Here is a 52,734-nt window from a genome sequence, read left to right as displayed (position 1 = left end):
GCATTCAAATGGCTGTGCGATGGATATGACGTTACTTGTTCAGCATTGCCTTAAGCAGCTCGCGGGCGTGGACATCCTTCATGTGCCGTACAAGAGCAACCCCTTTGCCATCACCGACCTGCTGGCCGGGCAGATCGATTTGATGATCACCGACACCTCCACCGGCATGCCGCAAATCACCGCAGGCAAGCTGCGGGCGCTGGGCTATTCCACGCAAAAGCGCAGCGCGCAGTTGCCTGAGGTGCCCACCATCGACGAAGCGGGTGTCAAAGGCTACGACATGGGTTACTGGTTTGCCGCCTACGCCCCTGCAGGCACGCCCGCTGTCGTGGTCAACCGCCTGAACGAACTGATGCAAGCCGCCACCAAGAGCGCCACGGCCAAGTCGTTCTTCGACATGTCCGGCTCTGAGGCCTGGACCACCACCCCCGCCGACCTGGCCAAGTTCCAGGCCGCCGAGACCCTGAAGTGGGGCAAGGTGATCAAGGCCGCCGGGATTGAGGCGGAGTGAGTGCCGCTGGCAGGTTTTAGGTAAAAAATGCCTGCAGCGCTTATTGGATAAGCGCAGGCAGCTATCAATAGCGTAGCAAAAAGGGCCGTGGCAGGCGGGCGGGCGCTACCACGGCACCCCTTCAAACCGCTGCACCAAAAAGTCCAGCAGCGCTCGCACCGCAGGTGACAAGTGCCTGCGCGAGGGGTACAGCGCATAGATCGTCATCACCGGCAGATCCCAGCCAGGCAGCACCGCCTGCAACTCGCCACTGCGCAGGTACGGGTTCACGAGGTAGGTGGGCTGCAGCGCAATGCCGCCACCCGCCAGCGCTGCGCGCATCAGCGTGGTGGCCTCGTTGGCGCTGAAGGGGCTGGCCACGCCCACACGCTCCACCACATCGCCGCGCGACAGCTGCCACACGCTTTTGCCAAAGTTGGCATAGCTCAGGCAGCGGTGCCGGGCCAGGTCGGCGGGCTGCTGCGGCGTGCCATGGGCGGCCAAGTAGGCGGGCGATGCGACCAGCACCGAATCGCACTGCGCCAGCGGGCGGCCAATCAGCATCGAGTCCGGCTCGGCGCTGATGCGGATGGCCAGGTCAATGCGCCGCTCCACCAGGTTCAATGAGCCCTCGCTCGCATCCAGGTCAATCTTGAGCTGCGGGTGCCGGGCCAGAAAGTCGGCAATCGCCGCGCCCAGCTGGGCATAGGCAAACGACACGCTGCACGTCAGCCGCAGCTGGCCGCGCAGCTCGCCCTCGGCGGTGGTGGCGGTTTCTTCTTCCAGGTCGGTGGTCAGCGTCAGCATCTGCTGGCAGCGGCGCAGCGCCAGCTCGCCCGCGTCGGTCAACGTCACGCTGCGGGTGGTGCGTTGCAGCAGGCGGGCCTGCAGCCATTGCTCCATCTCGCTCACATAGCGCGTCACCATCGCACGCGACATATCGAGCTTGTCGGCGGTGGCGCTGAAGCTGCCGCTGGTGGCCACTTCGGCAAACACGCGCATGGCGGTCAGGCGGTCCATAGGATGCTTATTTGTTCGATTGATGAAATAAATATGCGCAAATTATCGGGTTTATTGGATCGAATGGCGCAAATACACTTTCTCCCATCCTTCAAACACCCCTTGGAGAAAACACCATGTTCCGCACCACCCTCATCGCCGCCACCCTGTCCATCGCCTTCGCTGGCGCCCATGCCGCGCAGCCCTTGCATGTCAAGGTCTACAACGCCGATGGCAACAGCTTCAACGTGAACTCCACCCTGGTCTATGGCGAAAAAGAAGCCATGGTGATTGACGCTGGCTTTACCCGTGCCGACGCGCTGCGCATTGCTGCCAATGTGCTCGACAGCGGCAAGGAACTCAAAACCATCTACGTGAGCCAGGCCGACCCTGACTACTACTTTGGCGTGGAGACCCTCAAGGAAATCTTCCCCACTGCCGAGGTGGTGACTACCCCCGCCGTACTGGCAAAGATCAACGCCAAGCTGGCAGGCAAGATCGCCTTCTGGGGCCCCAAGATGGGCGCGAACGCACCGCGCACCCCCGTGCTGCCCAAGGCCCTCAGCGGCACGACGCTGACGGTGGACGGCCAGACGGTGGAGATCCGTGGCACCACGGGCCCGCTGGCGCACCGCCCCTATGCGTGGATTCCGTCCATCAAGGCCGTGGTGGGCAACATTGGCGTGTTCGGCAGCAACACCCATGTGTGGACGGCAGACACCCAGACCGCCGCCGACCGCAGCGCCTGGACGGCCCAGCTCGACGAGATGGCTGCCCTGCAACCCGCGCTGGTGGTGCCTGGCCACATGCCCGCCGGCACGCCGCTGAACGCCGCCAACATCACCTACACCCAAACCTACCTGCAGACTTTTGAGAAAAACGCCGCTGTTGCCAAGACCAGCGCTGAACTCATCGAACTGATGAAGCAGGCCTACCCCGCCGCCGCGCTGGGCGTGGCGCTGGACATTGGCGCCAAGGTGAACAAGGGTGACATGAAGTGGTGAGGCCGGTGGGGGCGCTAGCCCACCCGCCGGTGGAAAGCGCCCCGCAGATGTCGCACAGCGTGCTGTTGGCAAGCGGGCGCGACAGCACCCACCCGCCGCCATGCCCTTGGCCAGGGGGCAGACCCCATAGACCGCAGCCCCGCCATTAGGCGGCGCACCACCACCGGGTGGGTCTGCATGGCCTGCACCATGGCCTCCCGCGTGGCGGGCCCCTCCATCTCTGCCATGTGCAGCAGCGTGTGGAGAACGCTGGAAAGTCGGCTGCCGCGTTTCATGCACCATTCAAAGTTGCGTGAGGTTGGCGCGTGCCTGAAAAGTGCGCTGGCGGGCAGGCGATGAGCTACTGAATTGATAGCTGCCCGCGCTTGCTGCGTAAGCACCAGAGGCCAATTTGGCCTGATTAGTGACTTGTCTGAGATGTTTCACCAACGTTCGGGCTGAGTCTGTCGAAGCCAGGGCGTTCTTTGGAAAAAGCCCTTTGACAGGCTCAGGGCGAACGGGGTCTGAGCCATGTCGCTCATCAGGCAATGGGGCTTGATTTTTTGCTGCGCCCCGCACACCCCCACCTCCTCAGGCGGCGCTTGCCAAAACCTGCGCAATCCCCCGTCTGTGTAGCCGCTGTCGCTCAGCACGTTTGCCACTTTGGTCAGGCCGCTGTTGCTGCGGTTGAAGGCTTGCGGGGCTCTGAGCAACTTGCCTTGTTCACTGGATACCAGCCATGGAATTGGTCATTCGGGGTCTTTGACGCCGGCATCGGGTCGAATCAGCTCCATCAACTCCGGCAACCTCTTCGCCACCGCCCGCTCGGCTTCCAGCGCGATGCTCGTATAGACGTTTAGAACTTTCATGCCGGTGGCGGTCAGCTGCGCTCCACCGCCCGCATTGCCCCCGCGCTGCGTGAGAACCAGCGGCTCAATGAAGTCGTTGTTCATGGCCCGCACCAGCGACCACACCCGCTGGTAGCTCATGCCCAGGCAGCGCCCGGACTCTGCAATCGAGCCCGTTTCGGCAATCGCCTGCAGCACATCGGCCTTGCCCGGACCAATCGCCACCGCGTGCTTGAGCTGCACCCGGAAGCGGGTTTTGGACTCCAGCGGGGATGAGCTGAGGGTGGTTTTGATCATCGTCAGATTGTCGCCGAGCGTGCAGGGCGTTCTTCGCGGTGCGGTCGTTATACTTTTGGATTGATATCGCTCGCCGTAGAGATCGATCCGTGTATTCCGGTGCTGGAATCTCCCATCAGCCCCAGTCCACCCCGCTTCTGTGAAGGACCTCCCATGCGCCCGCTTTCGTCCTTGATTCGCTGCTGGTGCGCTCCAGCGTTCACCTGCTTGGCCGTGGCGGCTCCGCTGCATGCCCAGACCGTGCAGTCCACGGTGGCGGCTGCGTCCGATCTCAAGTTCGCTGTGGAGGAAGTCGCAGCCCGGTTCGAGAAAGCAACCGGCCACAAGCTGCGGCTGGTCTTCGGCTCGTCGGGCAACTTCAAGACGCAAATCCTGCAGAACGCCCCGTTCCACCTGTTCATGTCGGCGGACGAGGGTTTTGTGTACGAGCTAGCCGACGCGGGCAAGACCGTGGACCGGGGCCGGGCCTACGCGCTGGGGCGGATCGGCATCATCGTCCCCAACGGCTCGGCGCTCAAAGCCGATGGCGAGTTCAAGGACCTGGCTGCCGCCATCAAGGACGGTCGCCTGCAGAAGTTCGCCATTGCCAACCCTGAACATGCCCCATACGGTGCGCGGGCCCAAGAGGCTCTGCAGCCTGCCGGGCTGTGGGAGGCCGTGCAGCCCAAGCTGGTGCTCGGCGAAAACATCTCCCAGACCGCCCAGTTCGCCACCTCGGGCTCCACCCAGGGCGGCATCATTGCCTTGTCGCTGGCGCTGGCCCCCTCCGTGGCCAAGCTCGGCACGTTCCAGCTCATCCCCGAGGCATGGCACCAGCCCCTGAAGCAGCGCATGGTGCTGGTCAAAGGTGCACCACCCGCTGCCCGCGCCTTCTACGAGTACATTTCGACGCCCGCCGCGCAGGAGATCATGGTGCGCTACGGCTTTGCAATGCCCAAGGAATAAAGGTTCGGTGCACCTCTCATGGATTGGCAGGCCCTGGTACTTTCGGTGGAGTTGGCAGCGGTGACGCTGCTGGTGCTGTTGCCCGTCGGTCTGCTGCTGGCCCGCTGGCTGGCCTACACGGGGTTCAAGGGCAAGTCCTGGGTCGAGGCCCTGGTGGTGCTGCCCCTGGTTCTGCCGCCGACCGTGCTGGGGTACTACCTGCTGGTGTCTCTGGGGGGCGGCTCGGCGATTGGCCGTTGGATGGCCGACACCCTGGGGGTGCGGCTGACGTTCAACTTCTTGGGGCTGCTGATCGCCTCGGTGATTTTCAACATCCCGTTTCTGGTCCAGCCCGTGCAGCGGGCCTTTGAGGCGATTCCGCGTGACCTGGGTGAAGCGGCCGCCGTCAGTGGGCTGAGTGCCTGGCAGACCTTCTGGCGTGTAGAACTGCCGCTGGCCTGGCCGGGGATTCTGTCGGCCATGGTGCTGACGTTTGTGCACACCCTGGGCGAGTTCGGCGTGGTGTTGATGGTGGGCGGCAGCATCCCCGGAGAGACCAAGACCATTGCGATCTCCATCTACGACCGGGTGCAGTCCTTTGATCTGGCGGGTGCCAACCAGATGGCCTTGGTGCTGGTGCTGTTCTCCCTGGTGGCGGTGGGCGCCTCGTTCTTTGCCTCTGCGCGTCTGGCGGTGCGCCGATGAGCACGACGGGAGCGGCCTTGGCGCTGGAGCTTGAAGTCGAACAAACGCTGCCCATGCCGCTCAGCGGCAGCCTGCGCTGTGGGCCGGGTGAACTGGTGGCCCTGGTGGGGCCTTCGGGTGCGGGAAAAACTTCCATGATGCGCGTCTTGGCTGGCCTGATGCGGCCTGAGCGAGGACGTGTCATGGTCGGCCAGGAGGTGTGGTGCGACACCGCCCAGGGCATCTTCGTGCCGCCTCAACGCCGCCATGTGGGCTTGGTGTTCCAGAACTATGCACTGATGCCGCACCTGAGCGCGCTGGGCAACGTGGCGCTGTCGCTGCTGCATCTGTCGTCGGCCGAGCGTGCGGCCCAGGCCCGGCGCTGGCTGGACCATGTGGGCTTGACCCAGGAGCAACAGTCGCGCAGACCTTCGCAATTGTCAGGAGGGCAGCAGCAGCGTGTGGCGGTGGCCCGTGCGCTGGCGCGCGAACCCCGGTTGATGCTGCTCGATGAGCCGTTTTCTGCGGTGGATCAGATGAACCGGCAGGGTCTGTATCGCCTGCTGGCCGATCTGCGCCGCGAGCTTTCCGTGCCCATCGTGCTGGTTACGCATGACCTGAACGAAGCCCGCCTGCTGGCCGACCGGCTGGTGGTCATGGACGCCGGAAAGGTGCTGCAGCAGGGCACGCCAGCTTCCATCCACAACGCCCCGCGCAATGCCCGCGTGGCGGACTTGGTGGGCATCCAGAACCGGTATCGGGGCCAGTGGCTGGGCGCGATGGATGGTGCCGCAGGCCATGGGCGCATGCTCTGGATGGGCGGTGACGCAACGAGCGAGGCGCCCATCCTGACCGTGCGGGACAAAGGAAAGATCCAGTCAGGCCAGGCCGTGCACTGGATCATCCCCAGCGATGGAATCACGTTGGTTGATTCGACCACCCCTCGAATGAACGACGCGAGCGATTGGGATGCCCAAGTGCTGGAGGCCCGCCACTTGGGAGAAATATCTCTCATCACGCTGGCACTCGAAGCGGTTTCTGGTGCGCGACTGCAGTTGACGTTATCCGGCCCCCAGCGCCAAGGGGTGGGCGTGGGAGGAGTTGTCAGAGTGCGGCTGGACTTGAGCCGGGTGCATGTCATGCCGATGCGTTCACGCTGAGGTGGGTTCAATCCCTTCCTGCTCCAGGCTCCGGCTCCGAACCCTCCACACATCGGATGGTGGCGTGCCGGTCGTCAGCGCATGACCAGCACGGGCACTTTGCTCATGCGCAGCAGCGTTGTCGTTGTGCTCCCGATCACCAGGTGCCGGATGCGTGAGTGCCCGTAGGCGCCCATGACCAGCAAGGCAGCGCCTTGCAACTGCGGCAGCTGAGGGAGTGTGTGGTCGGGATTGCCGGGCAGCAGCGTGGTCTCCACCGCGAACCCGGTTTCCTCCAGCAGACCCTTGGCCACGCCCAACTGCGCGTGTGCCGCAGGTGTGTCTGCCGCACACATGGCCACCAACGCAGGCAATCCCTTGAGAATCGGACTGCGGGCCACCGTCTCCACCATCTTGAGCGCCGTCGGGCTGCCGTCGTAGGCCAACACGAACCGCTCAGGGGGCGCAAATTGCTCTGCAGTCGCCACCAAAACCGGTCGTTTGACAGCACGGATCACCCGCTCCAGGTGATGGTCCAGGTGCAGCTTGCTGCCAGCAGTCGCCTGGTAGTGCTCACCCAGCACGAACAGGCGGGCGTTGGCTTCCAGTTCGGCGACCGTGTCCACAAAGTCACCATGGCGCATGCGTCCGTCTACCTGCTGCACCCCGAGAGCCGTGGCGCGCGCCCTAGCGCTGGCCAGCATCTGGCGCCCCGCCTCCTGGGCTAGCTTGCCCCGCTGGGCATCCAAGTCGCTCAGTTGCTGAAGCAGCATCTCTTGTGCACCCAGGCCAATGGCGCCGCTGAAATCGGTGACCGCCGTGCTGTCCGCGTCGCGCTCCAGCACATGGAGCAGCTCCAGCGGAACGCTCAGGTGATTGGCGGACCAGGCGGCCCAGTCAATCACGGCGGTGGTGGTTTTCAGGCCATCAATACAGGCATATACCTTGTTCATGGGGGTATCTCCTCAGTGCATGAGTTGTTCAACAGCGCCGGGCTTGTCGTGGAGAGCAAAGCGGTCCACCAGCGTGGCGCTGGCTTCATCCATGCCGATCACCTCGACCTCGGTACCTTCACGGCGGAATTTGAGAACGGCCTTGTCCAGCGCGCTCACGGCCGTGATGTCCCAGAAATGCGCGCGGCTCACGTCAATGCGCACCTTGGGCACCACTTCCTTGAAGTCAAACCCGGTGATAAACGCCTCAGACGACGCAAAGAACACCTGGCCCACCACGCGGTACGCGCGGGTGCTGCCGCCGTCCTCGCTAGCACTGTCCACACGCAGCACGCGGCCCACCTTGTGGGCAAAGAAAATGCCCGACAGCAGCACGCCCACGAACACCCCCTTGGCCAGGTCATGGGTAGACACGGTGACGACCACGGTGGCGATCATCACGATGGACGAGCTGGGCGGGTGCTCGCGCAGCTTGCGTACCGAGTCCCAGCTGAAGGTGCCAATGCTCACCATGATCATCACGGCCACCAGAGCGGCCATCGGAATCTGGCTGACCCAGCGGCCCAGAAACACCACCATCACCAGCAGCAGCGTGCCCGCCGTCAGCGCCGACAGGCGCCCCCGCCCGCCCGACTTCACATTGATGACCGACTGCCCAATCATGGCGCAGCCTGCCATGCCGCCGATGAACCCCGTGGCAATGTTGGCCACGCCCTGGCCCATGCACTCACGGTTCTTGTTGCTGGGGGTGTCGGTGAGGTCGTCCACGATGGAGGCCGTCATCATCGACTCCAGCAAGCCCACCACTGCCAGCGTGACTGAGTAGGGGAAGATGATCTTCAGCGTCTCCAGGTTCAGCGGCACATCGGGCAACAGGAACACCGGAAGACTGCTGGGCAGCTCGCCCATGTCGCCCACGGTGCGAATATCGAGGCCCATCACCATCGAGATAGCGGTCAGCACCACGATGGTCACCAGCGGCGACGGAATCGCCTTGGTGATATACGGAAAGCCGTAAATGATGGCCAGGCCCGCCGCGGTCATCGCATACACCACCCAGCTCACGTTGGTCAGTTCGGGCAACTGCGCCATGAAGATCAGGATGGCCAACGCGTTCACAAAGCCCGTGATTACCGACCGCGATACAAACCGCATCAGCTCCCCAAGCTTGAGCACACCGGCCAGTATCTGCAGCACCCCGGTGAGCACCGTGGCGGCCAGCAGGTATTGCGGGCCATGCTCTTTGACCAGAGTGACCATCACCAACGCCATGGCGCCCGTGGCGGCGGAAATCATGCCAGGGCGCCCGCCTGCAAAAGCGATGATCACGCAGATGCTGAACGAGGCGTAGAGGCCGACCTTGGGGTCCACCCCCGCGATGATGGAAAACGCGATGGCCTCCGGGATGAGTGCCAGCGCAACGACGATACCGGCCAGCAGATCGCCCCGGATGTTGGCAAACCAGGTTTGCTTGATGGATGAGAAATTCATAGGCATAGGAAACGCCACCAGCCATGCTGATGCATTCAAGATCGTGAAAACGGAAAAGGCAGCACCACTGAGCCCGAGTGCAAGGCGTGGTGGTGAGTGAGGAAGTCGGGGCGAGAATCCGCTAGTGCGGCGCCTGAAGAAGCAGGACTATGGCGGAGTCACTGAACAAAAATACCCGAGCGGCAACTCACGGTTTGGCACAAAAACCGTGGCTTCGGAGCATTTTTGGAGAAGTTCACACACCGTGAAATTGTAGCCGGGCACTCTCTGGCAGCGGCTGGTCTTTCGCGGGTGTGCTCAACCGACTTTGGACTCCACTGGCCAATTCGCTTCCAAGACACCGGGGCGCACCCCAGTCCTTCGTGAGGCGATTTCGACTGCTCGCTGGAGCCACCGAGGTTTAGCTACTGGCTCCGGGTGTTTTGAACACCGCCCGTTTTCTGCATACCGCGTCAGGCATAGGTTTTCGCAGCCAAGGGTTTGCCCTAGTCATTCAATAACGTACTAGTTCGTACATTTCATGCACTTCCTTTCAACCTGGGCACTTTTCTGTGCCGGATGTGCATGACCTCCAATCTTCCAGGCCGGCCACAACGGCTGCTGCCAGCCGCTGCCACCACCGCCGAGCTGCATGGGCCGGTGGGGCTGGCGGTGGGGTGGGGCTGCAGGGCCGCACTGGCTGCTGCATCCGCATTGGCACGGCGCGGAGTGCAAGCCACATGATCTCGGGCACTACGCAGCTCATCGCCCACCTGGGCTACCCCACGGAGTCGTTCAAGGCCCCGATGATCTACAACCCCTGGTTTGAAAAGCAGGGCATTGATGCGGTGGTGGTGCCCATGGGCGTCAAGCCTGATGACTACACCGCCACGCTGGCGGCGCTTGCGCGTGTGACCAACCTCAAGGGCGCCCTGGTGACCATGCCGCACAAGGTCACCACCTTGTCGCTGGCCGATGAAATCACGCCCACCGCCCGCATTGCCGGGGCCTGCAACGCGCTGCTGCTGCGGCCCGATGGCACCTGGTTGGGTGACCAATTTGACGGATCGGGTTTTGTGCGCGGGCTGTTGCGCAAGGGGCGCATGCTGCGCGGGGCGCGGGTGATCGTGTCGGGGGCGGGCGGCGTGGGCTCGGCCATCGCGGCATCGCTCGCGGCCGAGGGTGTGGCCCACATCAGCCTGTATGACACCCACGCCGCCAGCGCCGAAGGGCTGGCCGAGCGCCTGCGTACCCATTACCCGAAGCTGGTGGTGCAGACCGGCTCCAACGACCCGGCAGGTTTTGATGTGGTGGTGAACGCCACGCCGCTGGGCATGAATGAGGACGACCCGCTGCCCTTTGATGTGACCCGCATCGACCCTGCCGCCATGGTGGGCGAAGTGGTGATGAAGACCGAATACACGCCCCTGCTGCAAGCCGCGCTGGCCAAGGGCTACGGCGTGCAGGTGGGTACCGACATGCTGTTCGAGATGATTCCGGCTTATCTCGAATTCTTTGGCTACGGCACCGCCACGGCCGATGAGTTGCGCGCTGTGGCGCAAATCAAGTACTGACGCTGCCGCCCGCAGGGCGGGCGCGCTGCCCGGCCCTTGGCTTTTCTGAACCATTGATTGCTGAGACACGAGGTGTACCCATGCGCCGATCCATTGCCACCGTCTCTTTGAGCGGAACCCTGCGCCAGAAGCTCGAAGCCATTGCCGCTGCGCGGTTTGATGGCATTGAGCTGTTTGAGCCCGACTTCATCAGCTTCACCGGCAGCGCGCGCGAGCTGCGCCAGCAGGCCGCTGACCTGGGCCTGGGCATTGACCTGTACCAGCCGTTTCGCGACTTTGAGGGCATGCCGGATGACCTGTTCCGCCGCAGCCTGGACCGCGCCGAGCGCAAGTTTGATGTGATGCAGGAGCTGGGCTGCCCGCTGATGCTGGTGTGCTCCAACACCTCGCCCGCATCGCTGGGCGATGCCGAGCGCGCAGCGGCGCAACTGCACGAGCTGGCCGAGCGCGCTAGCCGCCGCAACCTGCGCATTGGCTATGAGGCCCTGGCCTGGGGCAAGTGGGTCAACTTGTACCAACAGGCGTGGAACATTGTCGAAAAGGCCGACCATCCGCACCTGGGGTTGATTCTGGACAGCTTTCACACCCTGTCGTTGCGCGACGACCCGATGGGCATTGCCGACATTCCGGGCGAGCGCATCTTCTTTGTGCAGATGGCCGATGCGCCGCTGCTGGCCATGGACGTGATCCAGTGGGCGCGCCACCACCGCAACTTTCCCGGCCAGGGGCAGCTGGATGTGGTGACGTTTTTTGAGCAGGCGCTGCTGGCGGGCTACACCGGCAACCTGTCGCTCGAAATCTTCAACGACGTGTTCCGCGAAACGCCCAACCGCCGCACGGCGCTGGACGCCATGCGCTCGCTGCTGTTTTTGGAGAGCGAATGCAAGAGCCGCCTGACCGCCCGCGCCCAGCAAGGCACGGACGAGGCCCGCGCCCCCGCAGCTACCCGGGCGCTGCAGCGGCTGGACCTGGCTACCCCGCCTGCCGCGCAGCCCTTGGGCGGCTTCAGCTTCATCGAGTTTGGCGTGGATGAGGCCACGGGCCAGGCACTGGCCAGCACCTTCACCGCGCTGGGCTTTGAGCACACGGGCCGCCACCGCAGCAAGGCGGTGGATTTGTACTGCCAGGGCGATATCCAGTTCGTCATCAACACCCAGCCGGGCTCTGAGGCGCGCCAGCGCTTTGACGAGCTGGGCCCTGCGGTGTGTGCCATGGGGCTGGTCGCGCCCGACCCGGTGCAGGCCGCCAACCGTGCGGCTGCGCTGCTATCGGCCCGCCATGTGAGCCCACTGGGCCCGAACGAGTTGCAGCTGCCCGCCATCATCTCGCCCGGCGGCGCGGTGGTGCACTTTGTGCACGCAGGCTCCACGCTGGATGCTGACTTTGTGGCGCCCGTGCCGCGCGCGCCGGTGCCGCAGGCAGGCGGCCTCACGCATGTGGACCACATGGCGCTGGCGTTGGCGCACGACCAGCTCGACACCTGGACGCTGTTTGCCCAGTCCATTCTGGGCCTGAGCGCGGGCGAGAGTCTGGAGCTGGCCGACCCGTTTGGGCTGGTGCGCAGCTGTGCGCTGAGCAACGCGCAGCGCAGCCTGCGCATGGTGCTCAATGTCTCCAAAAGCCAGCGCACGCGCACGGCGCAGCAGGTGCGGGCCACTGGCCGATCGGGCGGCGGCGTGCACCACATCGCGCTGGCCACGCAGGATATTTTTGCCACGGTGCAGACTTTGCAGGCCCATGGCGTGAAGTGGCTGCCCATCAGCCCCAACTATTACGAAGACCTGCTGGCACGCCTGGATCTGGATGAAGACTTGGTGCGCCGCATGCAGGCGCTGAACATCGTGGCCGATGTGTCGCCCGGCGGCGGGCGCTTTTTGCACGCCTACACCGAGCCCTTTGCCGACCGCTTCTTCTTTGAAGTGGTGCAGCGCGAGGGCGGTTACGACGGCTATGGTGCCGTGAACGCCGCTGTGCGCATGGCCGCGCAAGAGAACGCACACCAGCGCGCTGGTGCGGGGCCGTGAGAGGGATGCCCGTGGGCCTCTTGTTTGGGAGGGATTATGGACAAAAACGGCACTGGCGCTTGCTGCATAAGCGCTGGCAGCTATTGATTTGATAGTGCTATTGCCTGGAGCCAAGCCGCAGCCCTGACCCATGCAGCCATCCCCTGCGCGGCTGGGTACCCCTGCCATGCCCTTTGGTGTGAGAACCTGTTCAAAGTCTTTTTGGAGTTGCACAAGTGTGTTGCCGGGCGCCCGGCTAGGGGATGGGCTGCAAGGCGCGGTGCGCAGCCAATAGCCCGTGCTATTGGCAAGCGCTGCAACGCCGCAGACCGCCCGGCAAGCCACTTGCCCAAAGGGTTGGAGTGAAATCGGGCGATTGGATGCCCCGCTGCTTGCATGGGCATGAGCCCATGCGGCGCACCCGAAGCATCCACTCATCCCGATTGCACTCCAATGCAATCTTCAAAAAGACTTTGAACAGGTTCTAAGCCCCGCACCGGGCATGCAGCGCGCTGCGCGCTTAAAGTGCAGGGTGTCGCAGGCCTTGCGCCGCGTTTTTGATCCCTACACCAAGACCCATGATCGATTCTTTACGCACCCGGCTGCGCCCCCTGGCGCTGTGGGGCGCCGCCCTGGCTTGTAGTGCTGCAGCCGCGGCGCCCGGCCCCGCTGATCCTGTTCCTGCCACCTCTGCAGCCTTTGCGGCCCCTGCCGCCACCGTGCCCGCTGGCATGGCATCGCGCGTGCTGGCCTGCACCACCTGCCACGGCAAGGAAGGTCGCGCCACGGCCGAGGGTTACTTCCCCCGCATTGCGGGCAAGCCTGCGGGCTACCTGCACAACCAGTTGCTCAACTTTCGCGATGGGCGGCGCAGCTACCCGCAAATGGGTTATCTCATCGAGCACCTGACCGATGACTACCTGCGCGAAATGGCCGTGCACTTCGCCGCGCTTGATTTGCCTTACCCGCCGCCGCCAGCCCCTCAGGGCACCCCCGCGCAGCTGGAGCAGGGCCGTGCCCTGGTACAGCAGGGCGATGCGGCGCGCAAGATTCCGGCATGCGTGCAATGCCACGGCGCAGCCATGACGGGGGTGGCGCCGTCCATTCCCGGTCTGCTGGGCCTGCCGCGTGATTACCTCAACAGCCAGCTCGGCGCCTGGAAGACCGGCCAGCGCAAGGCCCAGTCGCCCGACTGCATGGCCGACGTGGCCCGCCAGCTCACGCCCGAAGATGTGAGCGCCGTGTCTGCCTGGCTGGCTGCGCAGCCCGTGCCTGGTAATGGCAAGCCGGTGGCCAGCCTGTCGGGCCCCATGCCTGCACGCTGCGGCGGCGTGGCCGAAGGAGGCCGCCCATGAACCCGCAGCGCTTTTTGCGGCTGGTGTCGGGCGCGTTGGCCGCCCTGGGCATCAGCGCCGCCGCCATCGTGGCCCTGAACCTGCGCGGTGAGGACCCCTTGCCCAGCGCCGAAACCCTGAAGCCCACCCCCGCTCTGGTGGCGCAGGGCGAATACCTGACCCGCGTGGGCAATTGCATGGCCTGCCACACCGTGCAGGGCGGTGCGCCGTTTGCGGGCGGGCGCGGCATTGAAACGCCGTTTGGCGTGGTCTACAGCTCCAACCTCACACCTGACAAAGCCACCGGCCTGGGCGCGTGGACGTCGGCCGAGTTCTGGCGCGCCATGCACAACGGCCGTGGCAAGGACGGGCGGCTGCTGTACCCCGCCTTTCCGTACACCAGCTACACCCACGTCACCCGCGAAGACTCCGACGCCATCTTTGCCTACCTGCAAAGTCTGGCGCCGGTGGCGCAGGCCAACAAGGTGCATGCGCTGCGCTTTCCGTACAGCACCCAGGCGGCGCTGGGCGTGTGGCGGGCCTTGTTCTTCACCCCGGCAGACGTGGCCCAGCCAGCCGCGTCGGCACCGCAGGCACTGGCCACCGCGCAGGTGCCTGACTACCAGCGCGGCGCTTACTTGGTGAACGGGCTGGGCCACTGTGCCGCTTGCCACACCCCCCGCAACAGCTTGGGGGCCGAGCAGCAAGGGCAGGCCCTGGCGGGCGGGCTGATCCCCGTGCAGAACTGGCTGGCCCCGGCGCTGACCGACGCTGCCCAGGCTGGCGTGCAGCGCTGGCCGCAGGCCGATGTGGTGGCCTTGCTCAAGACAGGCGTGGCCCCGCAGGCTTCCGTCATCGGCCCCATGGCCGAGGTGGTGTTCCGCAGCACGCAGTACCTGAGCGATGCTGACGCCCGCGCCATGGCCGTCTATTTGCAGGCGCTGCCCCAGCATGCAGCCACCCCCGCCAAGCAGGCCGCAGCCCCCGTGTCGGTCATGGAGCGCGGCGCCAAGGTGTACGAGGCGCAATGCGCCCAGTGCCACGGCGCGCAAGGGCAGGGCGCCAAGGACGAGGCCGGCCAACCCGCCTCCCCGCCGCTGGCGGGCAACCGCGCCGTGGTGCTGGCTGACCCGACCAACCTGGTGCGCGTGGTGCTGCAGGGCGGCTATTTGCCAGCCACCGCAGGCAACCCGCGCCCGCATGGCATGCCGCCCTTTCAGCACCTGCTGGGCGATGAGGACGTGGCGGCCGTGGCCACTTTTGTGAGGAATAGCTGGGGCAACCAGGCCGCGGGTGTGGGTACCATCGAGGTTTACCGCGCCCGCGAGCGGCGCAGCCCCTGACACCGTTGTTGCCCTGGCCCGCCTGATTGGCGGGCTGGAGGAGTTGTATCCATGCCCAGCCACACCGCCTTGCCCGTTGATTCCACTGCCCCCGCCGCCCAGCCCGGCGGCTGGTGGGCCGTGTGCCTGTGCGCGGGCTGGTGCGGCACCTGCCGCGACTACCGGGCGCTGTTTGACGCTTTGGCCCAGGCCCATCCCGAGGTGCGCTTTGAATGGGTGGACATTGAAGACGAATCGGAACTGGCGGGCGACCTGGATGTGGAGACCTTCCCCACGCTGCTGATTGCCGATGGCCGCAAGGCGCATTTTCTGGGCCCCTTGCTGCCCCAGGCTGCGGTGTTGGAACGGTTGCTGGCCACCCTGCGCAGCGGTGCCCCTTCTGGCGCCGCCACCGACCCCATGGCGCAAGAGGTGTTTGACCGCGTGCGTGCAGACCGCACTGTGGCAGGCACTTGATGCTATTGAATAGATAGCTGCTGGCGCTTATTCATCAAGCGCTAGAGGCCAATTTGACCTGTAATGCCTGACACCTTCTGGTTTGACCCCGACTCCTTGCGCGCTCTGTGCGAGGACGGCCCCTGGATGCGTGGCAAGGCCCTGCTGGCCCAAGGCGTGGTGGGCGAGCCCGACATTGAGCCGCTGGACGAAGGCTGGCGCATACAGGCCCTGGTGCAGGGCACGCAGCACCTGCCGTATGAAGTGGCCGTCACCCTGGCGGTGATGCCCGATGGCCAGGTGGACTACTGGCGCAGCGTGTGCGACTGCCCCGTGGGGCGCCAGTGCAAGCACGCGGTGGCGTTGATGCTCAAGGCTGCCCGCCTGCCGCTGAGCGACGAGGCCCGCGCTGCCGCAGCCCCGCGCAAGGGCGTGAGCGCGGCGGCAGCATCCTTGTCCGCGCGCGAACGCATGGCCGCTGTGCAGCAGGCCGAGGCCCAGGCCCAGCTGGTGAACTGGCTGGCCGCACTGGACCGCGCCGCCGGGGGCGATGTGGTGCTTAGCCCCACTGACCGCAGTGCGCGGCCCGAGCAATATCTGTATTTGCTGTCGGTGGTGGGCGGCATGCGCCAGCCGGTGCAGCTGCAGCTTGAAGCCGTGGTGTCTTACCCCAAGGTGACCGGTGGCTGGGCCAAGCCCAAGCAGGTGCGTACCCAGCCCGCCAAGGGACAGGCGGTGTACGACCAGGCCAGTGAGACCGATCGACAGGTGCTGCAACTGCTGCGCGCCATGCCGCGCAGCCAGGCGTATTACTCGGCCTATAGCGGCGCCCCCTGCGCGGTGCTGGAAGGGCAGGTGGGTTTGCTGGCGCTGCAACAGGCCGCCAGCACCGGGCGGCTGTTTGCCGATGCGGGTGGATCCACCGTGGGCAACGCCCTGCGCTGGGGCCCCGCACGCCCCTTGCAGTGGTGCTGGCACGAGTTGCCCGCCCAGTCGGGGGCGCTGTCGGTCGAGCCTGCCTGGCAGCTGCGCGCTGCTCTTGCCGGTGACAGCGGCACGCTGTGCCACAACAGCCCGCCCTTGTTCATCGATGCCGAGCGGGGTGAATGCGGGCCGGTGGATCTGGGCTCCGTTTCTCCCGCACAGCTGGAGGTGTTGCTCAAGGCCCCCGCGCTGCGCGAGTCGGCCATCGAAAAATACCAGGATGAAATGGCCCGCAGCCTGCACCAACTGCCCCTGCCCCCGGTGGTGCAAAGCGTGCAGCGGTTGCAGGGTGTGGTGCCCCGGCCTTGCCTGCACCTGGCCCCCACGCCGCTGGCCGACCGGCCCACGCTGGGCCTGGTGATGGCGCGGCTCACCTTTGACTATGCCGGCCACCGTGGCTGGTGGCCAGGGCAGGGCGCGCAGGTGATGGTGCCGCCGCTGGATGGGAGCGACGGCCCCAAGGTGCTGCTGCAGCGCCACCCGCAGGCGGAGCTGGAAGCCATCCAGAAACTGATGGCGCTGGGCCTGCTGGCCACCGACGAGGGGGTGTTTGGCCTGCCCGGCGAGCGCTCGCAGCAGGCCTGGATGCCGTGGGCCGATGCGGGCTTTGCGGTGTTCATCGAAGCGGGGTTTGACGTGACGCAGGACCCGGCGCTTCAGGGCTGGGTGAGCCGTGCGCAAAACTTGACGGTGGCGCTGGCGCCGCAGCCGGTGGCTCACGCTGCCAGGCCCGGGCAAGAAGATTCGGTCGAAGAACCAGCGCCACTCAGCGCCTTTGCACAGGATGATGGGCGCGATGGCGAGCTAGATGTGATGCTTGATCAGGTGCAAGACACCTCGCCCTGGTTTTCGCTCTCACTGGGCGTGGAACTGGACGGCCAGCGCCACAACGTGCTGCCCTGGCTGCCCGACCTGATCGCCCAGGCCGCGCAGCACCCGCCCGACCCCGCCACCGGGCAGCCGCAGTTGCCGCCGTTTGTCTACGTGCCGCGTGGCGATGCCCAAGGCGGCTTTGTGCGCCTGCCCACCGAGCCGCTGCGCCCTTGGCTGGCCGCCTTGCTGGAGCTGGTGGGCGAACGCGGGGTAGATTTTTCGCAGCCCAGCCTGCGCCTGTCGAGGCTGGAAGCCTTGCGAGCCAGTGCCGCCCTGGGCGAGGGCGCGGTGTGGCAGGGTGCGGCGTCGCTGCAGGCCCTGGTGCAGAAGCTCCAGGGCGCCAGCCCCATCGCCGAGGTGCCCCTGCCTGCCAGCGTGCACGCCAGCCTGCGCCCGTACCAGCAGCAGGGGTTGAACTGGCTGCAGTTTTTGCGGGCCCAGGGCCTGGGTGGCATCCTGGCCGATGACATGGGCCTGGGCAAAACGCTGCAAACGCTGGCCCACATCCAGGTCGAAAAAGACGCGGGCCGCCTCACGGCCCCCGCGCTGGTGATTGCCCCGGTGAGCCTGATGGGCAACTGGCACAGCGAGGCCGCACGTTTTTGCCCCGGTCTGCGCACCCTGGTGCTGCACGGCGCAGGCCGCCACGAACTGGCTGATTCGGTGGCCGAGCACGATCTGGTCATCGCCCCCTATTCACTGCTGCAGCGCGACCGTGAGCGCTGGCTGCAGTTGCAGTGGCATCTGGTGGTGCTGGACGAGGCACAAAACATCAAAAACGCCAGCACCAACGTGGCGCAGGTGGTGTCTGCACTGCAGGCGCGGCACAGGCTGTGCCTGTCGGGCACACCCATGGAAAACCACCTGGGCGAGATCTGGAGCCTGTTCCACTTCCTGATGCCCGGTTTTTTAGGCAGCCAGCAGCGGTTTCGTGAGCTGTTTCGCAACCCCATAGAAAAACAGGGTGACACCGGACGGCTGGCCCAATTGCGTGCCCGCGTCGCACCGTTCATGCTGCGCCGCACCAAGGCGCTGGTGGCGTATGAGCTGCCGCCCAAGGTGGAAACCGTGATGCGCGTGGAACTGAGGGGTGCCCAGGCCGATTTGTACGAAACCATCCGCCTGGGCATGGAAAAGACGGTGCGCGAAGCCCTGCATTCCAAGGGCCTGGCCAAATCGCAGATCACCATCCTGGATGCGCTGCTCAAGCTTCGCCAGGTCTGCTGCGACCCGCACCTGGTGCCGCTGGAGTCTGCCCGCCAGGTGCGCGAATCGGCCAAGATGGCGCAGTTGATGGAGCTTTTGCCCGAAATGCTGGCTGAGGGGCGGCGGGTGCTGCTGTTTTCGCAGTTCACCAGCATGCTCGGCTTGATCGAGGCGGAGCTGCAGGCCCGGGGCTTGCCTTGGGTCAAACTCACCGGCCAAAGCCAAAAACGCGATGAGATCATTCAGCGCTTTACCAGCGGCGAGGTGCCGCTGTTCCTCATCAGCCTGAAGGCCGGTGGTGTGGGGCTGAACCTGCCCCAGGCGGACACCGTCATCCACTACGACCCGTGGTGGAACCCCGCTGCCGAGGCTCAGGCCACCGACCGCGCCCACCGCATTGGCCAGACGCAAAACCTGTGGGTGGTAAAAATGGTGGCCCAGGGCACGATTGAGGAACGCATTCTGGCCTTGCAGGAGCGCAAGGCGCAGCTGGCCCAGTCCATCTACGGCGGCGAAGCGGCCCGCCGTGAACCGCTGTTCACCGAGAGCGACCTCCAGCAGCTGTTGCGGCCCTTGGGAGCGGACTGAATCGCTGTTGCTAAGTGTGCACTGTCGTTGCAAATCAATGCTTTAAAGAGTACAATCCAGCTCTCACGACCAAACGGGCGGGTACCAACCGCCCGTTTTTTTTGGTCGATTGGTTTTGGAGCTCGAAGCTGTCAGAAGGGGGTCTTCTGGGGGTTATCGGGTTTTTCGTTTTTCCCGGGATTGAACTGAACACGTGGCACTGCAGCAAATCGTAGAACAAGTTGTGACTGGTCTGGGCTATGACCTGGTAGAGATTGAACGCTCTGCCGGAGGCCTCTTGCGCATCACCATTGATTTGCCCTGGGTGGCTCCGGCCACCGATGCACCCGCCCCGCTGCTGGACCAGTTTGTCACCGTGGAAGATTGCGAAAAGGTCACCCGCCAGCTGCAGTTTGCGCTGGAGGTGGACGGTGTGGAATACAAGCGCCTGGAAGTGTCATCCCCAGGCATTGACCGCCCCCTGCGCCACGAACAGGATTTCGTGCGTTTCGAGGGTTCGGTCATCGACATCACCCTGAAGGCGCCCATGGGTGCGGCAGCGGCCGGTCAGGTCAGCGCCAATCGCAAGAAATTTCGCGGCACGCTGGAGCGTGCAGAGTCTGGTGGCTGGCAGATCGTCTGGAGAGACGAGCCTGCAGTCAAGCCTGGTCAAAAAGTCAGCAAGAAACGTGTTCCGGCGCCGTTGCAGGCACTGGGTTTCACCTTGGATGAATTGCGTGATGCGCGTCTGGCGCCCATCGTTGATTTCAAGGGCCGTGCTGGCAAGGCGGGGCAGGGCGCTGCCTGAGCCGCAGATTAAAAATACAGGATGGCAGGTTGCCCCACGGTGGCCAGCATCTTCAGTGATTGAAATAGGAGAGTCGTCGCATGAATCGCGAATTGTTGATGTTGGTTGAGGCCATTTCGCGCGAGAAGAACGTGGAGCGTGATGTGGTCTTGGGTGCCGTGGAATCGGCTCTGGCCCAGGCTACCAAGAAGCTGTACCAAGGCGAAGTGGATATCCGCGTGTCCATCGACCGTGACAGCGGCAACTACGAGACTTTCCGCCGCTGGCTGGTGGTGCCTGATGATGCTGGCCTGCAAAACCCCGATGCTGAAGAGCTGCTGATGGACGCTCGCGAGCGCGTGCCCGACATCGAGGTGGGCGAGTACATCGAAGAAGGTGTCGAATCCGTGCCCATTGGCCGCATCGGCGCCATGGCTGCCAAGCAGGTCATCCTGCAAAAGATCCGCGATGCTGAGCGTGAAATGCTGCTCAACGACTTCATGTCGCGCGGCGAAAAGATCTTCACCGGCACCGTCAAGCGCATGGACAAGGGCGACATCATTGTCGAATCCGGCCGCGTGGAAGGCCGCCTGCGTCGCTCGGAAATGATTCCGAAGGAAAACTTGCGCAGTGGCGACCGTGTGCGCGCCATGATCATGGAAGTGGACCTGACGCTGCGCGGCGCACCGATCATCCTGTCGCGTTCGGCCCCCGAATTCATGGTGGAGCTGTTCCGCCAGGAAGTGCCCGAGATCGAGCAAGGCCTGCTGGAGATCAAGTCCTGCGCCCGTGATCCCGGTTCGCGCGCCAAGATTGCCGTGCTGTCTCACGACAAGCGCGTGGACCCCATCGGCACCTGCGTCGGCGTGCGTGGCACCCGTGTCAATGCCGTGACCAATGAACTGGCCGGTGAGCGTGTGGATATCGTGCTGTGGTCGGAAGACCCCGCGCAGTTCGTGATTGGTGCGCTGGCACCCGCGAACGTGTCCTCCATCGTGGTGGATGAAGAAAAGCACGCCATGGACGTGGTGGTGGACGAAGAAAACCTGGCCATTGCGATTGGCCGTGGTGGTCAGAACGTGCGCCTGGCTTCCGACCTGACGGGCTGGAAGATCAACATCATGGACGCCGCCGAAAGCGCGCAGAAGCAGGCCAACGAGTCCGACGCCTCGCGCCGCCTGTTCATGGAAAAGCTGGATGTGGACGAAGAAATCGCCGACATCCTGATCTCCGAAGGCTTTGCCACCCTGGAAGAAGTGGCCTATGTGCCGCTGCAGGAAATGCTGGAGATCGAATCGTTTGACGAAGACACCGTGAACGAGCTGCGCGCCCGCGCCAAGGATGCGCTGCTGACCATGGAAATCGCCCGTGAGGAAAGCGTGGAAGAGGTCTCTCAAGACCTGCGCGACCTCGAAGGCATGACCCCCGACCTGATTGCCAAGCTGGCCGAAGGCGGTGTGCATACACGTGACGACTTGGCCGATCTGGCCATTGATGAGCTGACCGACCTGACCGGACAGTCTGCTGAAGAAGCCAAGGCCTTGATCATGAAGGCCCGCGAACATTGGTTCGTGGCAGGGCAAGAGTAAGGTCAGGGAGGCACGAACCAAATATGTCGAGTAATACTGTCGCCGAGTTCGCTAACGAACTCAAGAAATCGCCCGAAACCCTGCTGGATCAGCTCAAGGCTGCTGGTGTGGGCAAGACTGCCGCTTCAGACCCCCTGACCGAGTCTGACAAGCAGAAACTGCTGGCCTACCTGCAGGCCAGCCATGGCACCGCTTCGGCGGATCGCAAGAAGATCACCATGGTGAAGAAGTCCACCAGCGAGATCAAGCAGGCCGATGCCACAGGCAAGGCACGTACGATCCAGGTGGAAGTGCGCAAGAAGCGCACCTTCATCCAGCGCGATGAAGGCGCCGAGGCGTCTGCGCCGGCCGCCCAGGCGCGTGAAGCTGCCGTGGATGAATCTGCCGTGTCGCGCGAGGACCAGGAACTGGTTCGCCGCGAGGAAGAAGCCCGCCGCCAGGCTGAGCTGATTCGCCACCAGGAAGCTGAACTGGCTACCAAACGAGCTGAGCGCGAAGAGCGCGAGCGCCGCGAACGTGAAGCTGAAGAGCGCGCCGCCGCCTATGCTGCCCAGGAAGCTGCCAAGAAGGCGCAAGCCTCTGCGCAGCAGCAGGAAGCTACACGCGAGCAGCAGGCCGAAGCGGCTGCCCGTGCCGCAGCCCAAAATGAAGCCCGCGAAAAGGCAGCCGCTGAGGCCAAGGCCCGTTCCGAAGAAGAAGCGGCGCGTGCCCGCGATCTGGAAGAGCGTCGCCGCAAGGCCCTGGCGGAAGCCGAGGCCATTCGCGCGATGATGGCTGCGCCCAAGAAGTCCGTCATGGTGGCCAAAAAGCCGGAGGAACCCAAGCCAGCAGCCAAGCCCGCCGCCGTGGGTGACGCCAAGAAGGGCACCCTGCACAAGCCTGCCGTTGGTACCGGCACAGGCCCACGCAATGCGGGTGCTGCCGCACCAGCCGCCCCCGGCGCTGGTTCGGGCAAGGAGGTCAAGTCGGCCAAGTTGTCTTCCAGCTGGGCGAACGACACGGCCAAGAAGAAAGAAATCAAGACCCGCGGCGACAGCAGTGGTGGCGTGGGCCGCAACAACTGGCGTGGTGGCCCCCGTGGCCGCCGTGGTGACAACCGCGATCAACGCGACGATCACCAGAACTCCGCACCGGTGGAAGCCCGGATCATCGAAGTGCATGTGCCTGAAACCATTACGGTGGCAGAGCTGGCACACAAGATGTCGATCAAGGCCTCTGAAGTGATCAAGGCCTTGATGAAGATGGGCCAGATGGTCACCATCAACCAGCCTCTGGACCAGGACACCGCCATGATTGTGGTGGAGGAAATGGGCCATAAGGCAGTGGTCGCGGCGCTGGACGATCCAGAAGCCTTCACCGACGAAGATGCGGGTCAAAAAGACGCCGAACTGCTGCCACGCGCTCCTGTGGTCACCGTCATGGGCCACGTGGACCACGGCAAGACCTCGCTGCTGGACTACATCCGCCGCGCCAAGGTGGCGTCTGGCGAAGCTGGTGGTATCACGCAGCACATTGGCGCCTACCACGTCGAAACCCCACGCGGCATGGTGTCGTTCCTCGATACCCCCGGTCACGAGGCCTTCACGGCCATGCGTGCCCGCGGTGCGCAGGCCACCGACATCGTGATTCTGGTGGTAGCGGCCGACGACGGCGTCATGCCCCAGACCAAGGAAGCCATCAAGCACGCCAAGGCAGCCAAGGTGCCGATCGTGGTGGCCATCACCAAGGCTGACAAGCCCGATGCCAACCCTGACCGCGTCAAGCAGGAGCTGGTGGTCGAGGAAGTGGTGCCTGAAGAGTACGGCGGTGATTCGCCGTTTGTGCCGGTGTCCTCTAAGACCGGTATGGGCATCGACGAATTGCTGGAGCAAGTGCTGCTGCAAGCTGAAGTGCTGGAACTCAAAGCGCCTGTCGAAGCCATGGCCAAGGGCTTGGTGATTGAAGCGCAACTGGACAAGGGCCGTGGCCCTGTGGCCACGGTGCTGGTGCAGTCCGGTACGCTGAAGGTTGGCGATGTGGTGCTGGCGGGTCAAACCTCCGGCCGCGTGCGCGCCATGCTGGACGAAAACGGCAAGCCTGCCAAGACGGCTGGCCCGTCGATTCCGGTGGAAATCCAGGGTCTGTCGGATGTGCCGCAAGCCGGTGACGAGTTCATGGTACTGAGCGATGAGCGCCGTGCCCGCGAGATCGCGACCTACCGTGCTGGCAAGTTCCGCAACACCAAGCTGGCCAAGCAACAGGCAGCCAAGCTGGAAAACGTCTTCAACGAGATGACGGCGGGCGAGGTGCAGACCCTGCCCATCATCATCAAGGCCGACGTGCAAGGCTCGCAGGAAGCGTTGGCCGCCTCGCTGCTCAAGCTGTCCACCGACGAGATCCGTGTGCAGCTGGTGTATGCCGGCGTGGGCGGTATCAGCGAATCCGACGTGAACTTGGCGATTGCCTCCAAGGCCATCGTGATCGGCTTCAACGTGCGTGCCGATGCCGGTGCGCGCAAGCTGGCCGAGTCGAGCGATGTGAGCCTGCATTACTACAACATCATTTACGACGCCGTGGATGAGTTGAAGGCAGCCATGTCTGGCATGCTGGCCCCTGAGCAGCGCGAAGAAGCCCTGGGTACCGCCGAGATCCGCACGGTGTTCGTGGCGTCCAAGATCGGTACGGTGGCGGGTTCGTACATCACCTCCGGCCAGGTCACGCGCAACTGCAAGTTCCGCCTGCTGCGCGACAACGTGGTCATCTACACCGGCGAAGTCGAGTCTGTGCGCCGACTCAAGGACGATGTCAAGGAAGTCAAGGAAGGCTTCGAGTGCGGTATCAAGCTGCGCAACTACAACGACATCAAGGAAGGCGATCAGCTGGAGTTCTTCGAGATCAAGGAAATCGCACGGACGCTGTAAGGCGAACGAGGTACTAGCGACAACATGGCTGCGAAGAAATCTGCTACCCCTAACCGTGCCTTCAAGGTGGCCGACCAGATCCAGCGCGATCTGACCGAGCTCATCGCGCGCGAGTTGAAAGACCCGCGCGTGGGCATGGTGACGCTGCAAGGCGTGGAGGTCACTCCCGACTATGCCCATGCCAAGGTGTTTTTCAGCCTGCTGGTGGGTGACCCTGTGGAAACCCAGGCGGCGCTCAACCAGGCTGCGGGTTTCCTGCGCAATGGCCTGTTCAAGCGCTTGCACATCCACACCGTGCCTACGCTGCACTTCGTGTTCGACCGTACTTCCGAGCGCGCGGCCGACATGAACGCCTTGATCGCCAAGGCGGTTTCTTCGCGCGCGAAAGACGACGAGGAAGCATGACCGAGCGCGCTCCCCGCATCCGGGTGCAGCGGCGCCCGGTGCACGGAGTGCTGCTGCTCGACAAACCGCTCGGCCTTTCGAGCAACGACGCCTTGCAAAAGGTGAAGTGGTTGCTGCGCGCCGAAAAAGCGGGCCATACCGGTACGCTGGATCCGCTGGCATCCGGCGTGCTGCCTCTGTGCTTTGGTGCGGCTACCAAATTCAGCCAACTGCAACTCGACGCCCCCAAGACCTACGAGGCCGTGGCGTTGCTGGGCGTGACCACCGCTACCGGCGATGCCGAGGGCGACGTGCTGGAGCGCCGCGATGTGCTGCCTGAACACCTGACGCCTGAGCGCCTGGCCGCCGTGCAGCAGCAGTTCACTGGCCCGATCAGCCAGGTGCCTCCCATGCACAGCGCGCTCAAAAAAGACGGCAAGGCGCTGTACGAGTACGCCCGCGCTGGCATTGCCGTGGAGCGTGAGGCGCGCCAGGTCGTCATTCATGCATTGAAACTGGAGCTGATCCAGACAGAGAAAGCGCAAGCAGCTATCAAAATGATAGTGACTTGCAGCAAGGGTACATACATCCGTACCTTGGGAGAAGACATTGGTGCAGCGCTGGGGGTGGGGGCTCACCTGACCTTTTTGCGCCGCATCGATACGGGAGGCCTGGGGGTCGAGCGTTGCGTCACTTTGGCGCAGCTCGAAGCCATGGACGAGGCGCAGCGTCTGGCTTGCGTTCTGCCTCCCGAGTCGCTGCTGGTGGGGCACACCCGTGTCACGTTGGACGGCGACAATGCAGCCCGGTTCTTGTCGGGTGTGCGTCGCCGTGGACCCTGGCCTGACGCCAGTGCCGTGGCGGTCTTTGGCGATCAACCTGCAGCGTTGCTGGGGGTGGGCCACATCGTTGGCGGGGAGCTGGTGCCGGGCAGGCTCCTGAGTCCGCTGGAAATTCAACAAATTTTGGAAGGCACGCCGCATTCCGCGTCCATGGCGCACAGCGGCACATTGGAAAAACTATGACGAAACAAATCCGCAATATCGCGATCATTGCCCACGTTGACCATGGCAAAACCACCATGGTCGACCAGCTGCTGCGCCAGTCCGGCACCTTTGCCGACCACGAAAAGGTCGTCGATACCGTGATGGACAACAACGCGATCGAAAAAGAGCGTGGCATCACCATCCTGGCCAAGAACTGCGCCGTGAGCTGGAAGGGCACGCACATCAACATCGTGGACACCCCCGGTCACGCGGACTTCGGCGGCGAAGTGGAACGTGCCCTGTCGATGGTGGACAGCGTGGTGCTGCTGATTGACGCGCAAGAAGGCCCCATGCCCCAGACGCGTTTCGTGACCAAGAAGGCCTTGGCCCTGGGCCTGCGCCCCATCCTGGTAGTGAACAAGGTGGATAAGCCCGGTGCCAACCCCGACAAGGTCGTGAACGCTGCGTTCGACCTGTTCGACAAGCTGGGTGCCACCGACGAACAACTCGACTTCCCCGTGGTGTACGCCTCGGGCATCAACGGCTGGTCGTCGCTCGAAGAAGGCGCTCCTGGTGAGCAGTGGGGCCCCGACATGTCGGCCCTGTTCGACACCATCCTCAAGCACGTGCCGCCGAACACTGGCAACCCTGACGCTCCCCTGCAACTGCAAATCTCGGCGCTGGACTTCTCCACCTTCGTGGGCCGCATCGGCGTGGGTCGTATCAGCCAGGGCACTTTGAAGCCCATGCAGGACGTGGTCGTCATGGAAGGCCCCGGTGGCAAGACCGTCAAGGGCCGCGTGAACCAGGTGCTGACGTTCCAGGGCCTGGATCGCATGCAGACCCCCCTGGCTGGCCCTGGCGATATCGTGCTGATCAACGGCATTGAAGACATCGGCATCGGCGTGACAGTGACCGACCCCGCCAACCCTGCGCCGCTGCCCATGCTGAAGGTGGACGAGCCCACGCTGACCATGAACTTCTGCGTGAACACGTCGCCCCTGGCCGGCCGCGAAGGCAAGTTCGTGACCAGCCGCCAGATCTGGGACCGCCTGCAAAAGGAACTGCAGCACAACGTGGCCCTGCGCGTGAACGAAACGGACGAAGAAGGTGTGTTTGAAGTGATGGGCCGTGGTGAATTGCACCTGACCATCCTCTTGGAAAACATGCGCCGTGAAGGTTACGAGCTGGCAGTGTCCAAGCCCCGCGTGGTGTTCAAGGACATCGACGGCGTCAAGCACGAGCCCATCGAGCTGGTGACGGCTGACATCGAAGAAGGCCACCAAGGCGGCGTGATGCAAGCCCTGGGCGAGCGCAAGGGCGAGCTGGTGAACATGGAGTCCGACGGCCGTGGCCGTGTACGCCTGGAGTACCGCATTCCTGCCCGTGGCCTGATCGGTTTCACCAACGAGTTTCTGAACCTGACGCGCGGTTCCGGTCTGATCTCCAACATCTTCGACGGCTACGAGCCGCACAAGGGTGACATTGGTGGCCGCAAGAACGGCGTGCTGATCTCCATGGACGATGGCGAAATCTTCACCTACGCCCTGGGCAAGCTGGACGACCGTGGCCGCATGTTCGTGAAGGCGAACGACCCGGTGTACGAAGGCATGATCGTCGGTATCCACAGCCGCGACAACGATCTGGTAGTGAACGCCACGCGTACCAAGCAGCTCACCAACTTCCGCGTGAGCGGCAAGGAAGACGCGATCAAGATCACGCCGCCGATCGACCTCACGCTGGAGTACGGTGTCGAGTTCATCGAAGACGACGAGCTGGTCGAAATCACGCCCAAGTCCGTGCGTCTGCGCAAGCGCTATTTGACCGAAAATGAGCGCAAGCGCGCCAGCCGCTCTTGATCTGAAGCGCGCTGACTTCGTGCCGAGCCCACCAGCCCGGCGCGCAGGTTGATCGATGAAAGGGCCCAGCTGTGCTGAGGCCCTTTTTTTCGTCCGTTGGTAGTTCTGACACAGCCGTTCCATGCTCAAACTCACACACACCCGCGCGGTGTTCCTGATGGTGGTGGTGACCTTGCTCTGGTCGATTGCAGGGTTGGTCACGCGCCACCTGGAGCAGGCTCGCAGTTTTGAAGTCACTTTCTGGCGCAGTTTCTTCACCTTGCTGAGCCTGCTGGTCATGCTGCCCGCCATCCAGGGGCGGGGGGTGTTTGGCACCATTCGGCGCGGTGGCGCAGCGCTGTGGCTGTCAGGCTTGTGTTGGGCGACGATGTTCACCGCCTTCATGGTGGCCCTGACGTTGATGCCCGTGGCCAACGTGCTGGTCACCATGGCTGTGGGGCCGCTGCTGACGGCACTTTTTGCTCGGATATTCATCGGCCATCACATTGCGCTGCGCACCTGGGTGGCGATTGGGCTCGCCGGGCTGGGTATTGGCTGGATGTACGGATCACAAATGGCGGGTCTGCCACTGTCTGGCACCTTGGTGGCCCTGTGCGTGCCCGTGGCTGCTGCTGCCAACTGGACGGTGGTGCAGCACTCTCAGCGCCACGGCCAAGCGGTGGATTTGGTGCCTGCGGTGCTGGTGGGGGCTGTGGTGTCGGTGATAGTGACATTGCCGCTGGCCTTGCCGCTGCAAGCCACCGCACATGATTTATTCTTGCTGGCTTTGCTGGGGGTGTTCCAGTTGGCCATCCCTTGCGTTTTGGCGGTGCGTTGTGGGCGCGTGCTCAAGGCTCCCGAGATGGCACTGCTGGGCTTGCTGGAGGTGATCTTTGGCATTCTGCTGGCGTGGCTCGGCGCCGGAGAGCGCCCAGCCTCTGCCGTATTGTCCGGTGGGGCGCTGGTGATTGGTGCCCTGGTTTTCAATGAAATGTTGGGTTGGAAGGAACAAAAATGACGGAGACAGTGGTGGCTGCTGAGGTGTTGAGTGAAGTGCGTGGTCAGGTGGGTTTCATCACCTTGAATCGGCCCCGGGCGCTGAATGCGCTTTCTTTGGGCATGGTGCGTGACCTGATGGCCACCTTGCTTGCCTGGCAGGCCGATGACCGGGTGCTGGCCGTGGCCATTCGCGGCAGCAACAAGGAAGGCCCGTTTGGCGCGTTTTGCGCGGGCGGCGACATTCGCTTTCTGCACCAGGCGGGCAGCCAGGGCAACCCTCTGATCGAAGACTTCTTCACGGAAGAGTACGCCCTCAACCACCTGATCCACAACTACACCAAGCCCTACATCGCCTTCATGGATGGCATCGTGATGGGGGGCGGCATGGGCATCAGCCAGGGGGCGGCCCTGCGCGTGGTGACAGAGCGCACCAAGATGGCCATGCCTGAAACCGCCATTGGCCTGTTCCCCGATGTGGGCGGTGGCTACTTCCTGAGCCGTTGCCCTGGCAGCGTGGGTGAGTGGCTGGCCCTGACGGGCGACACCATTGGCGCGGGTGATGCCATCGAGAACCAGTTGGCCGACGGCTGCCTGCCTTCAGACCAGCAAGCCGCTGTGTGGGATGCCCTGGGCAGCCAGCACTTTGCAGATGGGCAAGCCATTCGCGCTTTTGTTGCTTCAAAATTTGTAGCTGCCAGCGCTCACCACACAAGCGCGAGAGCCGATATTGACCAATATTTTTCGCTGCCTACCGTGGGCGATATCGTGCGCGCCCTGGAGTCCGCCGATACCGACTGGGCGCGTGCCACAGCGGCCACGCTGCGCAAGCGCTCGCCCCTCATGCTGCATGTGGTGCTGGAGCAGATCCGCCGTGCGCGCCACATGGGCCTGGCCGATGATTTGCGCATGGAGCGCGACATGGTGCGCCACTGCTTCTTCCTGCGCCCTGGCCAGAGTGAGACGGTGGAAGGCATCCGCGCCCTGGCGGTCGACAAAGACCACACCCCGAAATGGAACCCCAGCCGCATCGAGGATGTGACGCCCGAGATGGTTGCGCCGTTCTTTGCCAGCCCCTGGCCTGTGCACGCCCATCCATTGGCCGCGTTGAAGTGAGCCTGCCGCACGCAGGTGCGCGCAAGAGACAAAAAAGCCGCTGATGAAGCGGCTTTTTTGCGGGGTGGCAGTTGCTGCTGGTGCCGTGATGGTCAGCGGTTACGGCTCTTCATGGCGCGTTCCACCTCGCGCTTGCCTTCGCGGTCCTTGATGGTGTCGCGCTTGTCGTGTTCGGCCTTGCCCTTGGCCAATGCAATTTCGCATTTCACAAAGCCATTTTTCCAGTGCAGATTCAGGGGCACCAGGGTGTAGCCCTTTTGCTCCACCTTGCCAATCAGGCGCTTGATCTCGTCCTTCTTGAGCAGCAGTTTCTTGGTACGTGCTGACTCGGGGTTGACGTGGGTGGACGCGGTTTTGAGCGGGTGGATCAGGCAGCCCAGCAGGTACAACTCGCCATCGCGGATCAGCACATAGCCATCGGTCAGTTGTACCTTGCCTTCCCGCAGCGCCTTGACCTCCCAGCCGTGCAGCACCATGCCTGCCTCGTGGCGTTCTTCGAAGAAATAATTGAAAGCCGCTTTCTTGTTGTCAGCAATGCGGGACGAGGGATCGGGTTTTTTGGCCATGAGGAATTAGATAAGACGCAAACCGGAAGATAAAAGGCCTCCCTACAATTGTCGCTGTCTCGCACCCGCGATTCTAATTTCTCTGGCCCCCACATCAGCCCTCCCTGCCACGGGGCGCCGGGCCCCGTCTGCATGAAAACCGTTCAAAAGTCTGTCCTCATCTGGTACTCGCCCAAAGAAATGTTTGATTTGGTCACGGCCGTGGAGCGTTATCCCGAATTTCTTCCCTGGTGTGACCGTGCCCAGGTGCTGGAGCACAGCGAAGCGGGGATGACAGCGGAAGTGGGTATTGCGCTGGGCGGTATTCGCCAGACTTTCGTCACCCGCAACGTCCATGAAGCCGGCGAACGGGTGCAAATGCACCTCGTCAAAGGTCCGTTTTCCAAGCTGGAGGGGGACTGGCGCTTTTTGCCTGTGGGCGACGGCACCCAGCGGGCGTGCAAGGTGGAACTGCAATTGAACTACGGCTTCAGCAGCGCCGCACTGGCAGCCCTGGTGGGCCCGGTGTTTGACCGCATTGCGGCCACCATGGTGGATGCTTTCGTCAAGCGCGCAGAGCAGGTGTATGGCTGAGCAAATGGTTGAAGCTGCTGGCCACGACGCAGCAGCAGATCAAGCCTCTCAGGTCCCTTTGACCGTGACCGTGGTGGTGTGCCTGGCCCCGCGGCAAACCCAGCAGTGGGAGTTGCAGTTGCCGCCAGGATCCACCGTGGCAGACGCGCTGCAGGCTTGCCCCAGCGGCTCCGCCTGGCGCCAAGTGAGCAAGGGAGCGGCTCTGTGTGGGATCTGGGGGCGTGTGGTGGAGAAAACCACGGTGCTGCAACACCAGGACCGGGTGGAGGTATACCGCGCCCTGAAGGTAGACCCCAAAGTGGCCCGGCGTGAACGTTTTGCCAAACAGGGCGCGCGCACCACCGGGCTGTTTGCCAGCAAGCGCCCGGGAGCCAAGGCAGGTTACTGAGCCCTGGCTGCCTTGGCTTCAGCGTGTGCAGTCTGACGCGATGATGTCGTTGGTGCGCTTGATTTCTGCGTTGCGGCTGGCTTCGTCCATGATGACTCGCTCGCCCTGTGCATTGGTTTGCTTCATCAAAACGCCGGATTCCAGCGTTGCCTTGGCCTGGCGCGCCCGGGTGCAGTTCTCGGCCTTGGCACGCGCTATCTTTTCTTCTTCCGCCTTTTTCTTGGCGGCTTCGGCAGCTTCAGCGGCGGCCTTTTTCTCTTCCAGTTCTTTGTCTTTGCCAGCCGCTACAGGCTTGGCGGCTGGCTTGGATGCGGCCGCTGCGGGCGTTGCGTTCTCGGTGCTGCTGGCTTCTGGCGTGGCAGCAGGGCGAGCCACCGGCGCACCGCCGGGCTGCTTCAGTATGCTTTTGGCGGGGACTTCAGCTGGCGGGGGGCGGTCGCTGAACACCTTGCGGCCGTCCTTGTCGATCCACTGCCACTGAGCAGCAGCGCCCAGGGCCCATGTGCAGGCCACGGCCAGCAGGAGAAGCTTGTGCATTTTCATGCGGGCAAGTTTAGCGGTGAGGGCGGTGAGCTGTCACAGCATTCGCACTTGGTTACAGATGGGCGGAGGGTTGGGCTCCTCAGCCGGTTGTATCGCCGCCAACAGCGCGGGGGGCAGTGCGGGTACAATCCTTTTTTTGGAGCTTTCTCATGCGCCTTCTTGGAAAAGCGCTCACCTTCGACGATGTGTTGCTGGTGCCAGCGTACTCCCAGGTCCTGCCCAAGGACACGTCCCTCGCGACGAAACTCTCCCGCAACATCCAGTTAAACATGCCCCTCGCCTCCGCCGCCCTCGCAATGCTGACGGAGACTCCGACTGCCGCTCGTGTCCGCCGCCATGGACACTGTGACGGAAGCACGCCTGGCCATTGCCATCGCTCAAGAGGGCGGCATCGGCATCGTGCACAAAAACCTCACACCGCAGGAGCAAGCAGCGCACGTGGCCAAGGTCAAGCGCTATGAATCCGGCGTGCTGCGCGATCCCGTGGTGATCACGCCAGAGCACACGGTTTTGCAAGTGCTTCAGTTGTCTGAGCAACTGGGCATCTCGGGATTCCCCGTGTGCGACGGCGGTAAGGTGGTTGGCATCGTCACTGGCCGTGACCTGCGTTTTGAGACACGCTACGACGTCAAGGTCCACCAGATCATGACGCCGCGCGAGAAGCTCATCACCGTCAACGAAAAAGACGGCACCACGCCCGAACAAGCCAAGGCGCTGCTCAACAAGCACAAGCTGGAGCGCATCCTGGTCATCAACGATGCGTTCGAGCTCAAGGGCTTGATCACGGTGAAGGACATCACCAAGCAAACCAGCTTCCCCAATGCAGCGCGTGACGCGTCTGGCCGTTTGCGCGTGGGCGCTGCGGTGGGCGTGGGCGAGGGCACTGAAGAGCGTGTGGAAGCTCTGGTGCGCGCCGGTGTGGATGCCATCGTGGTGGACACAGCCCACGGCCACAGCAAGGGCGTGATCGAGCGTGTGCGCTGGGTCAAGCAAAACTACCCGCAAGTGGATGTGATCGGCGGCAACATCGCCACTGGCGCGGCTGCGCTGGCCTTGGTGGAAGCTGGTGCCGACGCCGTGAAGGTCGGTATCGGTCCTGGCTCGATCTGCACCACACGTATCGTGGCCGGTGTGGGTGTGCCCCAGATCATGGCCATCGACAACGTGGCCACTGCCCTCAAGGGCACCGGCGTGCCACTGATTGCAGACGGCGGTATTCGCTACAGCGGCGACATTGCCAAGGCTTTGGCGGCTGGCGCCAGCACCATCATGATGGGCGGCATGTTCGCGGGTACTGAAGAGGCTCCCGGCGAAGTGATCCTGTTCCAGGGCCGCAGCTACAAGAGCTACCGCGGCATGGGCTCGATCGGCGCCATGCAGCAAGGCAGTGCCGACCGCTATTTCCAGGAGTCGAGCACCGGCAACCCCAACGCCGACAAGCTGGTGCCTGAGGGCATTGAAGGCCGCGTGCCGTACAAGGGCTCGATGGTTTCCATCGTGTTCCAGATGGCTGGCGGCGTTCGTGCCGCGATGGGCTACTGCGGTTGCGCCACGATCGAAGAGATGAACAACAAGGCAGAGTTCGTCGAGATCACCACCGCTGGTATCCGCGAAAGCCACGTCCATGACGTGCAGATCACCAAGGAAGCACCTAACTACCGCGCGGATTGATCCTTCCGCAACCACAGGCCCGAACCCATCTCCCAGGTGTTCGGGCCTTTGTCTTTTCTCAAGCCCTCACGCACCTTTCTGTCGCCCGCCATGCAACACCAGAAAATCCTCATCCTTGATTTCGGCTCGCAAGTCACCCAGCTCATCGCCCGCCGTGTGCGCGAGGCCCATGTCTACTGCGAAGTGCACCCTTGCGATGTGACCGACGAGTGGATCCGCGAATACGCGAAGGACGGTCAGCTCAAGGGCGTGATCCTCTCTGGCAGCCACGCCAGCGTGTATGAAGTGGACGACAAGGCGCCTGCCGCCGTGTTTGAGCTGGGCATCCCTGTGCTGGGCATTTGCTACGGCATGCAGACCATGGCCAATCAACTGGGCGGCAAGGTCGAAGGCTCCAACACCCGCGAATTCGGCTACGCCGAAGTGCGTGCGCATGGCCACACCGAACTGCTCAAGGGCATTGAAGACTTTGCCACGCCCGAAGGCCACGGCATGCTCAAGGTGTGGATGAGCCACGGCGACAAGGTTACCGAGCTGCCCCCAGGCTTCAAGGTGATGTGTTCCACGCCGTCCTGCCCCATCGCAGGCATGGCCGACGAAAGCCGCCACTATTACGCCGTGCAGTTCCACCCCGAAGTGACGCACACCGTGCAAGGCCGGGCCCTGCTGGAGCGCTTTGTGCTGGGCATTTGCGGCACGCGCGCCGACTGGATCATGCGCGACCATATCGAAGAGGCGGTGCAAAAAATTCGCGAGCAGGTGGGCGACGAGGAGGTGATTCTCGGCCTGTCGGGCGGGGTGGATTCCTCCGTGGCTGCCGCGTTGATTCACCGCGCCATCGGCGACCAGCTCACCTGCGTATTTGTCGATCACGGATTGCTGCGCCTGAACGAAGGCGACATGGTCATGGACATGTTCGAAGGCAAGCTGCACGCCAAGGTGATCCGCGTGGACGCCAGCGATTTGTTCCTGGGCAAGCTGGCGGGCGTGAGCGAGCCCGAGCAAAAGCGCAAGATCATCGGCGGCCTGTTCGTCGATGTGTTCAAAGCCGAGGCCGCCAAGCTCAAGGCGGGCACCGGCGGCCACAAGGGCGCTACCTTCCTGGCCCAGGGCACCATCTACCCCGACGTGATTGAAAGCGGCGGTGCCAAGAGCAAGAAGGCCGTCACCATCAAGAGCCACCACAACGTGGGTGGCCTGCCTGAGCAGTTGGGCCTGAAGTTGCTCGAACCTCTGCGCGACCTGTTCAAGGACGAAGTGCGCGAGTTGGGCGTAGCCCTGGGCCTGCCGCACGAGATGGTCTATCGCCACCCGTTCCCTGGCCCTGGCCTGGGTGTGCGTATCTTGGGCGAGGTGAAAAAAGAATACGCCGACCTGCTGCGCCGTGCCGACGCGATCTTCATCGAAGAGTTGCGCAACTTCAAGGACGAAGCGACAGGCAAGACCTGGTATGACCTGACCAGCCAGGCCTTCACCGTGTTTCTGCCCGTCAAGAGCGTGGGGGTGATGGGCGATGGCCGCACCTACGATTACGTGGTCGCCCTGCGCGCTGTGCAGACCAGCGACTTCATGACCGCAGACTGGGCGGAGCTGCCCTACGCACTGCTCAAGAAGGTGTCTGGCCGCATCATCAACGAAGTGCGCGGCATCAACCGCGTGACGTATGACGTGAGCAGCAAGCCGCCAGCGACGATCGAATGGGAATGATCGAAGCGTAGTTCGCTTCACCTCTGAAAAGGCCTTGAATCACTTCAAGGCCTTTTTTCTTGCGCGGTGGTTCAGCTAGAGCGTGAAGGCGACGGATCATTACCCCCTTCAGCCGCCGGGTACTCAGTGCACCAGCGTCACCCTGGGCGGTAGCGGCCTGAACAGAGTACTGTGGGGCGGTCAAGGCGCGCCGAACAGCCCGCCTTCGTCCAGCAATTCGTAGCTGATCTCAGGCCGCCGCTCCAGCGCTTGGCGGATGGCGGCGGGGATGGACTGGCGGGTTTTGCGGCACAGGCCGCGTTGTTCGTGAACCAGGATGGTGATGCCGCGCAGCGTGCGCACTTCATTGGGCCCGGGGGCGATGGTCAGGCGGATGCCGAGTTGCTGCTCCATGCGGTCTTGCAGGCGGCGCAGGTCGGCCAGGCTGGTGATCTGCTCCAGCCGCTGCAGCAGGCGCTTTTCTTCCTCGCGGGTGAGCAGCAGCACCCGGGCATCGGCCTGGGGGTCTTGCAGCAGGGCGTCGCGGTCGCATACGCAGGCGCCGGGCGGGCATTCGGTGCGGATGGGCAGCGTGGGGGGCAGCGCGTTCATGGTGCGGTGATTGTGCCGTTGGCCTTGCAATTGCGCATGGCTTTGCGGGAAAGCTCGGGTGCCGCGGGGTGGGTGTTGTAGCCTCGGAGGTTTTGATTTTCGGGGATCGCTTTCGTGACGCCACACAACGATTTTTGGCCAGGCAGCCACTTTTCGCTCTTGCAACGCGATGCGCGGGGCTGGCTGGTGCCTACCGAGGCGTACGTGCGCACCTTGCTGGCACGGCCCGAACTGGCGCTGGTGCCGGAGTCCTGCGCTGCAGAAATCGCCTTGCACGAGGGGCTGGTGGCCGCACCCCTGGCACCTGTGCAGCGCGAGCAATTGGCGGCAGTGCAGGATGACGATGCGCGTGAGAACTACGCGGTGTTTCTGCGCTTTCGCGACGGCCTTCTGGCTGGGGGCACGTTGGAGGCCTATTACCTGCGGCTGATGCGCAGCGGCGCGGTGGATGTGCCTGCGGTGTTCATCGACGCGGTGGTGCAGGCCCTGCTGCGCAATGTGCTGGACGCCAGCAACGACGCGCTGGAAGCCCGCGCGGCCGAGATGCTGTTTCGCCCGCAGCGCATCACCCTGCAAGAGGGCCAGATGCTGGCGGGTGACCGCGATGCCCTCGACCTGCTGCACGAAACCGCAGGCCTCGGTGAAGTAGGGCGCCTGCTGCGCCAAGGCGGTGTGCTGCAACCCACCGCGCAAGTGCAGGTGCTCACGCCTGACAACGCAGCGGCCTATTGGGCCGAGAGCGAGCGCCACCACTTTCTGCTGGACCTGACCCACGAGCTGACGCAGGACCTGAGCCACGGCCTCACCCTCAAGCTGACCCGCGCCCGCTCGGGCCTGAAGGCCCTGGCGCGGGTGCTGGAACGCTGGGTGTTGCACATGCTGGGCGTACAGGTGCAGATTGAGCCAGTGCACCAGATCAACGACAGTGCCTGGCGCTGGCATGTGGGGCTGGACGTGGAGTCCACCGCCATCTTGAACGACCTGTACCAGGACCGGCCGGTGGAGGCAGAGCGCATGGCAAGACTGGTCAGCCTGTTCACACTGACCTTTGCCAACCCCGCAGAGATGCGTGCGGATGTCGCAGGAAAGCCTGTGTACCTGGGGCTGGCCACCAATGCCGAGGGGCTGGTACGCATCAAGCCACAGAACCTGCTGCTGAACTTGCCGTTGGCTACCGTGTCCTGAATTGCTATTGAATCAATAGCTGCCAGCGCTTTTCTAATAAGCGCTAGCGGCCATTTTGATTAAAAACCGCCGCAGCGCATGCGTAGCAGTGCGGCGGGTGCTCAGCCCAGCGTCATCAGGCTGGCGTTACCGCCCGCAGCGGCGGTGTTCACGCTCAAGGCGCGCTCAATCAGCAGGCGCTCCAGCGGGATGTCCACCGCGCCCGGCTGCATGGCCGTCACACCCACGATGGGGCCGGGGCGCTGGGCCAGGGCGGTGCACACGGCCTGCAAGGCTTGGCCATCGCCATGGTGCAGTACTGCGTCCAGCGCCACGCTGGCATCGGTGAGGGCGTTGTCTTGCAGCACCACCTGGGCTTGCGCGGCGGTGGGCAGCTGGTTGCGCAGGCTGGCCTGTGCGGTGGGCCACAGCGCCTTGCCGCCACTGGCCAGCACGGCGGCTGTTTGCACCAGCAGGTCGCTGACAGACGTTGCCATGCACAGCACATGGGCGCGCGGGGCCAGGGTGTACACATTGCGCTCGCCCGTGGGGCCGGGCAGGGTGCGGGAGGTGCCGCTTTGCGTTTCCTGTGCAAAGCGCTGGCAGGTGCTGGCCAGTGCCGCGTTGCCCTGGCTTTGCGCCCACTGCTGCAGGGCCGACAAGGCGGGCAACTGGCGGTTGCGGGCCGCGGCCTCGGGCGGCGTGGCGCGGTCTGCGTCGGCAAAGGTGCGCGCCAGCGCATCGGCGGGGCGCTGCGACAGCAGCCGCAGCAGGTACAGCGGCCCGCCGGCCTTGGGCCCGGTGCCCGACAGGCCTTCGCCACCAAACGGCTGCACGCCCACCACAGCGCCCACCATGTTGCGGTTCACGTACACGTTACCGGCATGGGCGCGGTCCACCACGCGGGCAATGGTTTCGTCGATGCGGGTGTGCACGCCCTGGGTCAGGCCGTAGCCGGTGGCGTTGATCTGGTCGAGCAACTGGTCCAGGTCTTTGCGGGCGTAGCGCACCAGGTGCAGCACGGGGCCGAAGACTTCGCGCTGCAGCTCGCCGATGTGGTTCAGCTCGATCAGCGTGGGTGGCACAAAGGTGCCGGGTGTGCTGCGGGCCGCCAGGTGGCTGGGGTGCTGGTACACGCGGTGGCCTTGGGCTTTGAACTTTTCGATGTGCTGGACGATGCCTGTTTGCGCTTCGGCGTCGATCACCGGGCCCACGTCCACGCGCAGTTCGGCGGTGTTGCCCACGCGCAGTTCGCCCATGGCGCCTTGCAGCATCTCGACCACGCGGTCGGCGGCTTCTTCCTGCACGCACAGCACGCGCAGGGCGGAGCAGCGCTGGCCTGCGCTGTCAAAGGCCGACGACACCGCATCGCCCACCACCTGCTCGGCCAGGGCGGACGAGTCCACGATCATCGCGTTCTGCCCACCGGTTTCTGCGATCAGCGGAATGGGGCGGCCTGCGGCATCCAGGCGCCCGGCCACTGTGCGCTGCAGGATGCGGGCGACCTCGGTGGAGCCGGTGAACATCACGCCCATCACGCGCTCATCGCCAATCAGGCGCGCACCCACGGTTTCGCCCTGGCCGGGCAGCAGCTGCACGGCGGCGCGGGGCACACCGGCCTGCCACAGCAGGCGCACGGCCTCGGCGGCGATCAGCGGGGTTTGCTCTGCCGGCTTGGCCAGCACGGGGTTACCTGCGGCCAGCGCTGCCGCCACCTGACCCATGAAGATGGCGAGCGGGAAGTTCCAGGGGCTGATGCAGGCCACGGGGCCCAGCGGGATGTGGGTGGCGTTGTCAAAGGTCGTTTGCACCTGGGCCGCGTAATAGCGCAGAAAGTCCACAGCCTCGCGCACTTCGGCCACGGCGTTGCTGGCGCTCTTGCCGGCTTCACGCATCAGCAGGCCCAGCAGGGGCTGCATGCGCGCTTCCAGCAGGTCGGCGGTGCGCAGAAGGGCGGCCGCGCGCTCGGCAGGCGGCGTGGCGGCCCAGGGGGCTGCGGCGGCCTGGGCGTGCGCCAGGGCCTGGTCAACGTCGGCGGTGGTGGCTTCTTGCACCTGGCCCACCACGTCGTTGTGGTCAGCGGGGTTTCGCACGGGCTGGGTGGTGCCTGCGGGCACGTCAGTGGCCAGCAGGGGCGCTGCCGTCCAGGTGTGGCTTGCCGTGGCTTGCAGGGTGGCGGCCAGCTCGGTCAGCGTGTTTTCGTTCGACAAATCCAGCCCGCGTGAGTTGCTGCGGTGGGCGCCATACAGCGCCGCTGGCAGGGGGATGCGCGGGTGGGGCAGGCCGGCGGTGCCTTCCTTCGCTGCCTGCTCATCCACCACCTGCACGGGGCTCTTCACCAGCTCATCCAGCGCAATGGTTTCGTCGGCAATGCGGTTCACGAACGAGGTGTTGGCGCCGTTCTCCAGCAGGCGGCGCACCAGGTAGGCCAGCAGGGTTTCGTGCGTGCCCACGGGGGCGTAGATGCGGCAGGGGCGGCCCAGCTTGCCAGCCGTGATGGCGCCCACCACCTGTTCATAAAGCGGCTCGCCCATGCCGTGCAGGCACTGGAACTCGTATTGCCCGGCGTAGTAGTTGCCGCCCGCCAGGTGATAGATGGTGGCCAGCGTTTCCGCGTTGTGGGTGGCGAACTGCGGGTACACGGCTTCGGGTGCGGCCAGCAGCTTCTTAGCGCAGGCGATATACGAAATATCGGTGTGCACCTTGCGGGTGTAGACGGGGTAGTCCGTGAGGCCATCGACCTGGGCGCGCTTGATCTCGCTGTCCCAGTACGCGCCCTTCACCAGGCGCACCATCAGGCGGCGCTGGGTGCGGCGGGCCAAATCCACCACGTAGTCGATGACGAAGGGGCAGCGCTTTTGGTAGGCCTGGATGACGAAGCCAATGCCGTTCCAGCCGGCCAGCGTGGGCTCGTGGCACAGGCGCTCCAGCAGGTCCAGCGACAGCTCCAGCCGGTCGGTCTCTTCCGCGTCGATGTTCAGGCCAATGTCATAGCGTTTGGCCAGCACGGTCAGGCGCAACACCAGCGGGTACAGCTCTTCCATCACTCGGCCAAACTGCGCGCGGCTGTAGCGGGGGTGCAGGGCCGAGAGCTTGATGGAGATGCCGGGGCCTTCGTAGATGCCGCGCCCGGCAGAGGCCTTGCCAATCGCGTGGATGGCTTGCTCATACGAGGCGTAGTAGCGCTTGGCGTCTTCGCTGGTCAGCGCTGCCTCGCCCAGCATGTCGTACGAATAGCGAAAGCCCTCGGCTTCCATCGTGCGGGCGTTGTGCAGGGCTTCGTCAATGGTCTCACCCGTCACGAATTGCTCGCCCATCATGCGCATGGCCATGTCCACGCCCTTGCGGATCAGGGGCTCGCCACCCTTGCCGATCAGACGGCTGAGCGAGTTACCCAGGCTGCTTTCGCTGTGCGTGGCCACCAGCTTGCCGGTGATGAGCAGACCCCAGGTGGCGGCGTTGACGAACAGCGAGGGGCTTTTGCCCAGGTGCGAATCCCACTGGCCATTGCTGATCTTGTCGCGGATGAGCGCGTCGCGCGTGGCTTTGTCGGGGATGCGCAGCAGTGCCTCGGCCAGGCACATCAGCGCCACGCCTTCTTGGGATGACAGTGAAAACTCCTGCAGCAGCCCCTGCACCAGGCCGGCACGACCAGCGCTGGCCTTGCGCTCGCGCAGCGACTTGGCAATGCGCAGCGCCAGTTGCTGTGATGCCGTGGCCAGCTCTTGCGGCAGGCGGGCCTGTGCCAGCAGCGGTGCCAGGGCCTCGGGCTCGGGGCGGCGGTAGGCGGCGGTGATGGGGGCGCGCAGCGGGTTGGTGAGCGGGGTGCGGGGCGCGAACTGGGCGAACGGAGCGGAGGGTTGCGTCATGGCGAGGCCTTGGGTGGAAGGTGGGTGCCAAACAGGGTTTGGCGCAATGAAAGCGATGATCCCCGGACTTGAGTCGAATGAATATTCAAAGAATGCGCTATTGTTTGAATAATTCACTAAGAATAGGTGCCATGGAAAATAATCTGGACCGCATCGACCGAAAAATCTTGTCAATCCTGCAAGAAGACGGGCGCATCGCCAATCTGAAGCTGGCCGAGGCCGTGGCGTTATCGCCCACCGCCGTGCTGGCGCGGGTACAGCGCCTCACGCGCGAGGGCTACATCCTGGGCTACGAAGCGCGCCTCAATCCCATGAAGCTGGGCGCGGGCATGCTGGTGTTTGTGGAGGTGCTGCTGGACCGCACCACGCTCAACGTGTTTGACCAGTTCAAGGCGGCCGTGCAGGTGCACCCCGAGATCATGGAATGCCACCTGGTGGCGGGTGGCTTTGACTACCTGCTCAAGACCCGTGCCGCCGACATGAACGCTTACCGGGTGTTTGCTGGCAACGTGCTGTGGCAGTTGCCCGGCGTGCGTGAAACCCGTACCTACGCAGTGATGGAAGAGGTCAAGCACAGCAACCATCTGCATCTGCATGTGTAAGGGTGGCAGATGTCCCATGGGGGTGGAGCCGCCGAGGGCGCCGCCGCATAATGCAGCCACAAATTTTGAACTGATACCCGAGGAGAGGAATATGTCCGCATTGCCCCATGTCGCAGCCGTTGCCGCTCTGGCAGCCGCTCTGTTCAGCCCCGTGGCGTCTGCTGCCTGCTATCAAATCTATGCACCCGACGGTGAACTGATCTACCGCTCTACCGAGCCACCGGTAGACATGTCGTACCCCCTGCACCAGACGCTGCCCAAGGTCGCCCCTGGCGGCAAGTTGATCTTCTCGCTCGACCTGCACGGCTGTGAACTCACCATCAACAAGCTGTCTGTGCATGCGGGCAAGCCTGCGTCCGTTCCCCCTCCAGTCCAAGACCGCCGCGCCGACCGCGGCTGAACCGGGCCGCGAGCCTGAGACAATCGGGGGATGAGCGAACAGACCGAACCACTCTCCCCACCCCTTCAAGACACCGCAGACCAGCCCGATCTTCCCGAGGGCTGGCTTGCCGTCCAGTCCATGGACCTGGATGCCCAGGGCGTGGCCCGCAAGCCCGACGGCAAGGTGGTCTTTATTGATGGTGCCCTGCCGTTCGAGTGGGTCAGCGCCAACACCCACCGCAAAAAGAACAACTGGGAACAGGCCAGCCTGACGGACATCCACCGCGAGTCCTCGCAGCGCGTGCGCCCTGGCTGCCCGCACTTTGGCCTGCACGGTGGCGCCTGCGGCGGTTGCAAGATGCAGCACCTGGACACGCGCGCCCAGGTGGCCGTCAAGCAGCGGGCGCTGGAGGACAACCTCTGGCACCTGGGCAAGGTGAAGGCCGAAACCATCCTGCGCCCGATCGAGGGCCCCGCCTGGGGCTACCGCTACCGCGCTCGCCTGGCCGTGCGCCATGTCATCAAAAAGGGCGCGGTGCTGGTGGGCTTTCACGAGCGCAAGAGCCGCTACGTGGCCGACATGGAAGTCTGCCCCGTGCTACCGCCCCACGTCAGCGCCATGCTGATGCCGCTGCGCAAGCTGGTGGCCGACATGGATGCGCGCGACACCTGCCCGCAAATTGAGCTGGCCTGCGGCGACCACGTCACGGCCCTGGTGCTGCGCCACCTGGAGCCCTTGTCGGCCGAAGACATTGCCCGCCTGCGCGCCTTTGCCGCGCAGCACAACGTGCAATGGTGGCTGCAGCCCAAGGGGCCCGACACCGTCAAGTTGCTGGACGAAGGCGGCGAGACACTGTCGTATGCGCTGCCCGACTTCGGCATCACCATGCCGTTCAAGCCCACCGATTTCACGCAGGTGAACCCGCACATCAACCGCGTGCTGGTGTCGCGCGCCCTGCGCTTGCTGGACGTGCAAAAGCACGAACGGGTGATTGACTGGTTCTGTGGCCTGGGCAACTTCACGCTGCCCCTGGCCACCCAGGCGCGCGAGGTGCTGGGCATTGAGGGCAGTGAGGCCCTGGTGGCCCGCTCGCGTGAAAATTACAAGTCAAATCAGGCCCAAAGGCAGGATGGAAAAGCGCTGGCAGCTACTGATTTTGTAGCGCGTAACCTGTTTGAGATGACGCCAGAGATGCTGATTGCCGACGGCACCGCCGAAAAGTGGCTGGTAGACCCACCGCGCGAAGGCGCCTTTGCCCTGGCCAAGGCCCTGGCAGACATCGAACAGGCCCGCATTGGCGCTGAGGGCGCTGGCCCGTTGCCCGCAGGGGCCGAAGGCTGGACGCCGCCCAAGCGCATTGTGTACGTGAGCTGCAACCCCGCCACGCTGGCGCGCGATGCGGGCCTGCTGGTGCATTTGGCGGGCTACCGCTGCGTGGCGGCGGGCATGGTCAACATGTTCCCGCACACCGCGCACGTTGAAAGCATGGCGGTGTTTGAGCGGGCCTGAGCAGGCCCGGTAGGCGCAGCGGCCGGCCCCAGGCCGGCTGCGCCGCTGTGAGGCGGCTTTGGAGGATCAGCCCGGGTCGCGGGCGCCAGAGGCTGGCGTGCTCTTCTTCTCGGGTTTTTCGTTGCGGTCAATGACCGAGGGGGCGCCTTCGAGCTTGTTCTCGCGCATGTAGGCGTCCATTTCCTTCCAGCCCGCAAACACTGCTGCCTTCGAGGCCTTGGGATTCAGGGTGTAGCAGTCTTCCAGCCCGCGCAGGGCATAGCGGCAGGCGCCGCCGATGGCTTTGGATTCTTCTTCCCGCTGCGCAATGCGGGGGTCAGGCCAGATGCCTGGGATTTCACAACCAGTCAGCACCACCACCGCCATGGCGGCAACAAGCAAACGCGAAGGGAGGACGCGGAGGTATGGAAACATCTTGTCTCATTATCGGCACGCTGGGCCCAAACCTTGAGAGTACCCTGCGCCGCAGTCAACATAGTCGTTGAGTGCCGTGGCCGCGGCGTACCGTTATTTCGCAGGGGCGCTGCGTGAAGGGGGCAAGGGATGTGAGGGATGCGCGGGATTCCCTGACTGCAGGGATGAACTCTTTCACGCCCGCTGGTCATCGCCAACGCCGCCGCGGGCGCTATGCTCCGGGAGCGTTGGCAGCGGATTGATCCCGTGGCCCGCCTCAAAGGACATTCCATGAAAACCAAATTTGAACTCGAACTCGCTGACGTCAAGCGCATCGCCGCCGCTGCAGAAGCCGAAGCGCTTAAGAACCAATGGGCCGTGACCATTGCCATCGTGGACGATGGCGGCCACCTGCTGTGGTTGCAGCGCCTGGATGGGGCTCCCGCCATTTCCTCGCACATTGCGCCAGCCAAGGCCCACACTGCCGCCCTGGGCCGGCGTGAGAGCAAGGTGTATGAAGACGTCATCAACGGCGGCCGCACCTCGTTCCTGAGCGCACCTGCCGTGGCGGGTATGCTCGAAGGCGGTGTGCCTATCCTGAAGGACGGCCAGTGCCTGGGTGCGGTGGGGGTCAGTGGCGTGAAGTCTTCCGAAGACGCGCAGATTGCCCGTGCGGGCATTGCCGCCATCGGCCTGTAAAAGCCCAAGCCGTGCCAGTGGCACGCGCCAACAAAAAACCGGCCACTGGGCCGGTTTTTTGTTGGGGAAACGAAGATCGCAGGGAAAAAAAGCCTGGCTACGCGGGATCAACCGTTGGCTGGCAAAAACGACCCTTGCGGACTGCTGATGAGCCCGGGAGTCGCCCCACGATGAAACTCATTTGGTCAGGATCAGCTTGCCCAGCTTGGTGGCTTGCAAGCGGTACAGCGAACCGTTGTGGCTGATGGCCACGGCCTTCTGGCCTTGCAGCAGGGTGCTGCTGTCCACCGCCAGCACGGGGCCATCAGCAGTGGGCGAGGGGGCAGAACCCGTGTTGGCGGGGGCCACGGAAGAACGCAAGAACGCGGCGGTGGTCAGGGTGGCTTGCATGTCTGTGTTCCTGAAGCGGTGTAATGCTGTCGATGTGCTAATGATAACGATTCGCAATTACTTTGCAAGCGGTTTCTGAAAAATATTTCCCTGTTCGGGTTGAGATCCGGGATTCAGGCAGTGAGCATGGTGCGGAAGGCGGTCGGGCGCTCGTCCACCACCAAGGCTGATGCCTTCACCGCTCGCCATCGTTGCGCTGCTTGCCCGTGACTGCGGAGATAAAAACCTCGACCCCCAGGTAGAGGAAGTACAAGACGCTTGCCAGTCTTCCCTTGTCAGCGAACAGCAGCCCCAGGCAGACGGCGGCGCAGGTGAGGTGGGCGGCTAGGCGAATCTTCATGCAAGGTCTCCTGAAGGTGAGGCAGTGGACCCCTTGAGGTATGGAGTGCGTGGCTGTGGTGGCCTGAGAGGTGCGTGCCACCGTGGGCAAGTGCGGCTGGCGTGCGCAAAGCGCTGAGGGGTGCCGCCGCGATCACCGCACCGGGGCTCACAACGCAAAAAGCCCCGCGCGCGAGGCTCGGGGCTTTCGGGGGCACGGTGCCGTGCCAGAGGGTGGGCGTGACCGCCACGATGCCTTGTTTAAGGCTGCGGGTCCGTCACAAACCCGATCTTGCGCACACCGGCACGTTGGGCGGCTGCCATGGCGGTGGCCACCTTTTCGTAGCGCACGGCCTTGTCGCCACGGATGTGCAGGTCGGGCTGCGGCTCCTTGGCAGCTTCGGCTTGCAGGCGAGGGAAGAGCTCTTCCTCCGTCACTTCCGATTCGTTCCAGTAGTACTTGCCTTCGGCCGATACGCTCAGGCGCACGGTTTCGGGTTTCACGTCCTCGGGCTGGTTGGTGGCCCTGGGCAGGTCCACGTTGACCGAGTGTTTCATCACCGGCACGGTGATGATGAAGATGATGAGCAGCACCAGCATCACGTCCACCAGGGGCGTCATGTTGATTTCGTTCATCACCTCATCGGAGCTGTCCTGGGTTCCGAACGACATGGCTTAGCTGCCTTTCTTCATGGGCAGCACCTTGCCTTGTTCGCCGCCCGCGTTCACACGGGCGCCCGTCACAAAGTAGGCGTGCAGGTCGTGCGCAAAGCTGTTGAGGCTGCCCAGGATGGACTTGTTGCCGCGCACCAGGGCGTTGTAGCCCAGCACCGCAGGGATGGCCACGGCCAGGCCCAGGGCGGTCATGATGAGTGCCTCGCCAATAGGGCCGGCCACCTTGTCGATGGTGGACTGGCCCGAGGTGCCGATGGCCAGCAGCGCGTGGTAGATGCCCCACACGGTGCCGAACAGGCCGATGAAGGGGGCCGTGGAGCCCACCGAAGCCAGGATGGCCAGGCCCGATTGCAGACGGGCGGTGAATTCATCAATGCAGTTGCGCAGGCAGCGCGTCACCCAGTCGCTCACGTCCAGTGCGTCGTGCAGGTGCGCCTTGGTGTTGCGGTGGTGGGCGGTGGCTTCACGGCCTTCCAGGGCCAGGTGGCGGAAGGGGTTGGTCGGGTCGTTGCCCAGCTTGGTCATGCCTGCTGCAAAGTCTTCGCTGTGCCAAAAGTCTTGCGCAGCGCGGGCGTGCTTCTTGAACTTGATGATGTCCAGCGCCTTGATCAGGATGACGATCCATGAGGCCAGCGACATGCCCAGCAGCAGCACGGCCACGGCCCGGGTCACAAAGTCGCCTTGAATCCAGACATTGGCGATACCGAATTGCGATTCCATGAAAACTCCCTAAGCGTTGATTGGTTTATTCGAGAACAAAGTTGACGGGGACCAGGTTCCACATGGCCTCGGGAACACCGTTGCGCTTGCCGGGCACAAAGCGCCAGCGCATCACGGCCTCCTGGGCCTGGCGGTCCAGGCGCTCGTAGCCGCTGGACTTGTTGATTTCCACCTTCTGCGGGGCGCCATCGGTGCCGATCAGCACGCGCAGCACCACCTTGCCTTGCTCACCCATGCGCTTGCTGATGGCGGGGTAGCTGGGCTTGGGGTTGTTGAGGTAGGCGGCGTCGCTGGACGGCAGCTCGATCTTGGGCGGCGCCGGGGGCGCGGGCGGCGCAGCAGGCGCGGGGGCGGCGGCCACGGGCTCGGTGATGGGCGGCGCTGGCGGCTGCGGCGTGGTCACCCCCGTGGGCGCGTTGGGCGCGGGCGTGGGGTCGTTGATGGCCAGGGGCATGGGCGCCGGGGTGGGCTTGGGCGCTTGCACCTTCGGTGCTGGCTTGGGCGGTGTGGGCGCGGGTGGCTTGGGCGGCGGCGGGGCTACCTTGGGGGCGGGCGGGGCAATGAACTCGCTGAGCAGCTCGGCGGGAACAATCACTTCGGCTGCTTTGCGCACCAGGCCCGACTGCAGGGCCCAGATGGCCGCAACGTGAAACAGCACGACGCTGCCCACGATGACGGTGTTGCGACTCAGGCCCCCAGCAGGGGCAAAACGATCAGGCTGCGACATAAAAATGATAGCTGCCAGCGCTTGCTGTATAAGCGCTAGAGGCCAAAAAGACCTTGTTTATTTGCGAAAGATCCACCAGGCGGAGCCCGCCACCAGGATCAAGCTGCCTGCGAGTGTAGAGAGGAGGTCCATGCCTTGCTTTCCGTGATGGAGCTGGCAAGCTGGATCGCCCGTGGCGCGGTGTCGTTGTGCACCGCAGCAACCGGATGAGACGCACTGCATTGCGCCACCACATCGCGGGCGCAGCTTTCGCAGCGGCCGCATTGGGTGGCAACGCCCAGTTCGAACTGGATTTCGTCAAAGCTCAGACCCGCCCGGGCGTGGCGGGCAATTTCTCGGTCCGAAACTCGGCGGCATACACAGACGATCATGGCGGCAAGCTAAGTAGCTGGCTGTTGGTAATGAATGAATTATAAATGCGAATCCATCGCATTTGCAATGCAATTCCTTGTTTTGGTGGGGTTGACATGGCACAAGCCATGTGAAGGGCCCGCGCACCGGGGCGGGCCCCGTTGCTCGATCAGTCAGCCGACAGGGCTGCGGGCGCGTCTGCCAGGGTTTTGCAGCCGGTCAGGGCCATGGCCACTTCCAGCTCATCGCGCAGCAGATGCAGCACATGGGCCACGCCCGCAGCCCCCGCGTGGGCCAGCCCGTGCACGGCGGGTCTGCCCACCAGCACCGCGCTGGCGCCCAGCGCCATGGCCTTGAGCACATCGGTGCCCCGGCGTATGCCGCCATCCACCAGCACGGGCACGGCGCCCGCCACGGCCTGCGCCACACGGGGCAGGGCGACGGCGGTGGGCGGGGCGGTGTCGAGCGTGCGCCCGCCGTGGTTGGAAACGATGACCCCTGCCGCCCCCGCCGCCACGGCCTGCTTGGCGTCGGCCGGGTGCAGCACGCCTTTGAGCAGAACGGGCAGGCGGGTGATGGACCGGAGCCAGGCGATGTCGTCCCAGGTGGGGGCCTGGTGCAGCAAGCCGTCAAACAGTGCGCTTTGCCCAGGCTGCAGTTGCTGTGTGGGCGCGGGCTGCAGGCTCGCAAGGTTCACCGGGCTGATGCCGGGCGGCAGGCGGAACGCGGCGCGGCGCTCCCGGTCGCGGATGCCGCTGGTGGGGGCGTCCACGGTCAGCACCAGGGCCTCGTAACCTGCGGCTTCCGCGCGCTGCACCAGGGCCTGGGTAAAGCCCCGGTCGTGCTGCAGATACAGCTGAAACCACAGCGGCCCGCGCCCTGGGTCGCTGAGCACCGCCTGGGCGATGGGCTCCAGCGGCAAACTGGCCTGGGTGCTGAGCACCAGCCCTGCGCCCAGCGCTGCAGCGGCATAGGCGGTGGCCAGTTCGCCGTCAGGGTGGGCCATGCGCTGAAAGGCAATGGGGGCCAGCAAGATGGGGTGGGCCAGCGTGCGGCCCAGCAGGCTGACGCGGGTGTGCCCGCCCGCCAGGGGGCGCAGCACGCGCGGCCACAGGGTCAGGGCGTCCCACGCGCTGCGGTTGGCGCGCAGGGTGATTTCATCGGCCGCCCCGCCGCTGAAGTAGGCCCAGGTGTTGTCGTCCAGTTGCTGGCGCGCGTGCTGTTCGTGGTCGGCCAGGCTCACCACGGTGGGGGGAACCTTTTGCAGGGCGGGGGAATGGGTCATTGCAATGAAAAAAGCACCTGGCGCTTGTCTAGTAAGCGCAAGGTGCTATCAAAAAGAGAGTGGATTGAAGTGGGTGTGGGTGGGCATCGGGGGATGCTACCGGTGCCTTTGAACCGGTTCTCACACATCGGCCCACATGCGCAGCAGGTTGTGGTACGTGCCCGACAGGGCAATCACCGCAGGATCAGTCTCGCCCACGCTTTGGCGCAGCTTGAGCAAGGCCATGTCCATGTCAAACAGCAACTGGCGCTGCTCCAGCCCACGCACCATGCTCTCCACCCAGAAGAAGCTGCAGATGCGGTGCCCGCGCGTGACGGGCGAGACCTGGTGCACGGTGCTGCTGGGGTAGAGGATGAGGTCGCCCGCGGGCAGCTTGATGCGCTTTTCGCCCAGGGCCTGGGCGATGACGAGTTCACCGCCGTCGTAGTCTTCGGGCGCCGTCAGAAACAGGGTGCAGGACAGGTCGCTGCGCACCCAGCAGCCATCGGCCTTGGAGTGCATGACGGCGCTGTCTACATGGTTGCCGTAGTAGTTGGCGCTGTCGCCATAGTTATTGAACAGCGGGTTGAAGATGCGCCGTGGCAGGGCCGCTGAAAAAAACAGGGCGCTGCGGTGCACGGCCGCCTTCACCTTGGCCTGCAGCTGGGCAGACAGCTCGCTGGCTTGCGACAGCTGCAGGTTGTTTTTCTGGTGCTGCGCCTGGCCCCCCGCGCTGCGGACTCCGTCCACCCAAGGGGCGTCCGGGCCAAGGGATTGCTGAAAGAAAGCGATTTCCTCAGCGGTCAGAACGTTCTGGATGTGCAGGAACATGGTGTGCAGGTGGGCAAGGGGCCGGGGCGCAGGGGATCAGAAGCGGGTCTTCAGGGTCAGCTGCACAGAGCGTGCCGCGCCAGGGATGTAGAAGCCGCGGTACAGGCCATCGGCATAGACCTTGTCAAACAGGTTGTTCACGTTGAGCTTGACGGAGGTCTTGTCGTCAATGGCGTACTCGACCATCGCATCCACCACACCGAAACCGCTGGCATACACGGCGCGCGAGCCCTCGGGGTTTTGCTTGCTGCGGTAAGTAATACCAGCGCCGGCGCGTATCTTGGACGTGATGGCGTAGGTGCTCCACACGCTGCCGCTGTGCTTGGGCGTGAGGCCGGGACGATCGCCCTGCACTTGCGCGCCGCCGCCGTTGGCGGCCAGGGCCACGTTGCTGCGGTCGATCTTGGCGTCAGGAATCCAGGTGTGGTTGAAGAACACTTCCCATTGGGGTGTCAGGCGACCGGCCAGGTTGAATTCCATGCCGGTGGCGTGGCGCTTGCCGGACAGCAACTCTTGCGCTGCAGCCGTGTCGGGGTCGGTGTTGCGCTCCTTGTATTTCTCGCTGTAGAACATGGCCACGCCCAGCAGTGCGCGACGCTCGAACAACTCGAACTTGCTGCCAATTTCGATGTTGCGGCTCTTCTCGGGCGGAGTGTTGGCGGCGCGGTTGGTTGTGGCTCCCAAATTGCCGAACTGGTAGGTGTCACCCGAGGTGTTGTACGAAGTGCCGTAAGACACGTAGTACGAAGTCAGCTCGTCGGGCTGGAAGATCAGGCCGACGCGGGGGCTGACCAGGCTGTCCGAGATCTTGTTGCTGATCGTGCCGGCGGGGTTGCGGTAAGACGCGCTGAAGTCGTCATAGCGCAGGCCACCCACCAGCTTGAGGGTGTTGGTGAGCGAGACGGTGTCTTGCGCATACAGGCCCAGGTTGCGCGACGTGAAGGTGTTCCACTGCACGGGAGCGCGGCCATCCACCACCGAGGCGCCATTGTTGGGCGCGCCCACGATGGTCGTGGGGCGCGGTGTGGTGTTGGCGTAGCTTTGGTTGCGCTTGGCGTCGTCGTCGTAATAGTCCACACCCGCCAGCACGGCGTGCTTCTTGCCGCCCCAGTTGAAGGTGTTGCTGTAGTCGCTTTGTGCTTGCAGCACATCGCTTTCGCCGATGCGACCCTTGGAGCCACGGGTCAGCACGGTGCTTTCGTTGATCTGACCCAGGGTGATGCCGCTGTTCTGGAAGCCAATGGTGCTGGCCAGCATGTCGCGCTTGTAGTTGCCCCAGCGCAGGCGGGTGTTCAGTTTGCCGTTGTCGTCAAAGCGGTGGATATGGCCCAGCGTGATGTACTTGGATTCGGTGTTGTTGTAGTCGCTTTCCAGCCCGTAGAAGTTGCGGGCGGGCAGCGTGGTGTTGATCTTGCCGTCAGACGACAGGCGCCAGGGGTGGTTGTAGATCGGGCGGCCTTCGGTGGTCAGGTAGTACGCGCCGATGGAGAACTCATCGCGCGTGCCGATGCCCCAGGCAAAGCTGGGTGCAATGCCGCGCTTGTCTTGCTTGGCACCGAAGTTGTCGGACTCCTGCACCATGGCGTTCAGGCGGAAGGCCGCGTTTTCGCCGGTAATGAAGTTGAAGTCACCCGTGATGCGGTGCGTGTTGCCCGTGCCGTAGGTGTACGAGGCTTCGTGCTGGTCGATCAACAGGGGAGACTTGCTCACCTGATTGACCACGCCGCCGGTCGAGCCTTTGCCGAACAGCATCGAGGCCGAGCCCTTGAGCACTTCAACCCGGTCGTTGTTGAAGGTGTCGCGCTCCAGCAGCGGGGCGTCTTTCATGCCGTCGTTGTAGATATCACCGGCCTGGCCCAGCGAGAAGCCGCGCAGACGCACGTCTTCCTCACCCGTTTCGCCTGCCAGGAAGGTCACGCCGGCGGTGGTGCGCAGCACTTCGCGGAAGTCGTCCTGGTTGCGGTCGTTCATCAGCTTTTCAGTGAACACCGTGACCGACTGCGGAATGTCCTTGATCTCTTGCTTGCCCTTGCCCACGGTGGTCTGCTTGATCAGCAGGGTGTCTTTGCCCTGCGGGGCGGCCTGCTCCTTCACCGTCACGGTGGACAGCGTGGCTTCGGGTGTGGTGCCGGTCTGCGCCCAGCTGCCAACCGATGCGGCCAGCATCATGGCGCCCAGGGGCAGCAAGACTTTGTCGGACTGGGGGGTGGAAGAGGGGGTCGATTGCAGCATGCTGCTGCCGCGCGGTGCGCAGGTTTTTGCCAAGGTGGCCTCCGAAAATGGGTGGTGCAGGTGGTGTGGCATCGCTCGTCAGCGCGCACCAGCGGTGGCCGCGCAGCATGGGCGAGGGATGTACCAAGAGCAGACCAGAGGCAATGGCTAGATTCACGCAGCAGGGCGTGTTGTGCATGGCTATGCGTTTGTCAGCTGTGATGTATTGTATCAAATGAGGGTCATTCTCATTTGTATTGGTGTTTGTAAACAACAGCGTGACCAACTGACCAGGGCGCCACGGTCAGCGGGGCCAAAAAGCAAAAAGCCGGCAGAGCCGGCTTTTGCGTAACTGGGCGAAGGGCTCAGCTGACGTGCTTGCCAATCAGGCCAGCGAGTTCGAACATGGAAACCTGAGGTTTGCCGAACAGTTCCTTGAGCTTGGCATCGGCGTTGATGTTGCGCTTGTTGGCGGCGTCTTGCAGGTTGTTGGCCTTGATGTAGACCCACAGCTTGCTGATGATCTCCGTGCGTGGCAGTGGCGCAGAACCCACCACGGCAGCCAGTGCGGGGCTGGGGGTGAGGGCCTTCATGAAGGCTGCGTTGGGAGTGCGCTTCTTTGCCGGTGCTGCGGCATTGTCCGCAGCGGTCTTTGCCGGAGCTTTTTTTGCAGTTGCCATGTTGGGTTTTTCCTTTTTGGACATCAATCTTCACCAGAGAAAAGCTGCTTTCCCACTGGCCAGCCGATGCTACTTTGAAAAAAACGGGTTTCCAAGGGAGAAAAGGCTTTTTTTGCCTCGATTTGTAGCGGCCCTTACCTTGGCTGTGTGGCACGGCAATGAATGATTAACAAACGTAGGCGGGCTGTATGGCATGACTCGCCTGCAA

48 protein-coding genes and 1 pseudogene are annotated in these 52,734 nt (G+C 63.9%); 30 read left to right on the top strand and 19 right to left on the bottom strand.

Going from position 1 to position 52,734, the window contains the following annotated elements:
* The coding region (locus AADJ04_RS06230) for a tripartite tricarboxylate transporter substrate binding protein (RefSeq protein ID WP_341239080.1) at positions 1-511 on the top strand (511 nt) is incomplete at its 5' end.
* A 105-nt stretch (positions 512-616) separates the two neighbouring features.
* On the opposite strand, the gene AADJ04_RS06225 is transcribed toward AADJ04_RS06230, so the two are convergent.
* Positions 617-1,510, bottom strand: a complete 894-nt coding sequence (locus AADJ04_RS06225) for a LysR family transcriptional regulator (protein WP_341239079.1) — start codon at positions 1,508-1,510, stop codon at positions 617-619.
* A 116-nt stretch (positions 1,511-1,626) separates the two neighbouring features.
* On the opposite strand from AADJ04_RS06225, the gene AADJ04_RS06220 reads away from it, so the two are divergent.
* Positions 1,627-2,493: an MBL fold metallo-hydrolase gene (locus AADJ04_RS06220; RefSeq protein ID WP_341239078.1), complete on the top strand. Its 867-nt coding sequence runs from the start codon at positions 1,627-1,629 to the stop codon at positions 2,491-2,493.
* Between the two features lie 728 nt (positions 2,494-3,221).
* Here the strand turns inward: AADJ04_RS06220 and AADJ04_RS06215 are convergent.
* Entirely contained in the window at positions 3,222-3,617 is a 396-nt protein-coding gene (locus AADJ04_RS06215) for a LysR family transcriptional regulator (RefSeq protein WP_341239077.1), read from the bottom strand.
* 153 nt (positions 3,618-3,770) lie between these two features.
* On the opposite strand from AADJ04_RS06215, the gene modA reads away from it, so the two are divergent.
* Genes modA through AADJ04_RS06200 form a run of 3 tightly spaced genes read left to right on the top strand, consistent with a single transcriptional unit; the run spans position 3,771 to position 6,385 of the window.
* Positions 3,771-4,562 carry a molybdate ABC transporter substrate-binding protein gene (gene modA, locus AADJ04_RS06210; protein WP_341239076.1) on the top strand — a complete coding sequence of 264 codons (792 nt, stop codon included), beginning with the start codon at positions 3,771-3,773 and terminating at the stop codon, positions 4,560-4,562.
* Positions 4,563-4,580: 18 nt separating this feature from the next.
* Entirely contained in the window at positions 4,581-5,246 is a 666-nt protein-coding gene (gene modB / locus AADJ04_RS06205) for a molybdate ABC transporter permease subunit (RefSeq protein WP_341239075.1), read from the top strand.
* A complete protein-coding gene (locus tag AADJ04_RS06200) occupies positions 5,243-6,385 on the top strand; it encodes an ABC transporter ATP-binding protein (RefSeq protein ID WP_341239074.1) in 1,143 nt (380 codons plus the stop codon). The genes modB and AADJ04_RS06200 overlap by 4 nt, the downstream gene beginning before the upstream one ends.
* 74 nt (positions 6,386-6,459) lie before the next feature.
* Here AADJ04_RS06200 and AADJ04_RS06195 read toward each other — a convergent pair whose 3' ends face one another.
* Both AADJ04_RS06195 and AADJ04_RS06190 read right to left on the bottom strand, forming a co-directional pair.
* On the bottom strand, positions 6,460-7,317 hold the full coding sequence (locus AADJ04_RS06195; protein ID WP_341239073.1) for a universal stress protein: 858 nt from the start codon (positions 7,315-7,317) through the stop codon (positions 6,460-6,462).
* A gap of 12 nt (positions 7,318-7,329) precedes the next feature.
* Positions 7,330-8,808: a SulP family inorganic anion transporter gene (locus tag AADJ04_RS06190; protein ID WP_341239082.1), complete on the bottom strand. Its 1,479-nt coding sequence runs from the start codon at positions 8,806-8,808 to the stop codon at positions 7,330-7,332.
* 564 nt (positions 8,809-9,372) lie between these two features.
* On the opposite strand from AADJ04_RS06190, the gene AADJ04_RS06185 reads away from it, so the two are divergent.
* The 15 genes from AADJ04_RS06185 to AADJ04_RS06115 all read left to right on the top strand — a co-directional run bounded on the left by AADJ04_RS06185 (position 9,373) and on the right by AADJ04_RS06115 (position 29,702).
* A complete protein-coding gene (locus AADJ04_RS06185) occupies positions 9,373-9,531 on the top strand; it encodes a hypothetical protein (RefSeq protein WP_341239072.1) in 159 nt (52 codons plus the stop codon).
* Positions 9,528-10,361 carry a shikimate dehydrogenase gene (locus AADJ04_RS06180; RefSeq protein WP_341239071.1) on the top strand — a complete coding sequence of 278 codons (834 nt, stop codon included), beginning with the start codon at positions 9,528-9,530 and terminating at the stop codon, positions 10,359-10,361. The genes AADJ04_RS06185 and AADJ04_RS06180 overlap by 4 nt, the downstream gene beginning before the upstream one ends.
* 80 nt (positions 10,362-10,441) lie before the next feature.
* Complete coding sequence (locus AADJ04_RS06175) at positions 10,442-12,385, top strand: TIM barrel protein (RefSeq protein ID WP_341239070.1); 1,944 nt, start codon at positions 10,442-10,444, stop codon at positions 12,383-12,385.
* A gap of 557 nt (positions 12,386-12,942) precedes the next feature.
* Positions 12,943-13,719 (top strand): c-type cytochrome, encoded by a 777-nt coding sequence (locus AADJ04_RS06170; protein WP_312781922.1) that lies wholly within the window; start codon positions 12,943-12,945, stop codon positions 13,717-13,719.
* Complete coding sequence (locus AADJ04_RS06165) at positions 13,716-15,041, top strand: cytochrome c (protein ID WP_341239069.1); 1,326 nt, start codon at positions 13,716-13,718, stop codon at positions 15,039-15,041. Before AADJ04_RS06170 ends, AADJ04_RS06165 begins: the two co-directional genes overlap by 4 nt.
* A gap of 51 nt (positions 15,042-15,092) precedes the next feature.
* Positions 15,093-15,497 (top strand): thioredoxin family protein, encoded by a 405-nt coding sequence (locus tag AADJ04_RS06160; RefSeq protein ID WP_341239068.1) that lies wholly within the window; start codon positions 15,093-15,095, stop codon positions 15,495-15,497.
* 63 nt (positions 15,498-15,560) lie between these two features.
* Positions 15,561-19,127, top strand: coding sequence for a DEAD/DEAH box helicase (locus tag AADJ04_RS06155; RefSeq protein WP_341239067.1), 3,567 nt, complete (start codon positions 15,561-15,563; stop codon positions 19,125-19,127).
* A gap of 193 nt (positions 19,128-19,320) precedes the next feature.
* Complete coding sequence (gene rimP / locus AADJ04_RS06150) at positions 19,321-19,914, top strand: ribosome maturation factor RimP (RefSeq protein ID WP_066695270.1); 594 nt, start codon at positions 19,321-19,323, stop codon at positions 19,912-19,914.
* 80 nt (positions 19,915-19,994) lie between these two features.
* Complete coding sequence (nusA, locus tag AADJ04_RS06145) at positions 19,995-21,482, top strand: transcription termination factor NusA (RefSeq protein WP_044400867.1); 1,488 nt, start codon at positions 19,995-19,997, stop codon at positions 21,480-21,482.
* A gap of 23 nt (positions 21,483-21,505) precedes the next feature.
* A complete protein-coding gene (infB, locus tag AADJ04_RS06140; RefSeq protein ID WP_341239066.1) occupies positions 21,506-24,382 on the top strand; it encodes a translation initiation factor IF-2 in 2,877 nt (958 codons plus the stop codon).
* 24 nt (positions 24,383-24,406) lie between these two features.
* A complete protein-coding gene (rbfA, locus tag AADJ04_RS06135; protein ID WP_066695266.1) occupies positions 24,407-24,787 on the top strand; it encodes a 30S ribosome-binding factor RbfA in 381 nt (126 codons plus the stop codon).
* On the top strand, positions 24,784-25,791 hold the full coding sequence (truB, locus tag AADJ04_RS06130) for a tRNA pseudouridine(55) synthase TruB (RefSeq protein ID WP_341239065.1): 1,008 nt from the start codon (positions 24,784-24,786) through the stop codon (positions 25,789-25,791). The genes rbfA and truB overlap by 4 nt, the downstream gene beginning before the upstream one ends.
* Complete coding sequence (gene typA / locus AADJ04_RS06125) at positions 25,788-27,611, top strand: translational GTPase TypA (protein WP_066786999.1); 1,824 nt, start codon at positions 25,788-25,790, stop codon at positions 27,609-27,611. The genes truB and typA overlap by 4 nt, the downstream gene beginning before the upstream one ends.
* A 121-nt stretch (positions 27,612-27,732) precedes the next feature.
* Positions 27,733-28,608, top strand: a complete 876-nt coding sequence (locus tag AADJ04_RS06120; RefSeq protein ID WP_288482905.1) for a DMT family transporter — start codon at positions 27,733-27,735, stop codon at positions 28,606-28,608.
* A complete protein-coding gene (locus tag AADJ04_RS06115; protein ID WP_288482903.1) occupies positions 28,605-29,702 on the top strand; it encodes an enoyl-CoA hydratase/isomerase family protein in 1,098 nt (365 codons plus the stop codon). Before AADJ04_RS06120 ends, AADJ04_RS06115 begins: the two co-directional genes overlap by 4 nt.
* Positions 29,703-29,794: 92 nt before the next feature.
* On the opposite strand, the gene smpB is transcribed toward AADJ04_RS06115, so the two are convergent.
* Positions 29,795-30,268: an SsrA-binding protein SmpB gene (gene smpB / locus AADJ04_RS06110; RefSeq protein WP_044400887.1), complete on the bottom strand. Its 474-nt coding sequence runs from the start codon at positions 30,266-30,268 to the stop codon at positions 29,795-29,797.
* 132 nt (positions 30,269-30,400) lie between these two features.
* Between smpB and AADJ04_RS06105 the strand changes: the two genes are divergently transcribed.
* Both AADJ04_RS06105 and AADJ04_RS06100 read left to right on the top strand, forming a co-directional pair.
* Positions 30,401-30,841 carry a type II toxin-antitoxin system RatA family toxin gene (locus AADJ04_RS06105; RefSeq protein ID WP_338819448.1) on the top strand — a complete coding sequence of 147 codons (441 nt, stop codon included), beginning with the start codon at positions 30,401-30,403 and terminating at the stop codon, positions 30,839-30,841.
* Positions 30,842-30,845: 4 nt separating this feature from the next.
* Positions 30,846-31,229 (top strand): RnfH family protein, encoded by a 384-nt coding sequence (locus AADJ04_RS06100; RefSeq protein ID WP_341239064.1) that lies wholly within the window; start codon positions 30,846-30,848, stop codon positions 31,227-31,229.
* Positions 31,230-31,247: 18 nt separating this feature from the next.
* On the opposite strand, the gene AADJ04_RS06095 is transcribed toward AADJ04_RS06100, so the two are convergent.
* Complete coding sequence (locus AADJ04_RS06095; RefSeq protein ID WP_341239063.1) at positions 31,248-31,772, bottom strand: DUF4124 domain-containing protein; 525 nt, start codon at positions 31,770-31,772, stop codon at positions 31,248-31,250.
* 149 nt (positions 31,773-31,921) lie between these two features.
* Here AADJ04_RS06095 and guaB point away from each other — a divergent pair.
* Together guaB and guaA are read left to right on the top strand one after the other, a co-directional pair.
* Positions 31,922-33,443 (top strand): annotated as a pseudogene (gene guaB / locus AADJ04_RS06090) (IMP dehydrogenase).
* 90 nt (positions 33,444-33,533) lie between these two features.
* Entirely contained in the window at positions 33,534-35,150 is a 1,617-nt protein-coding gene (gene guaA, locus AADJ04_RS06085; protein ID WP_066787006.1) for a glutamine-hydrolyzing GMP synthase, read from the top strand.
* 180 nt (positions 35,151-35,330) lie between these two features.
* On the opposite strand, the gene AADJ04_RS06080 is transcribed toward guaA, so the two are convergent.
* Positions 35,331-35,741 (bottom strand): hypothetical protein, encoded by a 411-nt coding sequence (locus tag AADJ04_RS06080; protein WP_341239062.1) that lies wholly within the window; start codon positions 35,739-35,741, stop codon positions 35,331-35,333.
* 114 nt (positions 35,742-35,855) lie between these two features.
* On the opposite strand from AADJ04_RS06080, the gene AADJ04_RS06075 reads away from it, so the two are divergent.
* The gene (locus tag AADJ04_RS06075; RefSeq protein WP_341239061.1) at positions 35,856-36,926 is read left to right on the top strand and encodes a DUF6352 family protein; all 1,071 of its coding nucleotides are present in this window, start codon (positions 35,856-35,858) and stop codon (positions 36,924-36,926) included.
* Between the two features lie 101 nt (positions 36,927-37,027).
* Here the strand turns inward: AADJ04_RS06075 and putA are convergent, their stop codons facing one another.
* Entirely contained in the window at positions 37,028-40,774 is a 3,747-nt protein-coding gene (gene putA, locus AADJ04_RS06070) for a trifunctional transcriptional regulator/proline dehydrogenase/L-glutamate gamma-semialdehyde dehydrogenase (protein WP_341239060.1), read from the bottom strand.
* Positions 40,775-40,905: 131 nt separating this feature from the next.
* Between putA and AADJ04_RS06065 the strand changes: the two genes are divergently transcribed.
* The 3 genes from AADJ04_RS06065 to rlmD all read left to right on the top strand — a co-directional run bounded on the left by AADJ04_RS06065 (position 40,906) and on the right by rlmD (position 43,267).
* Positions 40,906-41,376, top strand: coding sequence for an Lrp/AsnC ligand binding domain-containing protein (locus tag AADJ04_RS06065; RefSeq protein ID WP_066698484.1), 471 nt, complete (start codon positions 40,906-40,908; stop codon positions 41,374-41,376).
* A gap of 91 nt (positions 41,377-41,467) precedes the next feature.
* Positions 41,468-41,776, top strand: coding sequence for a hypothetical protein (locus tag AADJ04_RS06060; protein ID WP_341239059.1), 309 nt, complete (start codon positions 41,468-41,470; stop codon positions 41,774-41,776).
* A 30-nt stretch (positions 41,777-41,806) separates the two neighbouring features.
* Entirely contained in the window at positions 41,807-43,267 is a 1,461-nt protein-coding gene (rlmD, locus tag AADJ04_RS06055) for a 23S rRNA (uracil(1939)-C(5))-methyltransferase RlmD (RefSeq protein ID WP_341239058.1), read from the top strand.
* A gap of 66 nt (positions 43,268-43,333) precedes the next feature.
* Here the strand turns inward: rlmD and AADJ04_RS06050 are convergent, their stop codons facing one another.
* Positions 43,334-43,681 (bottom strand): hypothetical protein, encoded by a 348-nt coding sequence (locus AADJ04_RS06050; RefSeq protein ID WP_066698491.1) that lies wholly within the window; start codon positions 43,679-43,681, stop codon positions 43,334-43,336.
* A 270-nt stretch (positions 43,682-43,951) separates the two neighbouring features.
* Between AADJ04_RS06050 and AADJ04_RS06045 the strand changes: the two genes are divergently transcribed.
* The gene (locus AADJ04_RS06045) at positions 43,952-44,359 is read left to right on the top strand and encodes a heme-binding protein (RefSeq protein ID WP_044400933.1); all 408 of its coding nucleotides are present in this window, start codon (positions 43,952-43,954) and stop codon (positions 44,357-44,359) included.
* Positions 44,360-44,536: 177 nt separating this feature from the next.
* Here AADJ04_RS06045 and AADJ04_RS06040 read toward each other — a convergent pair whose 3' ends face one another.
* From AADJ04_RS06040 to AADJ04_RS05995, 10 genes are all read right to left on the bottom strand, one after another.
* Complete coding sequence (locus AADJ04_RS06040) at positions 44,537-44,749, bottom strand: hemin uptake protein HemP (RefSeq protein WP_044403079.1); 213 nt, start codon at positions 44,747-44,749, stop codon at positions 44,537-44,539.
* A 175-nt stretch (positions 44,750-44,924) separates the two neighbouring features.
* Positions 44,925-45,089, bottom strand: coding sequence for a hypothetical protein (locus tag AADJ04_RS06035; protein ID WP_341239057.1), 165 nt, complete (start codon positions 45,087-45,089; stop codon positions 44,925-44,927).
* A 239-nt stretch (positions 45,090-45,328) separates the two neighbouring features.
* Positions 45,329-45,739 (bottom strand): biopolymer transporter ExbD, encoded by a 411-nt coding sequence (locus AADJ04_RS06030; RefSeq protein ID WP_341239056.1) that lies wholly within the window; start codon positions 45,737-45,739, stop codon positions 45,329-45,331.
* Positions 45,740-45,742: 3 nt separating this feature from the next.
* On the bottom strand, positions 45,743-46,462 hold the full coding sequence (locus AADJ04_RS06025) for a MotA/TolQ/ExbB proton channel family protein (protein ID WP_341239055.1): 720 nt from the start codon (positions 46,460-46,462) through the stop codon (positions 45,743-45,745).
* Positions 46,463-46,487: 25 nt separating this feature from the next.
* On the bottom strand, positions 46,488-47,189 hold the full coding sequence (locus tag AADJ04_RS06020) for an energy transducer TonB (protein ID WP_198847161.1): 702 nt from the start codon (positions 47,187-47,189) through the stop codon (positions 46,488-46,490).
* 98 nt (positions 47,190-47,287) lie between these two features.
* Positions 47,288-47,560: a (2Fe-2S)-binding protein gene (locus AADJ04_RS06015; protein ID WP_082758652.1), complete on the bottom strand. Its 273-nt coding sequence runs from the start codon at positions 47,558-47,560 to the stop codon at positions 47,288-47,290.
* A 149-nt stretch (positions 47,561-47,709) separates the two neighbouring features.
* Positions 47,710-48,825, bottom strand: a complete 1,116-nt coding sequence (locus AADJ04_RS06010) for an alpha-hydroxy acid oxidase (protein ID WP_341239054.1) — start codon at positions 48,823-48,825, stop codon at positions 47,710-47,712.
* 120 nt (positions 48,826-48,945) lie between these two features.
* Positions 48,946-49,635, bottom strand: a complete 690-nt coding sequence (locus tag AADJ04_RS06005; RefSeq protein WP_341239053.1) for a Fe2+-dependent dioxygenase — start codon at positions 49,633-49,635, stop codon at positions 48,946-48,948.
* Positions 49,636-49,671: 36 nt separating this feature from the next.
* Positions 49,672-51,867: a TonB-dependent siderophore receptor gene (locus AADJ04_RS06000; RefSeq protein WP_341239081.1), complete on the bottom strand. Its 2,196-nt coding sequence runs from the start codon at positions 51,865-51,867 to the stop codon at positions 49,672-49,674.
* A gap of 344 nt (positions 51,868-52,211) precedes the next feature.
* Positions 52,212-52,526 (bottom strand): SWIB/MDM2 domain-containing protein, encoded by a 315-nt coding sequence (locus tag AADJ04_RS05995; RefSeq protein ID WP_341239052.1) that lies wholly within the window; start codon positions 52,524-52,526, stop codon positions 52,212-52,214.
* Here AADJ04_RS05995 and AADJ04_RS05990 point away from each other — a divergent pair.
* Positions 52,438-52,692, top strand: coding sequence for a hypothetical protein (locus AADJ04_RS05990; RefSeq protein ID WP_167336964.1), 255 nt, complete (start codon positions 52,438-52,440; stop codon positions 52,690-52,692). The genes AADJ04_RS05995 and AADJ04_RS05990 overlap by 89 nt on opposite strands.
* Positions 52,693-52,734: the final 42 nt, after the last annotated feature.

The sequence above is a fragment of the uncultured Acidovorax sp. genome (genome assembly GCF_964021665.1).
GTDB classification, from domain to species: Bacteria; Pseudomonadota; Gammaproteobacteria; order Burkholderiales; family Burkholderiaceae_C; genus Acidovorax; species Acidovorax temperans.
Note: the sequence above shows the minus strand (reverse complement) of the source record. Positions and strands in the feature narration are given on the sequence as shown.

Bases quoted from the DNA above. Each gene is read 5' to 3' on its own strand.
- AADJ04_RS05990 (WP_167336964.1), top strand. From the start codon at position 52,438: ATGAAGGCTGCGTTGGGAGTGCGCTTCTTTGCCGGTGCTGCGGCATTG.
- rbfA (WP_066695266.1), top strand. From the start codon at position 24,407: ATGGCTGCGAAGAAATCTGCTACCCCTAACCGTGCCTTCAAGGTGGCC.
- AADJ04_RS05995 (WP_341239052.1), bottom strand. From the start codon at position 52,526: ATGGCAACTGCAAAAAAAGCTCCGGCAAAGACCGCTGCGGACAATGCC.
- AADJ04_RS06215 (WP_341239077.1), bottom strand. From the start codon at position 3,617: ATGATCAAAACCACCCTCAGCTCATCCCCGCTGGAGTCCAAAACCCGC.
- AADJ04_RS06045 (WP_044400933.1), top strand. From the start codon at position 43,952: ATGAAAACCAAATTTGAACTCGAACTCGCTGACGTCAAGCGCATCGCC.
- putA (WP_341239060.1), bottom strand. From the start codon at position 40,774: ATGACGCAACCCTCCGCTCCGTTCGCCCAGTTCGCGCCCCGCACCCCG.
- AADJ04_RS06185 (WP_341239072.1), top strand. From the start codon at position 9,373: ATGACCTCCAATCTTCCAGGCCGGCCACAACGGCTGCTGCCAGCCGCT.
- AADJ04_RS06195 (WP_341239073.1), bottom strand. From the start codon at position 7,317: ATGAACAAGGTATATGCCTGTATTGATGGCCTGAAAACCACCACCGCC.
- guaA (WP_066787006.1), top strand. From the start codon at position 33,534: ATGCAACACCAGAAAATCCTCATCCTTGATTTCGGCTCGCAAGTCACC.
- AADJ04_RS06180 (WP_341239071.1), top strand. From the start codon at position 9,528: ATGATCTCGGGCACTACGCAGCTCATCGCCCACCTGGGCTACCCCACG.
- AADJ04_RS06025 (WP_341239055.1), bottom strand. From the start codon at position 46,462: ATGGAATCGCAATTCGGTATCGCCAATGTCTGGATTCAAGGCGACTTT.
- AADJ04_RS06220 (WP_341239078.1), top strand. From the start codon at position 1,627: ATGTTCCGCACCACCCTCATCGCCGCCACCCTGTCCATCGCCTTCGCT.
- AADJ04_RS06030 (WP_341239056.1), bottom strand. From the start codon at position 45,739: ATGTCGTTCGGAACCCAGGACAGCTCCGATGAGGTGATGAACGAAATC.
- AADJ04_RS06115 (WP_288482903.1), top strand. From the start codon at position 28,605: ATGACGGAGACAGTGGTGGCTGCTGAGGTGTTGAGTGAAGTGCGTGGT.
- infB (WP_341239066.1), top strand. From the start codon at position 21,506: ATGTCGAGTAATACTGTCGCCGAGTTCGCTAACGAACTCAAGAAATCG.
- nusA (WP_044400867.1), top strand. From the start codon at position 19,995: ATGAATCGCGAATTGTTGATGTTGGTTGAGGCCATTTCGCGCGAGAAG.
- modA (WP_341239076.1), top strand. From the start codon at position 3,771: ATGCGCCCGCTTTCGTCCTTGATTCGCTGCTGGTGCGCTCCAGCGTTC.
- AADJ04_RS06000 (WP_341239081.1), bottom strand. From the start codon at position 51,867: ATGCTGCAATCGACCCCCTCTTCCACCCCCCAGTCCGACAAAGTCTTG.
- AADJ04_RS06175 (WP_341239070.1), top strand. From the start codon at position 10,442: ATGCGCCGATCCATTGCCACCGTCTCTTTGAGCGGAACCCTGCGCCAG.
- AADJ04_RS06160 (WP_341239068.1), top strand. From the start codon at position 15,093: ATGCCCAGCCACACCGCCTTGCCCGTTGATTCCACTGCCCCCGCCGCC.
- AADJ04_RS06065 (WP_066698484.1), top strand. From the start codon at position 40,906: ATGGAAAATAATCTGGACCGCATCGACCGAAAAATCTTGTCAATCCTG.
- AADJ04_RS06225 (WP_341239079.1), bottom strand. From the start codon at position 1,510: ATGGACCGCCTGACCGCCATGCGCGTGTTTGCCGAAGTGGCCACCAGC.
- AADJ04_RS06035 (WP_341239057.1), bottom strand. From the start codon at position 45,089: ATGAAGATTCGCCTAGCCGCCCACCTCACCTGCGCCGCCGTCTGCCTG.
- AADJ04_RS06080 (WP_341239062.1), bottom strand. From the start codon at position 35,741: ATGAACGCGCTGCCCCCCACGCTGCCCATCCGCACCGAATGCCCGCCC.
- AADJ04_RS06100 (WP_341239064.1), top strand. From the start codon at position 30,846: ATGGTTGAAGCTGCTGGCCACGACGCAGCAGCAGATCAAGCCTCTCAG.
- rlmD (WP_341239058.1), top strand. From the start codon at position 41,807: ATGAGCGAACAGACCGAACCACTCTCCCCACCCCTTCAAGACACCGCA.
- AADJ04_RS06120 (WP_288482905.1), top strand. From the start codon at position 27,733: ATGCTCAAACTCACACACACCCGCGCGGTGTTCCTGATGGTGGTGGTG.
- smpB (WP_044400887.1), bottom strand. From the start codon at position 30,268: ATGGCCAAAAAACCCGATCCCTCGTCCCGCATTGCTGACAACAAGAAA.
- AADJ04_RS06170 (WP_312781922.1), top strand. From the start codon at position 12,943: ATGATCGATTCTTTACGCACCCGGCTGCGCCCCCTGGCGCTGTGGGGC.
- AADJ04_RS06015 (WP_082758652.1), bottom strand. From the start codon at position 47,560: ATGATCGTCTGTGTATGCCGCCGAGTTTCGGACCGAGAAATTGCCCGC.
- AADJ04_RS06020 (WP_198847161.1), bottom strand. From the start codon at position 47,189: ATGTCGCAGCCTGATCGTTTTGCCCCTGCTGGGGGCCTGAGTCGCAAC.
- AADJ04_RS06155 (WP_341239067.1), top strand. From the start codon at position 15,561: ATGCCTGACACCTTCTGGTTTGACCCCGACTCCTTGCGCGCTCTGTGC.
- AADJ04_RS06095 (WP_341239063.1), bottom strand. From the start codon at position 31,772: ATGAAAATGCACAAGCTTCTCCTGCTGGCCGTGGCCTGCACATGGGCC.
- truB (WP_341239065.1), top strand. From the start codon at position 24,784: ATGACCGAGCGCGCTCCCCGCATCCGGGTGCAGCGGCGCCCGGTGCAC.
- AADJ04_RS06005 (WP_341239053.1), bottom strand. From the start codon at position 49,635: ATGTTCCTGCACATCCAGAACGTTCTGACCGCTGAGGAAATCGCTTTC.
- AADJ04_RS06010 (WP_341239054.1), bottom strand. From the start codon at position 48,825: ATGACCCATTCCCCCGCCCTGCAAAAGGTTCCCCCCACCGTGGTGAGC.
- AADJ04_RS06200 (WP_341239074.1), top strand. From the start codon at position 5,243: ATGAGCACGACGGGAGCGGCCTTGGCGCTGGAGCTTGAAGTCGAACAA.
- AADJ04_RS06060 (WP_341239059.1), top strand. From the start codon at position 41,468: ATGTCCGCATTGCCCCATGTCGCAGCCGTTGCCGCTCTGGCAGCCGCT.
- AADJ04_RS06105 (WP_338819448.1), top strand. From the start codon at position 30,401: ATGAAAACCGTTCAAAAGTCTGTCCTCATCTGGTACTCGCCCAAAGAA.
- AADJ04_RS06165 (WP_341239069.1), top strand. From the start codon at position 13,716: ATGAACCCGCAGCGCTTTTTGCGGCTGGTGTCGGGCGCGTTGGCCGCC.
- typA (WP_066786999.1), top strand. From the start codon at position 25,788: ATGACGAAACAAATCCGCAATATCGCGATCATTGCCCACGTTGACCAT.
- AADJ04_RS06190 (WP_341239082.1), bottom strand. From the start codon at position 8,808: ATGAATTTCTCATCCATCAAGCAAACCTGGTTTGCCAACATCCGGGGC.
- AADJ04_RS06040 (WP_044403079.1), bottom strand. From the start codon at position 44,749: ATGCAAGCCACCCTGACCACCGCCGCGTTCTTGCGTTCTTCCGTGGCC.
- modB (WP_341239075.1), top strand. From the start codon at position 4,581: ATGGATTGGCAGGCCCTGGTACTTTCGGTGGAGTTGGCAGCGGTGACG.
- AADJ04_RS06050 (WP_066698491.1), bottom strand. From the start codon at position 43,681: ATGTTTCCATACCTCCGCGTCCTCCCTTCGCGTTTGCTTGTTGCCGCC.